This window comes from Paractinoplanes lichenicola, assembly GCF_016785085.1.
In the GTDB taxonomy this organism is placed as follows: domain Bacteria; phylum Actinomycetota; class Actinomycetes; order Mycobacteriales; family Micromonosporaceae; genus Actinoplanes; species Actinoplanes lichenicola.
In genome coordinates, this window is record NZ_JAENHO010000001.1 from 968349 (window position 1) to 1023588 (window position 55240).

54 protein-coding genes (2 of these 54 only partly in view) are annotated in these 55240 nt (G+C 71.5%); 27 read left to right on the forward strand and 27 right to left on the reverse strand.

Annotated features, from left to right (window positions below; genetic code table 11):
* Nucleotides 1-1357 carry the 3' portion of a non-reducing end alpha-L-arabinofuranosidase family hydrolase gene (locus JKJ07_RS04280; protein ID WP_202989867.1) on the forward strand. The gene continues 35 nt to the left of window position 1, outside the view, so only the last 1357 of its 1392 coding nucleotides appear in the window; its start codon lies off the left edge, out of view; it ends in the stop codon at nt 1355-1357.
* A 112-nt stretch (nt 1358-1469) separates the two neighbouring features.
* Nucleotides 1470-1910 carry an ATP-binding protein gene (locus JKJ07_RS04285; protein ID WP_202989868.1) on the forward strand — a complete coding sequence of 147 codons (441 nt, stop codon included), beginning with the start codon at nt 1470-1472 and terminating at the stop codon, nt 1908-1910.
* Here JKJ07_RS04285 and JKJ07_RS04290 read toward each other — a convergent pair.
* Together JKJ07_RS04290 and JKJ07_RS04295 are read right to left on the reverse strand one after the other, a co-directional pair.
* A complete protein-coding gene (locus tag JKJ07_RS04290) occupies nt 1905-2579 on the reverse strand; it encodes a class F sortase (protein ID WP_202989869.1) in 675 nt (224 codons plus the stop codon). The genes JKJ07_RS04285 and JKJ07_RS04290 overlap by 6 nt on opposite strands.
* Nucleotides 2576-3400, reverse strand: a complete 825-nt coding sequence (locus JKJ07_RS04295; protein WP_202989870.1) for a DUF4397 domain-containing protein — start codon at nt 3398-3400, stop codon at nt 2576-2578. Before JKJ07_RS04295 ends, JKJ07_RS04290 begins: the two co-directional genes overlap by 4 nt.
* A gap of 159 nt (nt 3401-3559) precedes the next feature.
* On the opposite strand from JKJ07_RS04295, the gene JKJ07_RS04300 reads away from it, so the two are divergent.
* The 3 genes from JKJ07_RS04300 (at nt 3560) to JKJ07_RS04310 (ending at nt 5531) form a co-directional block, all read left to right on the forward strand.
* Entirely contained in the window at nt 3560-4138 is a 579-nt protein-coding gene (locus tag JKJ07_RS04300; RefSeq protein WP_202989871.1) for an RNA polymerase sigma factor, read from the forward strand.
* Nucleotides 4092-4805 carry an anti-sigma factor gene (locus JKJ07_RS04305; protein ID WP_202989872.1) on the forward strand — a complete coding sequence of 238 codons (714 nt, stop codon included), beginning with the start codon at nt 4092-4094 and terminating at the stop codon, nt 4803-4805. The genes JKJ07_RS04300 and JKJ07_RS04305 overlap by 47 nt, the downstream gene beginning before the upstream one ends.
* Before the next feature lie 84 nt (nt 4806-4889).
* On the forward strand, nt 4890-5531 hold the full coding sequence (locus tag JKJ07_RS04310; protein WP_202989873.1) for a fasciclin domain-containing protein: 642 nt from the start codon (nt 4890-4892) through the stop codon (nt 5529-5531).
* On the opposite strand, the gene JKJ07_RS04315 is transcribed toward JKJ07_RS04310, so the two are convergent.
* The 3 genes from JKJ07_RS04315 to JKJ07_RS04320 form a co-directional block, all read right to left on the reverse strand.
* On the reverse strand, nt 5532-6845 hold the full coding sequence (locus JKJ07_RS04315; protein ID WP_202989874.1) for an MFS transporter: 1314 nt from the start codon (nt 6843-6845) through the stop codon (nt 5532-5534). It abuts the gene before it with no gap.
* The gene (locus tag JKJ07_RS51015; protein WP_268919050.1) at nt 6842-6976 is read right to left on the reverse strand and encodes a hypothetical protein; all 135 of its coding nucleotides are present in this window, start codon (nt 6974-6976) and stop codon (nt 6842-6844) included. Before JKJ07_RS51015 ends, JKJ07_RS04315 begins: the two co-directional genes overlap by 4 nt.
* Nucleotides 6977-7109: 133 nt before the next feature.
* The gene (locus JKJ07_RS04320; protein ID WP_307834111.1) at nt 7110-7721 is read right to left on the reverse strand and encodes an SGNH/GDSL hydrolase family protein; all 612 of its coding nucleotides are present in this window, start codon (nt 7719-7721) and stop codon (nt 7110-7112) included.
* A 271-nt stretch (nt 7722-7992) separates the two neighbouring features.
* Here JKJ07_RS04320 and JKJ07_RS04325 point away from each other — a divergent pair, with 271 nt between their 5' ends.
* The gene (locus JKJ07_RS04325; protein WP_202989876.1) at nt 7993-9201 is read left to right on the forward strand and encodes a pectate lyase; all 1209 of its coding nucleotides are present in this window, start codon (nt 7993-7995) and stop codon (nt 9199-9201) included.
* A gap of 55 nt (nt 9202-9256) precedes the next feature.
* Here the strand turns inward: JKJ07_RS04325 and JKJ07_RS04330 are convergent, their stop codons facing one another.
* Together JKJ07_RS04330 and JKJ07_RS04335 are read right to left on the reverse strand one after the other, a co-directional pair.
* On the reverse strand, nt 9257-9709 hold the full coding sequence (locus JKJ07_RS04330) for a hypothetical protein (RefSeq protein ID WP_202989877.1): 453 nt from the start codon (nt 9707-9709) through the stop codon (nt 9257-9259).
* 9 nt (nt 9710-9718) lie between these two features.
* A complete protein-coding gene (locus JKJ07_RS04335; RefSeq protein WP_202989878.1) occupies nt 9719-10021 on the reverse strand; it encodes a hypothetical protein in 303 nt (100 codons plus the stop codon).
* Between the two features lie 96 nt (nt 10022-10117).
* On the opposite strand from JKJ07_RS04335, the gene JKJ07_RS04340 reads away from it, so the two are divergent.
* Complete coding sequence (locus JKJ07_RS04340; protein WP_202989879.1) at nt 10118-12835, forward strand: AfsR/SARP family transcriptional regulator; 2718 nt, start codon at nt 10118-10120, stop codon at nt 12833-12835.
* An 18-nt stretch (nt 12836-12853) separates the two neighbouring features.
* Nucleotides 12854-14053 carry a VOC family protein gene (locus JKJ07_RS04345; protein ID WP_236028240.1) on the forward strand — a complete coding sequence of 400 codons (1200 nt, stop codon included), beginning with the start codon at nt 12854-12856 and terminating at the stop codon, nt 14051-14053.
* On the opposite strand, the gene JKJ07_RS04350 is transcribed toward JKJ07_RS04345, so the two are convergent.
* From JKJ07_RS04350 to JKJ07_RS04360, 3 genes are read right to left on the reverse strand one after another with little or no spacing between them, the layout of a single operon-like run.
* Nucleotides 14006-14626, reverse strand: coding sequence for a hypothetical protein (locus JKJ07_RS04350; RefSeq protein WP_202989880.1), 621 nt, complete (start codon nt 14624-14626; stop codon nt 14006-14008). The genes JKJ07_RS04345 and JKJ07_RS04350 overlap by 48 nt on opposite strands.
* A gap of 7 nt (nt 14627-14633) precedes the next feature.
* Complete coding sequence (locus JKJ07_RS04355) at nt 14634-15161, reverse strand: peptidase associated/transthyretin-like domain-containing protein (protein ID WP_202989881.1); 528 nt, start codon at nt 15159-15161, stop codon at nt 14634-14636.
* 11 nt (nt 15162-15172) lie between these two features.
* A complete protein-coding gene (locus tag JKJ07_RS04360; RefSeq protein ID WP_202989882.1) occupies nt 15173-16081 on the reverse strand; it encodes an SMP-30/gluconolactonase/LRE family protein in 909 nt (302 codons plus the stop codon).
* A 156-nt stretch (nt 16082-16237) separates the two neighbouring features.
* Between JKJ07_RS04360 and JKJ07_RS04365 the strand changes: the two genes are divergently transcribed.
* Together JKJ07_RS04365 and JKJ07_RS51020 are read left to right on the forward strand one after the other, a co-directional pair.
* A complete protein-coding gene (locus JKJ07_RS04365; RefSeq protein WP_202989883.1) occupies nt 16238-16657 on the forward strand; it encodes an ATP-binding protein in 420 nt (139 codons plus the stop codon).
* 38 nt (nt 16658-16695) lie between these two features.
* Nucleotides 16696-17016, forward strand: coding sequence for an STAS domain-containing protein (locus tag JKJ07_RS51020; RefSeq protein ID WP_202989884.1), 321 nt, complete (start codon nt 16696-16698; stop codon nt 17014-17016).
* Nucleotides 17017-17044: 28 nt separating this feature from the next.
* On the opposite strand, the gene JKJ07_RS04375 is transcribed toward JKJ07_RS51020, so the two are convergent.
* On the reverse strand, nt 17045-18466 hold the full coding sequence (locus JKJ07_RS04375; protein ID WP_202989885.1) for a GGDEF domain-containing protein: 1422 nt from the start codon (nt 18464-18466) through the stop codon (nt 17045-17047).
* 165 nt (nt 18467-18631) lie between these two features.
* On the opposite strand from JKJ07_RS04375, the gene JKJ07_RS04380 reads away from it, so the two are divergent.
* Nucleotides 18632-19450, forward strand: coding sequence for an SAM-dependent methyltransferase (locus JKJ07_RS04380; RefSeq protein ID WP_202989886.1), 819 nt, complete (start codon nt 18632-18634; stop codon nt 19448-19450).
* A 296-nt stretch (nt 19451-19746) separates the two neighbouring features.
* Nucleotides 19747-21264, forward strand: a complete 1518-nt coding sequence (locus JKJ07_RS04385; RefSeq protein WP_202989972.1) for a glycoside hydrolase family 27 protein — start codon at nt 19747-19749, stop codon at nt 21262-21264.
* 25 nt (nt 21265-21289) lie between these two features.
* Here the strand turns inward: JKJ07_RS04385 and JKJ07_RS04390 are convergent, their stop codons facing one another.
* The 3 genes from JKJ07_RS04390 to JKJ07_RS04400 form a co-directional block, all read right to left on the reverse strand.
* The gene (locus JKJ07_RS04390; protein ID WP_202989887.1) at nt 21290-21565 is read right to left on the reverse strand and encodes a hypothetical protein; all 276 of its coding nucleotides are present in this window, start codon (nt 21563-21565) and stop codon (nt 21290-21292) included.
* Between the two features lie 110 nt (nt 21566-21675).
* Entirely contained in the window at nt 21676-23055 is a 1380-nt protein-coding gene (locus JKJ07_RS04395) for a DUF2252 domain-containing protein (protein ID WP_202989888.1), read from the reverse strand.
* 32 nt (nt 23056-23087) lie between these two features.
* A complete protein-coding gene (locus JKJ07_RS04400; protein WP_202989889.1) occupies nt 23088-23906 on the reverse strand; it encodes an SDR family oxidoreductase in 819 nt (272 codons plus the stop codon).
* Nucleotides 23907-23976: 70 nt separating this feature from the next.
* On the opposite strand from JKJ07_RS04400, the gene JKJ07_RS04405 reads away from it, so the two are divergent.
* Nucleotides 23977-24894 (forward strand): LysR family transcriptional regulator, encoded by a 918-nt coding sequence (locus JKJ07_RS04405; protein ID WP_202989890.1) that lies wholly within the window; start codon nt 23977-23979, stop codon nt 24892-24894.
* Nucleotides 24895-24898: 4 nt separating this feature from the next.
* Here the strand turns inward: JKJ07_RS04405 and JKJ07_RS04410 are convergent, their stop codons facing one another.
* The 4 genes from JKJ07_RS04410 to JKJ07_RS04420 form a co-directional block, all read right to left on the reverse strand.
* Entirely contained in the window at nt 24899-27958 is a 3060-nt protein-coding gene (locus tag JKJ07_RS04410) for a S8 family serine peptidase (protein ID WP_202989891.1), read from the reverse strand.
* A 64-nt stretch (nt 27959-28022) separates the two neighbouring features.
* Nucleotides 28023-28154: a hypothetical protein gene (locus JKJ07_RS51025; protein WP_268919051.1), complete on the reverse strand. Its 132-nt coding sequence runs from the start codon at nt 28152-28154 to the stop codon at nt 28023-28025.
* Nucleotides 28155-28273: 119 nt separating this feature from the next.
* The gene (locus JKJ07_RS04415; protein ID WP_202989892.1) at nt 28274-28576 is read right to left on the reverse strand and encodes a hypothetical protein; all 303 of its coding nucleotides are present in this window, start codon (nt 28574-28576) and stop codon (nt 28274-28276) included.
* A gap of 185 nt (nt 28577-28761) precedes the next feature.
* Nucleotides 28762-28989, reverse strand: coding sequence for a hypothetical protein (locus JKJ07_RS04420; protein WP_202989979.1), 228 nt, complete (start codon nt 28987-28989; stop codon nt 28762-28764).
* Nucleotides 28990-29202: 213 nt separating this feature from the next.
* Between JKJ07_RS04420 and JKJ07_RS04425 the strand changes: the two genes are divergently transcribed.
* From JKJ07_RS04425 to JKJ07_RS04435, 3 genes are all read left to right on the forward strand, one after another.
* Entirely contained in the window at nt 29203-30648 is a 1446-nt protein-coding gene (locus JKJ07_RS04425) for a tetratricopeptide repeat protein (RefSeq protein ID WP_202989893.1), read from the forward strand.
* A 102-nt stretch (nt 30649-30750) separates the two neighbouring features.
* Nucleotides 30751-31563: an SAM-dependent methyltransferase gene (locus JKJ07_RS04430; protein ID WP_202989894.1), complete on the forward strand. Its 813-nt coding sequence runs from the start codon at nt 30751-30753 to the stop codon at nt 31561-31563.
* Nucleotides 31564-31567: 4 nt separating this feature from the next.
* Complete coding sequence (locus tag JKJ07_RS04435; RefSeq protein ID WP_202989895.1) at nt 31568-32443, forward strand: Sco1979 family transcriptional regulator; 876 nt, start codon at nt 31568-31570, stop codon at nt 32441-32443.
* A 3-nt stretch (nt 32444-32446) separates the two neighbouring features.
* Here the strand turns inward: JKJ07_RS04435 and JKJ07_RS04440 are convergent, their stop codons facing one another.
* A complete protein-coding gene (locus tag JKJ07_RS04440; RefSeq protein WP_307834112.1) occupies nt 32447-33316 on the reverse strand; it encodes an aldo/keto reductase in 870 nt (289 codons plus the stop codon).
* 11 nt (nt 33317-33327) lie between these two features.
* Nucleotides 33328-34353, reverse strand: a complete 1026-nt coding sequence (locus JKJ07_RS04445; protein ID WP_202989896.1) for an aldo/keto reductase — start codon at nt 34351-34353, stop codon at nt 33328-33330.
* A 216-nt stretch (nt 34354-34569) separates the two neighbouring features.
* Between JKJ07_RS04445 and JKJ07_RS52190 the strand changes: the two genes are divergently transcribed.
* Both JKJ07_RS52190 and JKJ07_RS04450 read left to right on the forward strand, forming a co-directional pair.
* A complete protein-coding gene (locus JKJ07_RS52190; RefSeq protein WP_369076993.1) occupies nt 34570-34770 on the forward strand; it encodes a hypothetical protein in 201 nt (66 codons plus the stop codon).
* Nucleotides 34767-35618 (forward strand): helix-turn-helix transcriptional regulator, encoded by an 852-nt coding sequence (locus tag JKJ07_RS04450; RefSeq protein ID WP_369076994.1) that lies wholly within the window; start codon nt 34767-34769, stop codon nt 35616-35618. The genes JKJ07_RS52190 and JKJ07_RS04450 overlap by 4 nt, the downstream gene beginning before the upstream one ends.
* A 3-nt stretch (nt 35619-35621) precedes the next feature.
* Here the strand turns inward: JKJ07_RS04450 and JKJ07_RS04455 are convergent, their stop codons facing one another.
* On the reverse strand, nt 35622-37118 hold the full coding sequence (locus JKJ07_RS04455) for an MFS transporter (protein WP_202989897.1): 1497 nt from the start codon (nt 37116-37118) through the stop codon (nt 35622-35624).
* Nucleotides 37119-37181: 63 nt separating this feature from the next.
* Between JKJ07_RS04455 and JKJ07_RS04460 the strand changes: the two genes are divergently transcribed.
* Nucleotides 37182-37766, forward strand: a complete 585-nt coding sequence (locus JKJ07_RS04460; protein ID WP_202989898.1) for a TetR/AcrR family transcriptional regulator — start codon at nt 37182-37184, stop codon at nt 37764-37766.
* A gap of 15 nt (nt 37767-37781) precedes the next feature.
* Here JKJ07_RS04460 and JKJ07_RS49605 read toward each other — a convergent pair whose 3' ends face one another.
* Nucleotides 37782-38750, reverse strand: coding sequence for an AraC family transcriptional regulator (locus tag JKJ07_RS49605; protein ID WP_236028242.1), 969 nt, complete (start codon nt 38748-38750; stop codon nt 37782-37784).
* A gap of 127 nt (nt 38751-38877) precedes the next feature.
* Here JKJ07_RS49605 and JKJ07_RS04470 point away from each other — a divergent pair, with 127 nt between their 5' ends.
* The 6 genes from JKJ07_RS04470 to JKJ07_RS04495 all read left to right on the forward strand — a co-directional run bounded on the left by JKJ07_RS04470 (nt 38878) and on the right by JKJ07_RS04495 (nt 44390).
* Entirely contained in the window at nt 38878-39966 is a 1089-nt protein-coding gene (locus JKJ07_RS04470; RefSeq protein WP_202989899.1) for a FecCD family ABC transporter permease, read from the forward strand.
* Nucleotides 39963-40922, forward strand: a complete 960-nt coding sequence (locus tag JKJ07_RS04475) for an ABC transporter substrate-binding protein (RefSeq protein WP_202989900.1) — start codon at nt 39963-39965, stop codon at nt 40920-40922. Before JKJ07_RS04470 ends, JKJ07_RS04475 begins: the two co-directional genes overlap by 4 nt.
* Nucleotides 40919-41689, forward strand: a complete 771-nt coding sequence (locus JKJ07_RS04480; protein ID WP_202989901.1) for an ABC transporter ATP-binding protein — start codon at nt 40919-40921, stop codon at nt 41687-41689. The genes JKJ07_RS04475 and JKJ07_RS04480 overlap by 4 nt, the downstream gene beginning before the upstream one ends.
* A complete protein-coding gene (locus JKJ07_RS04485; RefSeq protein WP_202989902.1) occupies nt 41686-42348 on the forward strand; it encodes a class I SAM-dependent methyltransferase in 663 nt (220 codons plus the stop codon). The genes JKJ07_RS04480 and JKJ07_RS04485 overlap by 4 nt, the downstream gene beginning before the upstream one ends.
* Nucleotides 42348-42743 carry a nitroreductase family protein gene (locus tag JKJ07_RS04490; RefSeq protein ID WP_202989903.1) on the forward strand — a complete coding sequence of 132 codons (396 nt, stop codon included), beginning with the start codon at nt 42348-42350 and terminating at the stop codon, nt 42741-42743. The genes JKJ07_RS04485 and JKJ07_RS04490 overlap by 1 nt, the downstream gene beginning before the upstream one ends.
* A gap of 204 nt (nt 42744-42947) precedes the next feature.
* On the forward strand, nt 42948-44390 hold the full coding sequence (locus JKJ07_RS04495; protein ID WP_202989904.1) for a PepSY-associated TM helix domain-containing protein: 1443 nt from the start codon (nt 42948-42950) through the stop codon (nt 44388-44390).
* A 24-nt stretch (nt 44391-44414) separates the two neighbouring features.
* Here the strand turns inward: JKJ07_RS04495 and JKJ07_RS04500 are convergent, their stop codons facing one another.
* The gene (locus JKJ07_RS04500; protein ID WP_202989905.1) at nt 44415-44624 is read right to left on the reverse strand and encodes a Rossmann-fold NAD(P)-binding domain-containing protein; all 210 of its coding nucleotides are present in this window, start codon (nt 44622-44624) and stop codon (nt 44415-44417) included.
* A gap of 162 nt (nt 44625-44786) precedes the next feature.
* On the opposite strand from JKJ07_RS04500, the gene JKJ07_RS04505 reads away from it, so the two are divergent.
* The gene (locus JKJ07_RS04505; protein WP_307834114.1) at nt 44787-46250 is read left to right on the forward strand and encodes an alpha/beta hydrolase; all 1464 of its coding nucleotides are present in this window, start codon (nt 44787-44789) and stop codon (nt 46248-46250) included.
* On the opposite strand, the gene JKJ07_RS04510 is transcribed toward JKJ07_RS04505, so the two are convergent.
* The 4 genes from JKJ07_RS04510 to JKJ07_RS04525 form a co-directional block, all read right to left on the reverse strand.
* Entirely contained in the window at nt 46247-47779 is a 1533-nt protein-coding gene (locus JKJ07_RS04510) for a PAS domain-containing protein (protein WP_202989906.1), read from the reverse strand. The two genes, JKJ07_RS04505 and JKJ07_RS04510, sit on opposite strands and share 4 nt — an antisense overlap.
* An 84-nt stretch (nt 47780-47863) precedes the next feature.
* Nucleotides 47864-52285 carry a glycoside hydrolase family 2 TIM barrel-domain containing protein gene (locus tag JKJ07_RS04515; RefSeq protein ID WP_202989907.1) on the reverse strand — a complete coding sequence of 1474 codons (4422 nt, stop codon included), beginning with the start codon at nt 52283-52285 and terminating at the stop codon, nt 47864-47866.
* Nucleotides 52286-52317: 32 nt separating this feature from the next.
* Nucleotides 52318-53427, reverse strand: a complete 1110-nt coding sequence (locus tag JKJ07_RS04520) for an alpha/beta hydrolase family protein (protein ID WP_202989908.1) — start codon at nt 53425-53427, stop codon at nt 52318-52320.
* Between the two features lie 60 nt (nt 53428-53487).
* Nucleotides 53488-54510 carry a LacI family DNA-binding transcriptional regulator gene (locus JKJ07_RS04525; protein ID WP_202989909.1) on the reverse strand — a complete coding sequence of 341 codons (1023 nt, stop codon included), beginning with the start codon at nt 54508-54510 and terminating at the stop codon, nt 53488-53490.
* A 194-nt stretch (nt 54511-54704) separates the two neighbouring features.
* On the opposite strand from JKJ07_RS04525, the gene JKJ07_RS04530 reads away from it, so the two are divergent.
* Nucleotides 54705-55240, forward strand: the 5' portion of a protein-coding gene (locus JKJ07_RS04530) for a nucleoside hydrolase (protein WP_307834115.1). It continues 379 nt past the right edge of the window; the window shows 536 of its 915 coding nt (coding positions 1-536); the start codon lies at nt 54705-54707; its stop codon lies off the right edge, out of view.

Consider the following 55240-nt stretch of genomic DNA (forward strand, 5'->3'; position numbering starts at 1 on the left):
GGCCGGTATCGGCTTGCTGGCCGCGGCCGGCGCGTTCGTGGCGTTGCCCGCCGACGCCGCCGCGGCGGGCTGCTCGGTCAGCTACGCCGTGTCGTCGCAGTGGCAGGGCGGCTTCAACGCCGACGTGTCGATCACCAATCTGGGCGACCCGTTGAGCAGCTGGGCGCTGACCTGGTCGTACGGGTCCGGGCAGTCGGTGTCGCAGGCCTGGAACGCCACGGTGACCCAGTCCGGCTCCGCCGTGACCGCCCGCAACGTGGGCTACAACGGCTCGGTGGCGACCGGCGGCCAGGCGTCGTTCGGCTTCACCGGCACGTGGACCTCCAGCAATCCCGTGCCCTCGGGCTTCGCCCTCAACGGCGTCACCTGTACGGGCGGCACCACCACGCCGCCCACCACTCCACCGACCACCCCGCCCACGACGACACCGCCGCCGGCCACGTGCTCGCTGCCGTCGTCGTACCGCTGGAGCTCGACCGGCCCGCTGGCCCAGCCGAAGTCCGGCTGGGCCTCCCTCAAGGACTTCACCATCGCCCCCTACCAGGGCAAGCAGCTCGTCTACGCCACCACCCACAGCAGCAGCGCCACCGGCGGCTGGGGCTCGATGAACTTCGGCCTCGTCGACAACCTCAACCAGCTCGGCTCGGCCACCCAGAACACCATGAACCAGGGCACCGTCGCGCCGTCGCTGTTCTACTTCGCGCCCAAGAACATCTGGGTCCTGGCCCACCAGTGGGGTCCGACCTCGTTCTCCTACCGCACCTCGGCCAACCCGGCCGATGCCAATGGCTGGTCGGCCGCGCAAACGCTGTCCACCGCGAAGATCACCGACTCCGGCACCGGCGTGATCGACCAGACGATCATCGGTGACGACCAGAACATGTACCTGTTCTTCGCCGGTGACAACGGCAAGATCTACCGCCAGATCATGCCGATCGGCAACTTCCCCGGCAGCTTCGGCGCCAACTACACCACCATCATGAGCGACACCACGGAGAACATCTTCGAGGCGCCGCAGGTCTACAAGGTGCAAGGCAGCAACCAGTACCTGATGATCATCGAGGCCCGGACCAGCTCGTGGGAACGCTACTTCCGCTCGTTCACCGCGACCAGCCTCGGCGGCACCTGGACCCCGAACGCCGCCACCTACAACAACCCGTTCGCGGGCAAGGCCAACAGCGGCGCCACCTGGACCAACGACATCAGCCACGGCGAGCTGCTGCGCACCAGCGCCGACCAGACCAACACCATCGACCCCTGCAACCTGCAGCTGCTCTACCAGGGCCGCTCCCCCAGCTCGGGCGGCGATTACGGCCTGCTCCCTTACCGGCCCGGCCTTCTGACCCGCCAGCGCTGACCGGAACCGGGCACGGCCGTCGCGATCGTGGGTCGCGGCGGCCATGCCCGGCCAGGATGAATTCGCTCGGAAGGAGGACTGAACCTCTGCCGGGAGGGGCAAGGTTGCTCCCATGGATCAGCAGCTCGTCACCTCGCCGCCGCCGCCCGATGCTACCGAGCTGCATGTTTGGGTCCTCAACAGCAGCACCGAGCTGAAGCATTTGCGGGCGGCGCTGCGTGAGGCCCTGGCCCGGCAGGAGCTCACCCTGGACGACCACGGTTCGGAGATCACCGACCGGATGGTGCTGGTCGCGACCGAGCTGGCCACCAACGCCATCAAGCACGGCCGGCCGCCGACCGAGATCCGCCTCATGCGTACGGAGGAGCAGTTCATCCTCGACGTCGCCGACCGTGACCTGTCGACCGTTCCGGAGCTGGCCCACACCCGCCCGATCGACGCCGGCGGGCGCGGGCTGTTCCTCGCCATGAACATGTCGCTGCAGGTCGGCTGGTATGCCGGCGCGAGCACCAAACACATCTGGGCGGCCTTCGCCGCGCGGCCCGGGTCATGAACGAGCCGTGGCCGTGATGACGACGTTGTCGCGGTAGTGCCCCGTCTTCGTGTCGAACGGCCCGCCGCAGGTGATCAGGGTGAGCCGGACGGCGCCGTCGCGGGCGAAGTACTTCTCCAGCGGGATGGCCGTCTTGCGGTAGCGCTCACGGGCGACGACCTCGAAGGCCCGCTCCTTGCCGTCCGCGCCGGTCAGCGTCACGGGTTCGCCCGCTTTCAGGGCGCCGAGCCGGAAGAACGCCCCTTTGCCCTCGGCCGCGCTGTCCACGTGCCCGGCGATGACGATGGAGCCGGCCCGCGCCGAGAACCCGGGCCCGTACCGATACCAGCCGACCTGGTCGACGCTGGGCGGGACGGCGAAGTCGCCGGTGGCCGCGTCGATGCCCACCGCGTCGACCGTCGCGTCGAGCTGGAGAGCGGGAATGCGCAGCCGGGCCGGCTCGTCGCCGGCGTCGGCCTGGGGCGGCTTCCCGTCCTGGATCGGCACGCGGAGCGCGGGCGGGGCCGAGGACGCGAGCGTGGTCACCGCGGGGGCGCCGAAGTCGTCCGCCGGCTGTGACTGGCAGGCGACAGCCCCGGCCGTGACCGCCAGACCCAGGCCCAGGCTCAGCAGCGTGAGGGGCAGGGCGCGCCCCGGACGGGTCCGGGGCGCGCCGCGACGCGAGCTCATCGACGACCGGTGACCAGGCGGGTCAGGCCGAACAGGGCCAGCAGGATGCCGGCCGCGCCGACGCCGTACCAGGGCAGCGAGCCGTTGCCGTCGGCCTGGCCGCCGTCGCCGCTGGGCACGCCGCCGGGAGCGGAGTGCAGCCCGGTGATCGTCTGCGACACGATGTCGAGGGTCTTGTCCTCGGCCGAGCCCACCGCGTACACGATCGTGGCGGTGCCCTCCTTCAGGTCGAGGTCGGCCGGGCCGAGCACCCGGGTGTCGCTGCCGGCCAGCACCACGTCGGCCGAGACGGTGCCCGCGTCCAGGTCCGCCTTGCCCTCCTTGCCGTTGGTGACGCCCTCGAACACCGGCTTGCCGCCGGCCCGGATGTCGACGGCCGGGGCGGCCGCGGCGTGCCTGACGGTCAGCCGGGCCTTGCCCGCGGCCAGCTTGGCGGTGTCGTTGGCGAACGGGGTCAGCGCGGGCTTGCCGTCGGCGGTCAGGTGCGCGACCAGGCTGATGTTGGCGTCGCCGGGCACCTCGGCGTTGTCGACCTTGAGCAGGGCGCTGCCGATGGCGTCACCGGGCTTGGTCAGGGCGATGTCGTACTGGCCCGCGGGCAGGCTCAGCGGGCCGGCGACCTTGCCCGGCTGGAAGTCGGGGATGGTCTTCTTGCCGTTGACGTAGACGTCCACCGCCTGGCCGGGAATGCCGTGCACGACCGTGACCTGCGAGTTGGCCTTCGCGTAGGCCGGTGACGAACCGAGCGCGGCGGCGGCACCAAAGCTGAGCAGGGCAACCGCGCCGATCGCGGCCGCGCGGCGGAAGGGCAGAATGCGCATCGGATCTCCTGGAGGTGATCGTCGTTGATTCCTGACGACCGGTCCTTCGTCGCGCCGGCGCCCGGTGGATGCAGGTAAAACTAAATTTCTCCGGGTGCATCCGCGGAGGGCTCGGCGAACGAATCACCGGAGGAATCACTGTGCGCGGGAGGGAGGTCGATGAGCTCCGACGACGAGCTCGCCGAGCGGTTACGCGCCGGCGACGAGAAGGCTCTGCGGGTGGCGTACGAGCGACACGGCTCGGCTGTGCTCTATCTGGCTCAACGGGTGGTGGGCAACCGGGCCGACGCCGAGGACATCACGCAGGTGACGTTTGTGGCCGCGTGGTCGGGCCGGGACGGCTTCGATCCGCAACGCGGCACGATGCTGGCCTGGCTGCTCGGGATCGCACGGCGCAAAGCCGTGGACCGGCTGCGGTCGGTGGCACGGGACCAGCGGGCGACCGAGACCGTGCAGGCGCAACAGACGGCGCCGCCCGCCGAGGAGACACCGGAACGCATAGTCGACCGGCTCGTGGTCGCCGACGAGCTGGGCCGATTGCCCGAGGAGCAGCGACGCACACTGGAACTGGCGTTCTTCGACGATCTCACTCATCCCCAGATAGCGACCGTCACCGGGCTGCCCCTGGGCACGGTCAAGAGCCATATCCGCCGGGGAATGGCCAACCTGCGACGCCGTTGGGAGGTGGACGGTGCACCATCTGGATCCCGATCGGCTGGTCCTTCTCGCGCTCTCTGAGGAGATCGAGGAGCTGAACGAATCCGATCACCTGGCGCAGTGCGAGGGCTGCCGGCAGGAGATACAAGACCTGCGCCACGTCGCCGAGCTCGGCTCGCAGGCGCAGGAGCTGCGCGAGCTGCCGGACCCGCCGGCGCACGTCTGGCAGGCCATCGAGGCCGGCATCGCCGCGGCGCCGGCGCCGGTCGCGCCGGTGATCGACATGGCCGGACGGCGGGAGCGCCGCCAGCGGTCCCGGTGGTTGCTGCCGGCGGTCGCCGCGGCCGCGGCCGCGGTGCTGGCGGTGGCGGGCACGGTGGCCGTCGACCGGTTCACCAACCGCGCGCCGGCCGAGCCGGTGACGGCCCGCGCGACGCTGGAGCCGTTGAAGGCGGCTCCGCCCAACGCGGGCGGTGACGTACGGGTGCTGGACGACGGCCGGATGCGGGTCGACGTGCGCAACTTGCCGCTGACCACCGGCTTCCACGAGGTGTGGCTGCTCGACCCGGACGAGCCGGGCAAGATGGTGGCGGTGGGCAGCCTGTCCGACAAGCCGGACGCGGTGCTGCCGGTGCCGCCGGGCACCGACCTGAACCGGTATCGCCTGGTCGACATCAGCGACGAACCGCACGACGGCGACGCCACGCATTCGGGTCGCAGCCTGCTGCGCGGAACTCTCACGTATTAGGTGCATCCAACCGGCACCGTCCGGGCGAAGTACGGGGTGGTGGCACCGCAGCCACCATCCCGTACCCGGAAAGGACGCCCGAAGATGAGGATCACCCGAGCCGCCGCTGTCGCGACCGCCGCCATCGTCGCCTCCGCCCTCACCGCCGCTCCGGCCGCCGCGCACGGCAAGACCAAGCCCCTGGGCACCAAGTCGCTCGCGGCGGTGCTGACCGCCGACAAGAGCGGCTTCGACCGCAACGGTCATGACTACGACATCCTCGCCGCGGCCGTGCAGGCCGTCCTCAAGGCCAAGCCGGGCAGCCCGGTCAAGGTGCTGGCCGACGGCAAGACCGCCGTCACCGCTTTCCTCCCCAACGACCTGGCGTTCCGCCGTCTGGTGGCCGACATCCAGCACAGCAAGCGGCTGCCGGGCGAGAAGGCCGCGTTCACCGCCGTGGCCGGGCTGGGCATCAACACCGTCGAGTCGGTGCTGCTTTACCACGTCGTGCCCGGCGCCACGATCACCCGCAAGGCCGCCCTCAAGTCCGACGGCGCCAAGCTCAAGACGGCGGCCGGCGCCACGATCAAGGTCGACGTCTACGGCCGCTGGCACAAGCGGATCGCCCTGATCGACGCCGACCGCAGCGACCGCAACCCGCGGATCAACCGCTTCGACATCAACAAGGGCAACAAGCAGATCGCCCACGGCATCGACCGCGTCCTGCGCCCGATCGACCTGCCCTGATCACACCGTCCGGGCCGGCGGTCTGCGGCCGGCCCGGACGCTCAGCGCCTCGGAGGCGCCCAGTTCGTCACGAGCGGCGAGCTGGTCGAACCCGGCGACGGGTGGGTATGCGTACGGGCCCAAAGTGGCGATGAGAGTCGCGCCGATCACCAGGATCACCATGAGGACCGGCAGCACCGGGTCGTAGGTGCCGAGCGTGTCGTAGCCCAGCCCGAGCAGCAGCGGCCCGAACGCCGAGCCGAGGATGAACGCGGCCTGCACCGAGCCGACGAGCCGGCCGAAACTGCGCATGCCGAGATAGCGGCTGATGAGCACGGCCAGCAGGTCGCCCTCGATGCCGAAGGCGATGCCGATGAACGCCACCGCGGCGGCCGCACCGGCGTACGGCAGATCCAGGAAGAACAGGCCCACGACGGGGGCGAGCATGACGATCGGCCCCACGACGGCGCCGTGCACCCGGTCGATGATCAGGCCGCCTGCCACCCGCCCGACGAGCGAGGCCAGCCCGAACACGACCAGCAGCGAGGCGGCCTGGTCGTCGCTCAGCCCGCGGTCGGTCATCATCGGCACCAGGTGCACTTGCAGGCCGGTGACGACCACGCCGACCAGTCCCAGCCCGGCCGCGATGCCCCAGAACTGCCGCGTCCGGACCGCCTGCGCGAACGTCAGCCCGGGCAGTTCCAGGCTGACGTCGCGCCCGCCGACCCGGGTCTGCTCGACCAGGCGGCCGCGGACGTGCCGTTCGGCCCGGGCCCGCACGAACAGGGTGACCATGGTCAGCGGCACCACGACCGAGATCGAAGCCATTGCCCCGTACGCGAGACGCCAGCCGACGGCGTCGATCAGGGCGCCGGCCAGCAGCGGGGCCAGGGCCGCGCCGAGGCCGATGAACCCGGTGACCACTCCCACCGCCAGGGCCCGGCTGTTGTCGAACCAGCTCACCACCGCCCGGGTGGCCGGCACGATGCTCGCGGCCCCGAAGAGCCCCACGAAGAAGCACGGGACGAGGTAGACCACCGGGTTCGCGGGGGTCAGGCCGATCAGCGCCATCGAGACCGCGAACAGCACAAATCCCGGGACAAGCAGGTAGCGCGCGGCGAAGCGGTCGACGATCCGGGCCACCAGCAGCATGCCGATCGCCATCCCGATCGCGCCGACGGAGGCGGCCGCGGTCACGGTCGTCCGGCTGAAGCCCGTATCGGCCGAGATCGGGTCCACGAACACGCCGAGCGAGGCCAGGTACAGCTGCGGCCCGAACGCGGCCGCGACACCGGCACCGACGACCACCCACCAGGGGCTGCGGGGCCGGCTCACGCGGCCGCGCTCAGGAACGGCGTCCCGATGAGCCGGTACTGCGGGATGGCCATGCCGTCGCTGCCGCCGGTGATCACGACCCGGCGGCCGGTCAGGTCGGGCCGACTGATGTCGATGGTGATGCGCGCCATGGTGCGGCTCCTCTCGGTTGCCTCCGAGATTCGTGCACATTCCGGAACGCAGCCAGGGCCTGCCGATCCGAGGCTCCCCGATCAGCGGCGACGCACGACATCGAGAGACTCCGCAGCCACGGTTGTCGATCCGTCAGCCGAGTGACGAGCGCGCCACCGCCGCGGCCGCGCGGACCGGCCCGGCCAGCGCGCCGGCGATGACGGCGTAACCCGCGCTGGACGGGTGGAACCGGTCGGCGCTGAACAGGCCGGGGTCGACGGCGAAGCCCGCCGCCGAGGTCATCCCGATGTCCGCCACCCGCGCGCCCTCGGCCAGCGCGACCCGGCTCTGCGCGTCGTGCAGCATCCGGCTGCCGGCCTGGACGACCAGCCGCATCTGCGGCGGCACCCACGGCACCACGCTCAGATCGGGGGCCGGCGCGACCACCACCTCGGCGCCGCCCGCTCGCAGCCGCCGGACCGCAGCGGCGAGCTCAGCGGCGGCCTGCTCCGGCGGCACCAGGCGGGTCAGGTCGTTCGCCCCGATGATGATCAGCGCGAGCTGCGGGCGCCACGCGAGGCCCCGCTCCACTTGAGCCCGCAGGTCGCGGCTCTGGGCTCCGGGCACGGCGAAGACCCGTACCTCGTTGGGCAGGTCATGGGCGGTCATATCGGCCGAGAGGCGCTGCGCCACCGTGTCGGCAGCCGACGAGGCACCCTGGCCGTAGGCGATCGAGTCGCCGAAAATCGCGAACTTGAGTGTCACGCCGTGTTCAACTTCGCGGCCGCCCGGTCGCTTCCCGGGGCGATTCACGGGTACGCCTGTGCCCACCCGCCCGCAGGCCGGTTCGCACCTGACCTCGGGCGAGTGGCGCAACGGCTGAGGCCGGTGGACCACCCGGCGGCGACGTGCGAAATGCAAATCCTGCAACTCCTTGTCTTGATATCGACGCATGCCTATCGTCCGGAGGTAAGCGCTTTCCTGTCGTGGGGGTGGGCAGCGCGACGCACTCCCGATGATGGAAAGTGAGACAGGGATGAAGCGATCAGTCGCTCTGCGGTGGTCGGCCGGGGCCGCCACCGCGCTCACGGCCGCCGCGATCATGTTGACGCTGCCGGCCGCCCAGGCCCTCGCGGCCGACAACCTGAGCCTGAACGGCGGCGCCGACGGCTCCAGCAAGGCCAGCGGCACCAGCTACGGCAACGTCAAGGACGGCAACACCGGCACCTACTGGTCGCCGGCGAGCTCGACCGGCTATGTCTCGGTCAAGTGGAGCAGCGCCACGACGGTCTCGTCGGCGATCATCAAGCACGCCTCGGGCGGCGGCACGATCAGCGCCTGGCGGCTGCTCAACGCCGACAGCGGCGCCGTGCTGACCAGCGGCAGCGGCAGCCCGGGGACGATCTCGTTCGCCTCGACGTCACTGAAGAAGCTGACCCTCGACATCACCAGTGCGTCCGGCGCGCCGCGGATCGCCGAGTTCGAGACGTACGCCAGTGGGGGCGGCACGACTCCCACGACGCCGCCCACGACCGGCGGCCCCACGACGCCGCCGCCGTCCGGCAGCACGCCGACCGGCGCCTGGCCGTCCTCGGCGGGGTCGGTCAGCATCTCCGGCACGGTCAACGTCTCGGGCACCTTCGACGGGGGCATGAAGACGTACTGCTGCATCGGTGACGGCTCGCAGAGCGAGTCCCAGGACCCGATGTTCAAGATCGCCAACGGCGGCACGCTGCAGAACGTCATCCTCGGCTCCCCGGCCGGCGACGGCGTGCACTGCGAGGGCACCTGCACCATCCGCAACGTGTGGTGGAACGACATCGGTGAGGACGCCGCGACGTTCAAGGGCACCGGCGGCGGCACCAGCTACGTCATCGGCGGCGGGGCGCGCAACGGCAGCGACAAGACGTTCCAGCACAACGGCAACGGCACGGTCAGCATCTCCGGCTTCTACCTGAGCGGCTCGGGCAAGCTGTACCGTGGCTGCGGCAACTGCACGAACTCGTACACCCGCCACGTGAAGATCGACAACGTGCTGCTGAACGACATCGACATGGTCGCCGGCATCAACTCGAACTGGGGCGACACGGCGACGATCACCCGCGTGGTCCTCACCAACGCCTCGAGCGCCACGGTCTGCGGCAAGTATCAGGGCGTGGCCAAAGGCAGCGAGCCCAAGTATCTGGGCGCGGGCTGGAACGACAGCAACTGCAAGGTCAGCCAGAGCGACATCACGTACCGCTAGAACTTGATCGGTTGTGAAAGGGAGGGGCGCCGCCACGCCCCTCCCCCGATCTCGGTCAGGGACAGGTCACCGGGGTGGAGTAGCTGATGGCGCCCCACTTGCCGGTGCGGTTGTCGTAGACCTGGAAGACGTATCCGACGGAGTTGCCCTGGTGGCAGCCCGCGAAATAGGGGAAGACGGCGTAGTTGTGGCCGCCGGTCTTCACGGTGAGGCGCTGGGGATTGTTCGGGTTCCAGCCGATGCCGCCGCCGTTGATGCGGTAGCCGTCCTTGACCGTGAGCTCCACCTCGGAGCCGTGGTTGTTCTGCACGAAGACGATGCCGCCGACCTTGTGGCCGGAGAGGGTCTCGTTGCAGGCTCGGTAATGAATGCTGATGCGCACCGTCTTGGTCGCGCCGCAAGCGCTTGCCGCATCAGCGGGTGACGCGGCGGCAAGCGGAAGCGCGACGATCAGTGTGGCCGCCGGCACCATGAGGCTCCGGCGGGCGGTTCGTGCGATGGCCACCATGCGGACTCCTCAGCTCGCGTTGTTGGTTTCCCGGCCGCGCTTGACGATGTACGTGCTGCACTTCGGGGTCGCGGACCAATTGTTGATCGTCCGCCAGGGGCCGTACTGCCGGAATGTGGTCTGGCCGCTGGACGACTCGCAGTCCTGCCAGGCCCGGATCATTCCGAAGCCCGACGTGTATCTCACCGACGTCTGGGTGCTGGTGTATCGCGTCTGAATGCCGGTCGGCGCGGCCTGGGCGGCGCTCGGCACGGCCAGGAGGGCGGCGGTCGTGAATGCCGCGGCGGCGATGCCGGCAAAAGCTCGTGTCATGAACTTTCCTCTCGGGGCTGCGGCGTTGATGCCGCGCCCTAATGTGCTTGATGGCAGTCGATGGATTGTCGAAGAAATGTCGAGCGCGGGGGCGTGATGCGGTTTCAGCTGCTCGGAGAGCCGCAGGTGCACGCCGAGGGCCGTACGGCGGCGACCGGCCCGCCGAAACAGACGGCGGTCCTGGCCGCGCTGCTCCTCGACGCCAACCGGCCGCTGTCGACGGAGGTGCTGGTGGAGCGGGTCTGGGGGCTCGAGGCGCACCCCGGCGCGGCGCGCACGCTGCACACGTACGTCTCCCGCATCCGGCAGCTGCTCGAGCCGGCCGACGACCGGGTCCGGTTGCACCGTTCGCGCGGCGGCGGCTACCGGCTGGAGCTGCCCGAGGAGTCGCTCGATCTGCACAACTTCCGGCAGCTCGTCACCCGGGCGTCCGAGCTGGACCGGGCCGATCCGAAACGGCTCACGCTGCTGCGCGAGGCCATGGCGTTGTGGCGCGGTCAGCCCCTGGCCGGCGTGCCCGGTGACTGGGCCGCGCGGGCGCGCACGCTGCTGATCGACGAGCGGATCGACGCGGCCGTGCACTGGGCCGACGCCGAGATCCGCACCGGCAGCCCGGCGACGGCCCTGGGGCCCCTGACCGAGCTCGCCGATCAGCATCCGCTGGTCGAGCCGCTGGCCGCCGCGCTGATCCGCACGCTCGCGGCCACGGGTCACCCCGCCAAAGCCATAGACCAGTTCCTTTCCGTACGCCGGAGGCTGGTCGACGAATTGGGCGTCGAGCCCGGCGCCGAGCTGCGGGCGGCCCACCGGGACATCCTGCGCGAGACGCGGGACCCCGACGAGATCGTCCCGGCCCAGCTGCCGCTCGACGTGCCGGACTTCGTCGGCCGCGAAGCCGAGCTGCAGCGGCTGCACGACCTGGCCACCACCGCGGTGATCGTCGTGTCGGGCACGGCCGGCGTGGGCAAGAGCACGCTCGTTGTGCACTGGGGTCACCGGATGCGCCGGCACTTCCCCGACGGCCAGCTCTACGTCGACCTGCTCGGCTTCGACCCGGCCGGCACCGCCCTGAGCCCGGCCGACGCGCTGCGCAACCTGCTGCTGGCCCTGGCCGTGCCCGCCGCGCGCATCCCGGCCGGCCTGGACGCGCGGTCGGCGCTCTATCGCAGTGTGCTGGCCGATCGCCGGGTGCTGGTGGTGCTGGACAACGCGGCCCACGAACGCGACGTGCGCCCGCTGCTGCCCGGCGCGCCGAACTGCCTGGTCGTCGTGGCCAGCCGCAGCCAGCTGCCGGGCCTGGTCGCCGCCGCGGGGGCCCGGCCGGTCGAGCTCGGCCTGCTGCCGCCCGCGCAGGCCCGCGAGCTGCTGAGCCGCCGGCTCGGGGCCGGACGGGTCGCCGCCGAGCCGGCCGCGGTCGACCGGATCCTCGCCGCCTGCGCGCGGCTTCCCCTGGCGTTGACCGTCACCGCCGCGCGGGCGCTGCAACAACCCGGCCAGCCCCTGGCGCGACTGGCCGAGCAGCTGCACGCCGTACGGGAAAGCCTTGATGCCTTTGCCTCCGACGACGAGGCGACCGATGTGCGGGCGGTGCTGTCGTGGTCGTATCGGGCCCTGCCGGCCGAGGCGGCGCGGCTGTTCCGGCTGCTCGGCCTGCATCCGGGCCCCGACGTGACCGTGCCCGCCGTGGCCGCCCTGCTCTCCGAGCCGATCGAGATCGCCGAGCGGCAGTTGCGCGCGCTCACCCGGGCCAGCCTGCTCAGCGAGCACCGGCCGGATCGGTACGTGTCGCACGACCTGCTCCGGGCCTATGCGGCCGAGCTGGTGCAACCGGAGGAGTCGGCGGCCCCGCTCGAGCGGATGCTCGACTACTACGTGCACTCGGCGTACGCCGCCGACCGGATCCTGTATCCGACCCGGGAGGTGCCCGAGCTCACCACCGACGGCCCGGTGACCAGGCCGCCCGACCATCCCGCGGCGCTCGCCTGGTTCACCGAGGAACACCAGGTTCTCGTACGGATGGTCCGGCGCGCGCACGAGGCCGGGCTCGACAACGGGGCGTGGCTACTGGCGCGCGGCCTGACCACGTATTTCGACCTGCAGGGGCACTGGCCGGACTGGGCCCACACCCAGCAGGTCGCGCTGGCCGCGGCCACCCGCGCGAGCGATCCCGCCCGAGCGGCGTCCGCGCAGCTCAACCTGGGTCTGGCCCACGCCGAGCTCGCCCCCGACGACGCGATCCGCCACCTGCGGCTGGCCCTCGACGGCTACCGGCGGATCGGCCAGGCGAAGGGGCAGGCCCACGCGCACAACGCGCTCGCCCGGGTGCTCGGCAGCCAGGGCGACCCCCGGGCGGCGCTGCACCAGACCGAGCAGGCGGTCGAACTGTTCGGCCGGGAGGGCAACCACGGCGGGCAGGCCCGGGCGCTGAACAACCTCGGCTGGTATCACACCCAGCTCGGCGAGAACGACCGCGCGCTGGCTCGCTGCCAGGAGGCGCTGCAGCTGCACCGCCGGATCGGCGACCGGTACGGCGAGGCGAACACGCTGGACAGCCTGGGGCTGACGTTCCACCACCTCGGCGAGCACGACCGGGCGGTCGAGGAATATCGGGCGGCGCTGGAGGCCTGGCTCGAGGTCGGCGACCGCTACAACGAGGCCGGCACGCTCGGCCGGCTGGGCGACACCTACCTCGAGCTCGGCCAGGCCGGCGAGGCCCGCCGGGTGTGGGAACGGGCGCTGACCATCCTGACCGACCTCGGCCACACCGACGCCGACCAGATCCGCCACCACCTCGACGCCCTCGGCCGGCCCTGATCGGCCTACAGTCCGAGCATGACAGGACTCGGAACGGACTGGCGGATGGTCGACGGCGTCGCGACGGCGTGGTTCGAGGCGCCTTCCCTGACCGCGGCGGCGGCGCTGGCGGGCCGGTCGCCCGCGACGGTGGTCGATTTGCGCGCGACCGGCCTGCGCGTACGTCTCTCGTCGGAGGAGCACGCCGAGGCGGTCTCGGCGGCCGCGCGGGAGCTCGGGCTGGCCGCGAACCCGGCCGCGCTGCAACACGTCAGCGTCGTCCTCGAATCCCCGGACCCGGCCGCGGTACGGCAGTTCTGGCAGCGAGTGCTCGGCTACACGCCCGGCGAGGACGGCGGCCTGGCGGACCCGTTGCGGCGCGACCCCGCCCTGCGCATCCGGCCGGCGACCGAGGCCCGCCCGTTGCGGAACCGGATCCACCTCGACGTCGTACGCCCGGCCGCCGCGGTCGAGCAGGCCGGTCTGGGCGAGCCGTCGGGCCCGTACGGGGTCTGTCACCGCGACCCCGACGGCAACGAGGTCGACCTGGTGCCGGGCGACCCGCTGGGCGAGGCCGAGACGGCTGAGACGGCCGACTGGCAGACGGTGTTCGGCGCGATGGCGTGTTATCGCACCACCTCGGCGAAGCAGCAGCGCGACCTGGCCACCGCGGCTGCGGCGCTGGCCGACGAGGCGGGCTTCCCCCTGCTGATCGACCTGCGCCCCGGGCTGGTGATCCTCGACAGCGGCAAGGACCTGTGGGAGGAACCCGGCTTCCCCGGCCTCGCCGCCGGCCTGCAGGCCGCCGCCCGCGAACTCGGCGCCACCGCGGATCCGGAGCTGCCACGCTTGGCGCAACTCTTCCTCGACGCCGCCGACGTCGACGCCGTCCGCGCGTTCTGGCTCGCCGCGCTCGGCTACTCCCCCGACCGGCGCGAGGGGGTCAGCGACATCCACGATCCGCGCCGGCTCAACCCGGTGCTGGTCTTCCAGCAGCTCGACACGTCGGACACAGACCGGCGCCGGCAGCGCAACCGGATCCATGTCGAGCTCGCCGTGCCGACGGACCTCGCCCAAACGCGCCTCGCCACGATCGTCGCCGCCGGGGGCCGGCTGGTCGACGAGCCGGCGGGCCGCCTGCTGGTGGCCGACCCCGAAGGCAACGAAATAGCGATCGTCAACGACCCGCTCTCAGCCGACGGGGTCGTCCACCTCACCGGGAGCGCTCGACGGGGCTGACGACCCGAGGTGCGTCGTCTGCGCGGCGGCGATGCCCGCGACCCCGAGGGCGGCCAGCAGGAGCAGCGCCGCGGTGCCCGGGCCGTCGAGTGCCCCGTCGGTGAGGACGGCGTGGCCGACACCCAGCAGGAGCGTCAGCGATCCGAAGAAGGCGTGCAGGATCCGGGTCGCCTGGGGTGCGTACGAGCTCCACCGCCGGACGATGCCGAGGACGACCACGATCACCAGCGCCACCGTGGCCAGCACGGCCATCCGCGCCCTGGTCGGGCCGTCCGGGGAGATCGCGAACAGCACGTCCTCGGGGCTCAGCAGCCAGAGCGCCGCCACGTGGACCAGCACCAGGACGAGCGCTGCCAGCCCCAGTGCCAGGTGGCCGCGGAACGCCGCCGGCCGCGACCGGGCCAGCACCGCCAGCAGGGGCTGGAACGCGATCAGCACCGTGGCGACGGCGGCCGCGACGGCCGACACAACGAGCGCGGCCGGACCGGCGTCGAGGTGGGAGCTGGTCAACGCCAGCCACACCAGCCCGGCGACGGCGGCGCAGAGCAGGAGCGCGGCCGCTCGCGCCCTCATCGGCCGGTCACCTCGGCCGCAGGTTGAGGTCGATGGTGGCCGCGGTGTCGTCCAGGTCCACCACGTTCCGGATGAACACCGCCTCGTACGCGTCGTCGTCGTACCCGACATGGATGTTCGGCTCGCCGAACTGCGCCACCGTGGGAGCGGTCTCCACCCGGTATCGGCCCTGGGCATCGGTTCGTACGCTGGTCCGGTTGTCGCTCTCGCCGCCGGTGCGGGTGGCCAGCCAGACCTGGATGCGGACGTCCGGCAGCGGCCGGCAGTCCCCGGCCTGCCGGACCACGCCCTGAATGACGAATCCGTCGCCGAGGTCCTCGCCCGGCGGGGCATCCGGTATGTAGTTGTTGTCGCCGCCGGGGTTGGATCGGGTGGCCGGGCAGCCCTCGGCCGGAGCCGCCGTGGCGTTGCCGGGACGGCTGCCGACATTCTGCGCGCCGGTGCCCGACAGGTCGCTGGCGAACAGTGCGACCCCGACGCCCGCGACTACGAGCACCATGAAGCCGACCAGCACAATCATCCTCGTACGGTTCATGCGCCCTCCCTCTAGCGGCCAGTCTCCAGGGCGGTCAGCCAGTAGTCGACCTCCGGGCCCTCCTCGACGCCGAACCGGGCGCTGGGCACGTAGAGCCGGTCGCCGGAGCGGGCGATCGCGGTCGGCACGTCGAAGTCGGCCGAGGTCAGCCGTCTGACGACGGTGCCGCGGGTGGCGAGCCGGTCGAGGGTGACCACGGCGACCGAGTTGTTGGCGTTCTCCACGACGTACAGGGTGCGGCCCTCGCGCAGCACCCCGTCGGGGTGGATGAACGCCTGCCCGCCGAGGTCGACTTCGGTGGCCCGGCCCTCGTCCGTCACCCGGAAAAGCTCACCGGTGGTGGAGTTCACGATCAGCATCTCGCGGCCGTCGGGCGTGGTGGTGATGCCGTTGGCGTTGTACCCCAGCGTCTCCACCCATTCGCCGCTCAGCCGGATCCGCTCGACGCGCCCGTCGCGAACCCGATAGAGGGTGTCGTGCACCGAGTCCGTGAACACCGCTCCCCCGCTGGTCAGCAGCACATCGTTGATAAACGCGGGCTGCCCCTCGGGAACGAGCTGATACGAGGCGAGCACCGCGCCGGTCCGCAGGTCGACCAGCCGCGCGTCGCCGCTCACCCCGCCCGCGACCCACAACTGCTGCCGGCGGCTGTCGATCGTCAGCCCGAGCGACTGCGTCCCCGGACCCTGACTGATCACCCTGCCCCGGCCCGTCCGCAGGTCGAGGGCGTAGATGTCGCCGTCGGCGCGGGAGCCCAGGTAGGCCGTGCCGTGCTGGATCGCGATGGACTCGGGCGGGAAGCCGTCGGGCAGGTCGATGTGGTGCCTGCCGCCGGCGGCCGCGGGAGTGAGCGAGGCGGTGGTGAGCAGGGCAGTCGTGGTGACGGTGCCGAGGACGACTCGGCGCAGCAGTGTCTTCATGACTGAACCTTGCCGAGCCGGCGGGCGGATCGCCGACGCGAATGGGGGATGATCGCTATGCGCGGGCCGCATGACGACGGCGGCGGGGGCCGCGCGCAGGTCGGCGTTTCCGAAAGCGGTGATCGGGCATCACCGTCTCCCATGGAGCCCCTGCGGATGCTCAGTCCGCCCGCGTCGATTTCCGTGCTGCTCACCTGGCATGTCGGGAACGACACGGACCTGCGGACTATTCGCGACGATATCCGGCGCTTCGTCGCACGAGAGCCGGGCACGTCGACCGGCGTCGAGGGCACCAGGACGGCGCAGCACCTGGGGCTCGTGGCGACTGAGCTGGCCGGGAACGCCCTGCGTCACGGGCAACCACCGGTGGTCGTCCGGCTGTTGAGCGACGACGCCTGCTTCATCGTCGACGTCAGCGATCGCGCCGTCCGCGAGCTGCCGAGCCCGGCCCCGGCCCGTCAAGGCATCCGCGCCGGCGGGCGGGGCCTGCCGATCTGCCTGGCCCTGGCCGAGCAGGTCTGCTGGTATGCGAACGAGACCACCAAGCATGTGTGGGCGTCCTTCCCGCGGCGGTGAGACGCTGTTGTCATACCCGGGTGGTAGACACTGCGGTTGTGACAACCCCACCATTCAGCCTCTCCCATCACGAGGCACCTCCCGGTGTCCTGCGGGTGAGCTTGACCGGCGACTTCGACATGAGCGTCGGCGACATCCTCATGCGCACGTTGCTCGAGGCGGCGCGCCGGCCGGGCGTCACAGCAGTGGTCGTGGATCTCGAGCACACCCGCTTCATCGACTCGCACGTCGTGGCCGGCCTGGTCGCGGGCTATCAAGCCGCCACCGCGGCCCGGCGCGGCTTCACCGTCGTCAACGGCCACGGCACCGTGCAGGAGGTTCTCGACATCACCGGGTTGTCCGAGGTGCTCTGCCGCTGAGACCGCCGGGGCGCGCCCGGCCGCGAGCTCAGGCTCGGACCAGGCTCAGGGCCCCCACGGACTTGGACTTCTTGGCCTCGTACATGGCCAGGTCGGCCCGGTTGATCAGGTCGTCGGTGGTGTCCGCGGGCCGCGCCCGGGCCGCGCCGACGCTGACGCCGATCCGCACCTGTTCGCCGGACGCGGTGAAGGGCCGGGCAGTCAGCTCGGCGATCCGCGCGGCCACCACGTCGACCGCGTCCGCGCCCCGGCAGATCAGGACGAACTCGTCACCGCCGAAGCGGCTCACCAGGTCGTCGTCGCGAACGCAGGTACGCAGCCGGTCGGCCACCGCGATCAGCAGCTCGTCACCGGCGGCGTGGCCCAGGCGATCGTTCACGGGCTTGAAGCCGTCGAGGTCGCAGAACAACACGGCCACGTCCCGCGGACCTTCACTCAAGGCCTCCGTGAGCCGGTCCAAGCAGGCTCCCCGGTTGGCCAGGCCGGTCAGCCCGTCGCGGGTGGCCAGCCGGTGCAGCGCCCGCTCCGCATCGCGGCGCTGGGCGGCCAGCCGCGCGACCCGCACCATGACCAGCGGCACCAAGGCGGCCGAGGAGAGCGCGATGAGGACGCCGTCCGTAGGCTGGCCCAGGACTGCGCGGCCACCGCCGATCAGCGGGGTGAGCGCCAGCATCACCCCGAGAAAGGTCAGCCGGCCGGGGGTCAGGTCGTCGTTCGGAGCCCGGCCGGGCAGGGTCACCAGCGCCACCGAAGGGTGGACGGCGGCCGCGCCGACAAGGGCGTAGGCGGCCAGAAAAATATTGTTCGTCCAGTCGGGGCGGATGCTGTTCGCCTCGGTGACCAGCACGCCGGCCACGTTGCCGGCGAGGGTCAGCGCCACCCCGGCCGTGAAGAGCCGGATCGAGGCGGTGCGCCCGGCCGGGGAGACCAGCGAGACCCGCAGCATCGCCCCGAGCGTGCCGGCGATCACGATGACCGTGACGAACGTGGACATCTGCCGGCCCACGGGAACGTCCTGCCGGGTGAAGGCGGGCAGCAGCACGGCGGACCAGAGCACGCCGCCCAGGGCCACCGCCGTGATCATCGAGTCGAGGACGCCGCCGACGTCGCCGCGGCCCTGGCGCCGGACGACGGCGATCGAGGCACCGAGAAGCAGCGCGCCGCCGCCGGTGAAGAAGAGCTCGGCGACGCTTCCGTCACCGGTGACCCGGCCGCCCGTCGTGGCGATGACGATCCAGACGATGTTCCCGATGTTGTAGAGCGCCACCGAGGCCAGCATCAGCCACCACGGCGTACGGGCACCGGCCGGGGCCCGGCGCAGGGCCAGCACCACCGCGGGGACGCCCCCGAGGGTCACCGCCAGGAAGGGCCACTGCCGCAGGTCGTACGGCCACACCAGGTAGGTCGCCACCAGGATTCCGGCGACCGCGGTGTAGCAGCGCAGCAACATAGGCCCCGCATCGGCCCGCGCCCGACGTTCCTGAGCATTTTCGGCACTATTTCTTGTGGCCGGGGCCGGACCGCCGTCGTCACCGCGAGCAAGCGGGCCCACGGGGGCCGCCGCTTGCCACTACAGTGGACACTTCCGCATCCATTGCTGCCTACGGGGGCTTCCATGGCGAGTTCGGACGCTGCGGCCAGGACGATCGACACGTCGGTGCCGCACCCGGCCCGGCGCTACGACTACTGGCTGGGCGGCAAGGACAACTTCGCCGCCGACCGGGAGTCAGCCGACGCCATCGAGGCTAAGTTCCCCGGGATGCGCGCCGGGATCCGCGCCAACCGCGCCGTGCTGCGCCGGATGACGACGTATCTGGCGGCCGAGGCCGGGCTGCGCCAGTTCCTCGACATCGGCACCGGGCTGCCCACCGCGGACAACACGCACGAGGTGGCCCAGCGGATCGACCCGCACAGCCGGGTGCTCTACGTCGACAACGATCCCCTGGTCATGTCGCACGCGCGCGCCCTGCTGACCGGCAGCCCGCAAGGCGCCACCGACTACATCGAGGCCGACCTGCGCGACCCCCAGGCGATCCTGGACGCCGCCCGCGAACGGCAGGCGCTCGACCTCACCCGGCCCGTGGCGCTGATGCTGATCGCCGTGCTGCATTTCGTCCGGCCGGGCCACGGCGAGGCGCAGGCGATCGTCCGCACCCTGCTCGACGCGCTGCCCGCCGGCAGCTGTCTTGCCGTCACCCACTTCACCACCGACTTCATGCCGCCCGAGGAGAGGGTTCGCTATCAGGGGATGCTCGACTCGGGCATCAGCGACATCTGGCCGCGGGACCGGTCCGCCTTCACCGCCCTGTTCGACGGCCTGGAGCTCGTCGAGCCGGGCGTCGAGCTGATCAGCCGGTGGCGCCCCGACGCCGCCGGCGACGACACCGACCCCAGCCGGATCAGCATCTACGGCGCGGTCGGCCGCAAGCTCTGACCTGTCAGCATGACGCGCCGTAACATTTTTTCATCGGCCGGTTTTGCCATTATCGGTCAATTCCAAGTTCCGCTTTATATTTGTACACTTGAATGTCTTAGGGCTTTCTGGAAACGTCTTCGACATCGATTGTTAACGCTCACGCGCTGCAGAGTCCGGTGCCCAGAGGAGTCCTTGTGCCATTCAGCCGTCTCACCACCCTGCTCGCGGCCGCCCTGCTGCTGACCGGCACCACGTTCGTCGCCACCGCCTCACCGGCCCGGGCTCTGGACAACGGGGTCGGCCGCACGCCGCCGATGGGGTGGAACAGTTGGAACACGTTCTTCTGCAACATCAACGAGTCGCTGATCCGGGGAATGGCCGACAGCATCGTCAGCACCGGCATGCGTGAGGCCGGCTATCGGTACGTGGTGGTCGACGACTGCTGGATGAATCCGAACCGCGACTCGGGCGGCGACCTGCAAGCCGACCCGGCTCGCTTCCCCAGCGGCATGAAGGCGTTGGGCGACTATCTGCACGGCAAGGGCCTCAAGTTCGGCATCTATCAGGCGCCGCTGGACAAGACCTGCGCGCAGTACTTCGGCAGTTACCCGGGGGCGACCGGCAGCCAGGGGCACGAGACCCAGGACGCCCGGCAGTTCGCCGCCTGGGGTGTCGACTACCTGAAGTACGACTGGTGCTCCCCCACCGGCACCATCAACGAGCAGGTCACCACCTTCGCCAAGATGCGCGACGCGCTGGCCGCCACCGGGCGGCCGATCCTCTACAGCATCAACTCGAACAGCATCCACTCCAAGACCGGTCCGCAGCGCGACTGGGGCGATGTGGCCAACATCTGGCGGACCACCGAGGACATCCAGCTGGTATGGAAGACCGACCAGGTCAACGGCTATCCGATGGGCGTGCGGAACATCATCGACGTCAACGTGCCGCTGGCCGGGTACGCGAAGCCGGGTGGCTTCAACGACCCGGACATGATGGAGGTCGGCCGGGGCACGCTGACCGACACCGAGCAGCGCTCCCACTTCGCGATGTGGGCCGTCATGGCCGCTCCGCTGATCGCCGGCAACGACATCCGGTCCATGTCCGCCGCCACCCGGACGATCCTGACGAACCCCCGGCTCATCGCCGTCAACCAGGACGCCCTCGGCCGTCAGGGCGCCCAGGTCGCGGGCGACGCCAACCAGCGTGTGCTGGCCAAACGCCTGTCCGGCGGCGACGTCGCCGTGGCCCTGTTCAACCAGAGCGACGCCACCCGGACGATCTCCACCACAGCGGCGGCGATCGGGAAGACCGGAGCCACGTCGTACTCTCTCGTCGACGCCTGGACCGGCGCCACGACTGCCACGGGCGGCACGATCAGCGCGAGCGTGCCCGCCCACGGCACTGTCGTCTACCGGATCAGCGGCGGCACCACCGGCGACCCGCAGACACCGGCCACGACCGGCCTGGTCAGCGCTTCCTCCGGGCGTTGCCTGGACGTGCCGAACAGCAACACCGCCAACGGCACCCAGCCGGTGATCTGGGACTGCACCAACGCCACGAACCAGCAGTGGACCGTCTCCGGTCAGACCCTGCGGGCACTGGGCAAGTGCCTCGACTCACCGACCGGCGCGACCGCCGGCACGAAGGTGCAGGTGTGGGACTGCAACGGTGGCAGCAACCAGCAGTGGACCTTCCAGGCCAACGGCACGGTCCGCAACAATCAGTCCGGTCTCTGCCTGGACGTCAGCAACAATCAGACCGCCAACGGCACCCTGACCCTGCTGTGGACCTGCACCGGTGCCGCCAACCAGCAGTGGAGCCGGCGATGAGAGCCCGGACCGGACCGCCCGCGGCTCAGGGGTGCTGGTGGTCGACAATGGCGGCGGCCACGGCTCGCAGCTGACCCGGGTCCGGCTCGAAGGCGGCGGCGATGTCCGGGTGCAGCCCGTCCTTCGTCTCCTCCAGCAGCTCCTGCGCCACCTCGGTGACACTTTCACCGGCGTAGTGGTCCTCGACGGCGTGCGTGGCGTGCTGCAGAGCCGAGGTGAGCTGTGACTCCAGAGGCCCCTGCAGCTTGGTGGCGACCGGACCGAGGTCGGCGGGGTTCAGCTTGACGCGCGGGCTGTTCATGTCGTCTCCAGAGCGAGTGTCCGGGATGGCCGGGCGGCTTATGCCCACTCGGGTCGCCGCGCAATCCCACCGACCGGTACGACAGCGGACGCATGGGCGCCGATGACGGCTCACCAGCCTCGTTCGGCCGCGGTGACCTCGTGGGCGGCGATCGCGGTGCGCAGGTCGGCGTGGTCCGTGTGGGTCTGCCGGGCGTAGGCGCGGGCGAAGCGGAGGATGCCCTCCCGGAAGGCGCTGCCCTTGCCGATGTAGGCGGCGATCGCGGCGGGCTCGCCGCTGCGGGCGTGCGACTTGGCCAGCGCGTGCCCGCAGGCCGCGGCGAACTGGGGCAGATAGCCCGCGATCTGCTTCCCGGTGGGAATGATCTTCATGTCGCGGAACTGGCGGACGTAGTAGTCGTAGCCGTCGATGCGCATGTGGCCGAGGAAGATGTCGCTGGCCGACTGCATGAGGCGCTGGCCGACGACGACCCGCTCGCCGTGGTTGGTGAACTCGCTGGGGCCCAGGAACTCCTCGTAGACCGCCGCCGTCGCCTGCTTGGCCTGGGAGAACACCGGCTGCCGGCCGCTGTCGCCCGCGAGCAGGTGCAACCAGACGCGCATGCCGACGCTGCCCACCCCCACGATCTGCCGTACGGAATCCACGCGCTCGAACCGGTTGACGAGCCGGCGCAGGTGCGGCGAGATCGACGCCAGGTAGGTGTCGTAGAGCTGCTCGGCGGCCCGGGCCCGCTGGTCGTGGGTCATGCCGTCGTCGAAGCGCTTCATCGGGTCAAGCGAGATGCGGGGCCGCCCGCCCTCCTCGGTGACGAGTTGCCGGGCCGCCCCGTGATGGGTCCGCTTCCTCGACTGCTTCGCGATGTCGCGCGCGGCGGCCTCGGCGAACTGGGAGGTCAGGCGGCGCAACGGCACATCCGAGGTGATCCGGTCGTACCAGACGTCGAGCTCGCCCAGGCTCGCGTACCTCCGCATCGCCGTACGGTAGGTGTCGATCGCCGCGGCGGCCGCGTCCTCGGCGCACGCGTTCCCGAGCCGCTCCGCCTCCGCGAGCACGTAGACGCTGGTCGCGAGCCGCTTCAGGTCCCACTCGAACGGGCCCGGCAACGTCTCGTCGAAGTCGCGGGCGTCGAAGAGCAGCTGCCGCTCGGGCGAGGCCCACAGCCCGAAGTTGAGAATGTGGGCGTCGCCGCACATCTGCACCGTCAGACCCGAGTGCGGGGCCGCCGCGAGGTCGGCGGCCATCACGGCGGCGGCGCCGCGCAGGTAGGCCCAGGGCGAGGACGCCATCCGGGCATATCGCAGCGGCAGCAGCGCGGGATCGCGTACGGCTTCCTGCGCCCGCAGCCGATCGAGGGCCCGCACCTGCCGGACGCCGGGATCCCAGACCGCCGCCGCCCGGCGTGGGGCGCGCTTACGAGCCCGCAGCCCGTCACGGGAATCGGCGGCGACACTCTCGGACGCGCGCACCCGGACAACCGACTCGCTAGTCATGCCTCAGTGAAGACCGTGTTCTCGGAACAGGGTCAACCCTTGTCGGTGGTGAGGGCGAACGCCCGGCCGTTCTCCAGGGCGGCCAGGCGTTCGGTGAGGGACGCGTAGATGTTGGCGTACGCGTCGGAGCCCAGGGCCTGGCGCAGCGGCGGCTTGTCCTGCTCGGCCAGCGTGATGATCGCGGCCGCCACCTTCTCCGGGTCGCTGATCAGATCCTCCGGCGGGACGTCCGTCGGGCGCAGGATCGCCGGGTTGTCGCGGTAGGCGGGGTGCTCCTCGGCGGCGGGGGCGTTGGGGATGCCCGGCGTGTCGGCCATGCCGGGCTCCACCATGGTGACCGCGATGCCGAACGGCGCGACCTCGGGTGCGAACGCCTCGAAGAAGCCCTCGAGCCCCCACTTGGCGGCGTGATAGATCGAGAACCCGGGGTAGGCGATCTGCCCGCCCTGGCTGGTGACCTGCAGGAACCGGCCGCCGCCCTGCGCGCGCAGGTGTGGCACGGCGGCCCGGGCCAGGTGCATGCCCGCGACGAGGTTGGCCGCGAGCACCTGGTCGATCTGGTCGTCGGTGAGCTCCTCGGCCGTGCCGAAGATGCCGTAGCCGGCGTTGGAGAGCACGACGTCGATCCGGCCGAGCTCGGCGAAGGCCTCGTCCACGACGGCCCGCAGCCGCGCGGTGTCGGTGACGTCGAGCTCGCGGACCCACAGCCGGTCGCCGTGGGCCGCCTTGAGGTCGTCGAGCCGTGCGGGCCGGCGCAGGGTGGCCGCGACCGAGTCGCCGCGCTCCAGCAGCTGCCGGGTCACGCTGCGGCCGAAACCGCTGGCGGTGCCGGTGATGAACCACGTTGTCATGGCTTCGATGCTGCCCGGCCGGCGGCCCGGCGAGTCGCGACAATCACGAATGCTCGCATGCCGGCGGCGCATGGCTGAGCATGGACGGATGGCCGAGTTCTCGCTGAGCGGGCTGCGGGCGGTGCAGCAGGTCGCCGCGACGGGGTCGTTCACAGCCGCGGCCGACGCCCTCGGCTACACCCAGTCCGCCATCTCGCGGCAGGTCGCCGCCATGGAACAGGTCGCGGGCGCGCCGCTGTTCGAACGGCACGCCCGGGGCGTACGGCCCACGACCGTCGGCGAGGTGCTGCTGCGGCACGCCACCGTGCTGCTCGACGCGGCCGCGGCCGCCGAGCGGGAACTGGCCGCCGCCCGCGAGCGTCCGGCCGGGCGGCTCGTCGTCGGCGTCTACCCCACCGGGCATCTCGTGCTGCTGCCCCGCGCCCTCGCGCTGCTGCACCAGGAACATCCCGGCATCGAGGTCAGCCCGCACAGCAACGGGTCGCGGTCGCTGCTGCGGATGCTGCGGGCGCACCAGGTGGAGGTCGCGATCATCGTGCGCGCGCCCGGCGACGACTACGACCTCACCGGCCTGCGGCACGAACGGCTGCTGGGCGCCCGGCTGCGGGTCGCGGTGCCCGACAACCACCGGCTCGCCGGGCGGGTGTCGGTGACGCCCGACGACCTCCGCGACGAGTCCTGGATCGTGGGCGCGGCCGGCCCGGGCGACGGCCACCTCGGGGCCTGGCCCGGCATCGACCAGCCCCGAATCGCGTACGCGGTCAAGGACTGGCACGCGCGGCTCGGCATGGTGGCCGCCGGGCTCGGCATCACCCAGGTGCCCGGGTCGGTGATGTCGATGATGTCCCGGGGCATCACCGCCCTGCGGGTCGACGACGACGGCCCGCACACCCGGCACGTCCTCGCCGTGACCCCGCAGACCGGCAACCCGCTGGCGGCCACCTTCGTCGGGGTGCTGCGCCGGGTGGCCGGCGCAGACGCCCTGTGAACGGTCAGGCCGGTGGCAGCGCCCTGATCACCGTCTCGGTGACCGTGGCCGCGGCGCCCTTGGCGGTCATCCGCAGCGAGGCATAGCCGGTTCCCGTCAGGGCGGCCCGGTAGGTGCCGCCGGCCCCCGGGCGGACCGCCACCGCCTGCCACGTCGCGCCGTCGTCGTAGGACGCCGCGAGCGTCATCGACCGGGTGCCGGCCGGGGGCGTCAGGCGGACCCCGGAGGCGAGCGGCTCGATCCGTACGGTGTCGAGGGCCGGCGCCGCCGCCGGGTCGGTGAACGTCCAGTCGACGGTGGAGGCCGTGGACGAGACGGCCACGGCGGGGCGGCTGTGTTCGAGGCGCAGCCGATAACCGGCCCGGTTCCGTGGCGCCCGGAGGGTGGCCTCGCCGGCGAGGTCGGCGAACGCCACCTGCTGACCGTCGCGGAACAGGGTCGTGCGGCCGGTCGCGCCGGTGGTGGTGCCGGCGTGCCCGGCGCTGTCGCAGTCCATCGCGACCCGCACCCGCAGCCGGTCCCCGGTCCACGTGATGCCGTCGCCGGTCAGGCAGGGTGCGATGACGGGGGCGTTGTAGGCGGCCGTGTACTCGCGGCCGGCCTCGTAGCGCCGCGGCTCCCCCACGACGCGTACCTCTTCGTAGCCTTCTTCCTCCCGCCACTCGTACAGTCCGGTGCTCCACGAGACACCGCCGGCCGTGCTGAAGTAACGGTTCGCGGACGCGTCGGTGGTGAGCGCGGCGAACGTCAACGGGATCCCGGGAACGTGCACGCCCGCCATCATCTCGAGCTGGCTGCCGGTCAGCTGGTGGCCGATCTCGCCCGTCTCGGCCGCCAGGTCGCGGGCGGTGACCGTGCCGGTGAAGCCGTTCGGCGCGCGTCCCTTGAGCGGCCAGGCCAGGTGGTAGACGCCGGTGCCGGACGTGTAGGCCAGCCGCACCAGCGAGGTCAGGGCGTCGCCGTTCCCGCCGAGCTGCGCGCTGCGCAGGGTGCCGCCGTAGCTGTTGGCGGCGTAGGCGGCCCAGCCGGTCGGCGTCCGTACGCCGAACTCGACCGCCCCGGCGTCGAACCGGGCCCCGGCGTCCGGCAGCGTGGCGGTCACGGGCTTGGCCGTACGGGTGTCCACAGTGATGTCGGTGGCGGCGGTGACCGTCACCGCGGGCTGCGCGATCGCGACGCTGGTGTAGGTGCCGTCCGCCGCCTCGGCGAAGTACTGGGTGAGGATCGCGTACCGCCCGGTGGGCACGCGCAGGCTCAGATCGGGCGTCCACGGGTAGTCGAAGACGCTGTCGTGCAGGTACGGCGTGTCCAGCCCGATGACCTGGGTGTAGTGGTCCTCGGTGGGCAGCCCGTCGAGGCCGAGCACGTGCAGGTCGAGGCCGGCGCGGGCCCGTTCGCGCACCACGGCGACCGGGGTGGTGACGACCTGGTCGCCGGCCGTGGCGGTGAGCCGTCCGGTGTGGGCGCCACCGGTCACGGTGGCCGGGACAGCGACCTGGGCGGTGGCCACTCCGCCGGCGGCGACGGTCAGCGTGGTGGTGCTGACCGTGAACGGTGCGGTCACGCGGAGGGCGAGCTTGAGTGGCCGGGGTCCGTGGTTGCGATAGGTGACGCTCTTGGCGGCGGTCTGCGTGCCCAGGCTCAGGCTCGGCGGGTCGGCCACCACGGTCGCCTTCACCGCGCGGGCCACGTCGATCCGGCCCGCGCCCTGCGAGTACGCGCCGAGCCCGTCGGTGGGCCGGGCCGCACCCATCAGGCCGGCCTTGAGCTGCGCGGGCGTCCAATCCGGGTGCTTCTGGGCGAGGATGGCGGCGCCACCGGCCACGTGCGGCGCGGCGAACGAAGTGCCACTGCCCACCTCGTACGGGCCCGGGCCGGCGTCGACGCTGAGCGCGTGCGTGATATCGACGCCGGGGCCGGTGATCTCGGGTTTGATGCTCTCGCCGTCGAGGCCCGGTCCCCGGCTGCTGAAGTCGGCCAGCCGGTCGTCGGAGTCGACGGCCCCGACGCTGAGCGCGGCCGGGGCGTCGGCCGGCGAGTTGATGAGGTAGTCGTCGCCGTTAGCCGGGTCGTTGCCGTTGTTGCCGTCGTTGCCCGCGGCGACCACGAACAGGGTGCCGTAACGGTCGGTCAGCTCGTCGACCGCGGTCTCGAGCGGGTCGTTGCCCGGGGTGTTCGGGAAGCCCAGGCTCATGTTGACGACCTTGGCCCGCTGGGCGCCGGCGACCCAGTCCATGGCGGCGATGACCGCGGACTCGGTCACCTCGAAGTCGCCGACCTTGGCCGAGACCAGCCGGACACCCGGCGCGACGCCGCGGTAGCGCCCGTCGGACGCCGTGCCCTGCCCGGCCAGGATGGAGGCGACGGCGGTGCCGTGGCCGAGCCGGTCGTGCACGTCCTCGGTGGTGGGTGTGCCGGTCGAGAAGTCGGTCTGCGCGGCGACGACCGGGGCGAGGTCGGGATGGGTGACGTCGACCCCGGAGTCGATCACGCCGACGGTCACCCCCGCGCCGGTGAGCCCCTGCTGCCAGGCCAGGGGCGCGCCGATCTGCTGGGCCCCGGCGGCCGCGGTGAACGTGCCCTTGGCGTCGAGCCAGACCTTGCCGGCGCCGGTGCGGGCCTTCCAGTCCCGGGCCAGGTTCCGCTTCGGCGTACGGACGGCGGTGGCCCCGATCCCGGCCAGGGTGCGCACCCGGGCCCCGCTCACGGCGGCGCCACCGCTCGTGATCAGCGGCAGGTCGGCCCGCCGGTCGTCGTAGCCGGCCGCGACGAGCCCGGTGACGTCGAACAGCCGGGCGTCGAGCTTGTCCGCGCGCAGCAGCGGCAGCGCGTCGGCCGGGACGACCCGGGCGCGGCCGCCGGCCGTACTGGTCGCCATGGGGATGCCGGACCGGCCGGGCCCGGGAGTCACCGTGACGGCGCCCCCGTCGAGGGTGACCCGGTCGCCGGTGATCAGCGTGACCGTCCGCGCCGCGACGGCGGGCGTCACCTCGGCGGCGTGCGCCGCGCTCCCGGCGACGACCACGGCCGACAAGGCCAGGACCAGCGCACCGGCCGCAGCCATCGATCTTCTTCGTGATGTGAACACAACCACGAAGACGCGCCCGGGCCGGATTTTGTTGACCGCCTCAGCCGCCGTAGTGATTCCAGGACCACACGGCAGCGAACGCCACAGCGCCAAGAACCACGAGCATCATCAGAGCGAACACGGCGGGCCAGGCCCACGCGACGGGTTCCCGGTCGTTCGGTGCGACGGTCATGTTCACTCCCCTGGCTGCCGGTGCGCTGACACCTCGATTCTTCGGCGCGGCGCCCCTCGGCACATCTGCGGCCAGTCGGATCCCGACCGGCCCGACTACGACCAAGGTCGTAGGCCCGGTCATCCGCTAGGTTGGTCAGCACGCTCCAAGAAGACGCCTTTACTGGGGCGCCGGAAGTACCCTGAATCGACGAGTACCTCCTCAACGATGTAGCAGGTGTCCTCGGCCTCGACCCCGACCGTCTGACGTGCATTCTCCCCGGTCAGAGCGGCGCCCAACGCTGTCGGCAGCATCGCCTTGAAATGCCGGAAGCCGTCCATCTGCGCCAACGCCTCCACGGCCTTGGCCGGAACCGTCCCCCGAACGGGACTGTCACTCAACAGGTAGACAAGCGTCTTTGCGAAAACGACTAGCTCGAACACGTGATCAACCTGAACCTCGATCGTGTCCGGCCGAGTCTTCGACCCGAAGATGTCTGCAGCCGAAGCAACCTTACGAGGATCTACCCACATAGTTTTAGGCACAAAACAGACATTAAGTCAGCATCGAACCTGCAGTCAGAGCACGGGCTGCCATCTCACCCGGGAGAGTCCGCCCCGGGCCACACTCAGTCCGCCATGTTGGTGTTCTGCTCGCCGAAGTTCCACCTCCAGTCGAGGCGGTGACGGCCGAACGGCTTGTGGCTGCCCTTGCCCGCCGGGAGCAGCTTGATTTCGCCTTCTCGAAGATCTCCCGCACGATCCCGGCGCGGGCGGGCGCCGGCCGGCGCGGCGGCGCAGTTAGTGGCGACCGCGGCCACCGCGGCCAGGGCCGTCGCGAGTCGTGCAGTCCTCATGGGAGTTCCCTCACGCTTCGAGGGATGGGATGCCGGCCGGGCACCATCCATCATCGACTCCCCCGGCGCTCCCGTCGTCCATCGCCGGCGGGAGGTCGCTCTTCCTCCAGCGGGTGAGACACGTCTGTTCCGCACTGGCGCGGGCTGGTTACTGTACGACTACCGTCGATGACTCGTCGTCACGACGGGGTCTATGACTTCGGGGGACGTCATATGAGTCAGTCGATGCCCAGCTGGGCGCCGCCGCAGCAGCCGCGGCCGCCGGCTCCGCGCAAGAACTCCGATCGCCTGGCAGTCGCCGTGGGCAATGCCTCGTTGCTGAGCGTCGGGTACATGATGGCGCGGCGCGGTGGACTTGCCTTCTTCAGTTTGCTCGTGACCTTCGGGCTGCTCGTGATCGCCGTGCCGCGGGTGCACAGCACGACTATCGAGATCGTCGCCGTGGGCTGGTGGCTGATCATGGTTGTGCACGGCTGGTTCCTCGGCGGGGGTTACGTCGACACCCGTACGAAGGTCACGCAGCGGATCGTGGCGGTGTGCTTCGCCCTGCCCGTGCTGCTGGGTCTCGGCCTGTTGCGCGCGGACGCCGGGGAGATCGGGCAGACCGTGACCGACGCCCGGGCGAGCGGCGACTGCACGTACGCGATGGACAGCCTCGACAAGGTCTGGTTCGGGCTGCGCATCGCCAACGCTCCCCTGGCCGTGCGGGGCGACGCGACCGTCGAGGCGTGCCGGCAGTTGCGCGACGCGGGGGCCGACCTCACCACCGCCCTGAACGGCAGCCCGACCGAGCTCAACCGGGGTTTCGCGACCCTCGGGAGCGTGCTGGCCGAGCGGCCGGGGCACGAGAGGATGGTCGACACCACGCTCGACGGGTTCCTTACCGCGCTGCCGGGACCGGAGCCGTGCGGCACGGTGCAGGTCACCGAGTGGCTGGGCAAGCGGCCGGCCAGCAACAACACCCTCGACCGGTCCGCCGAGGTCGTGCCCGAGCTGGAGCCGAAGGCGCTCACCGGCTGCGCCGACTCCTACCTCGCCGACAAGAAGTGGCAGCAGGCCCGCACGACCTATCAGCAGCTGATCAAGCGATACCCGAACGACCCGGGCAAGGCCAAGGCGCAGGACGGCATCCTCAAGGCCGACATCGCCATCGAGCTGGACACGGTCCGCCAGCGGCTGCAGGGCGGCCTCGGGAGCGGCCAGCCCCCGTACTGCGGCAATCCGGCCAAATACCGGCTGGCCCGGCCGGTCAGCAAGGGCACCAACAAGACGCTGTTCTACGGCAACAGCACCCAGATCGGCCGGCTGCCGGGCTCGTGGAAGGCCACCGACGTCACCAAGGCGGTGCTGGTCGTCTGCGTCGGCCCCGACACCCGTGGGGCGGCCACGCGCACCTGCTCGTATCGCGGCCAGTTCGGCCTGGGCCGCCGCTATCCGGTGACCTTCCACAAGGTCGCGGTGCGGGTGAAGGCGTACGAGATCCGCACCGGCCGGCTGGTGTCGAACCGGGCCCTGCAGTTCGGCGGGTCCAGCTGCCCGGCCACGATCTCGTACCGGACGCCGGCGTACGGCATCGACACGGGGCCGCCGCGACACATGGACGTCAAGATCAACGCGAACGACGTGCGGGCGCAGTTCCAGAAGGTCATCACGCGCTGACGGGCCGCGCGGATCGGGCTCGAAACGAGAGGTAGGCTGACGCCCATAGATCAACGCGCCTCCACGGTGGACGCGATGATCCACTTCGGTGGGAGGAGTGGCGTGGCGGAGAACCCGGCCGGCGACGGCAGCACTGACGCGGCGAAGCTGGACGCGGACACACCGCAGACGGCCCGCATCTGGAACTACCTGCTCGGCGGCAAGGACAACTTCGCGGCCGACCGTGCCGTGGGTGACCAGATCACCGGGGCCATGCCGCATCTGGGGCCGTATGCCCGGTTGAGCCGCAAATATCTGGCGCGGGCCGTGCACTACCTCGCGACCGAGGTCGGCATCCGCCAGTTCCTCGACGTGGGCACCGGCCTGCCGACCGCCGACAACACGCACGAGGTGGCGCAGAAGGCCGCGCCCGACTCCCGCATCGTCTACGTCGACAACGACCCGCTGGTGCTGGTGCACGCGCGGGCCCTGCTGACCAGCGACCCGCGCGGCGCCACGGCCTACGTCAGCGCCGACCTGCGCGAGCCCGAGGTGATCCTGGACGAGGCGGGCAAGACCCTCGACTTCAAGCAGCCCGTCGCGCTCATGCTGATGGGCATCCTCGGCCACGTCGAGAGCGACGACGCGGCCCGGGCGATCATCGGCCGGCTCATGTCGGCCTTCCCGTCGGGCAGCTACCTGGCGATGTACGACGGCGGCGACACCGACGAGTCGGTGGTCGAGGCGACGCGGATCTGGAACGTCGCGGCCGAGCCGAAATATCACCTGCGCAGCCCCGAGCGGATCGCCGGGCTCTTCGAGGGCCTGGAGCTCGTCGAGCCGGGCGTGGTCTCGGTGACCCGGTGGAAGCCGGACGAGGAGGCCCTCGCCGCGCCCGACATCGCCCAGTTCGCGGCCGTCGGCCGCAAACCTTAACTCCATGGCGTCGGGAAACGAAGCCGGCGGCTCGGCCGTACGCCGGATCCAGCTGGGCGCCCGGCTTCGTGCCCTGCGGCTGGCCAACGGGTTGTCGCGCGAACAGGCGGGCTTCCCGATCCGCGCGTCCGAATCCAAGATCAGCCGGATGGAGCTGGGCCGGGTCGGCTTCAAGGAACGTGACGTCTCCGACCTGCTCACGCTGTACGGCGTGCACGACGAGGCCGAACGGCAGCGGCTGCTCACGCTCACCCGCGAGTCGAACCTGCCGAGCTGGTGGCACAACTACGCCGACGTGCTCGACACCTGGTTCCAGAACTACCTCGACCTCGAGCAGGCCGCCGAGCTGATCCGCACGTACGAGGTGCAGTTCGTCCCCGGCCTGCTGCAGACCGACGCGTACGCCCGGGCCGTGATCAAGCTGGGCTTCGGCAACGCCCAGCCCGAGGAGGTCGAGCGCCGCGCGGCCCTGCGAATGAACCGCAAGCGGCTGCTCGACCTGCCCGACGGCCCGCGCCTGTGGGCGGTGCTGGACGAGGCAGTGCTGCGCCGCCCGATCGGCGGCTACGAGGTGCTGCGGGCCCAGATCGAGTCGCTGATCGAGGTCTCCACCAAGCCCTCGGTCCGCCTGCAGGTCATGCCGTTCAGCTCGGGCGGCCACGCCGCGGCCGGCGGCGCCTTCAGCATCCTCCGCTTCCCCCACGAGGACCTGCCCGACATCGTCTACATCGAACACCTCACCAGCGCCGTCTACCTCGACAAACTCGCCGACGTCGACAAATACACCGAGGCCATCGGCAAGCTGTTCATCGAGGCCGATCCGCCCGAGCACACCGCCAAGACCCTCCGCGCCATCCTGGACGACCTGCCGCCCGCCTGACGATCAGGCCTCGGGGATCGGGCGGCCGAACGTTGCGAGGGTGACGTCGGCCGGTTCCGGGCCGCCGCGCTTGCCGGTTTCCAGGGCGTCGATCGCCGTCAGCTGGTCGGGGGTCAGGTCGAAGTCGAAGACGTCGAAGTTCTCGGCGATCCGCTTCGGGTTGGTCGACTTCGGGATCACCTGGCGGCCCTGCTGCAGGTGCCAGCGCAGCATCACCTGGGCCGGGGATTTCCCGTACGCCCGGGCGATGTCGCCGATCACCGGGTCCTCGAGCGTGCTGGTGTGGCCGCTGTCGCGGTAGAACGTGATGCCCCCGATCGGCGCCCACGCCTGGGTCAGGATGCCGTGCCTTTCCCCGTACGCCTGGACGTCGCGCTGCTGGAAATAGGGGTGCACCTCGATCTGGTTGACCGCGGGCACCACCGTGGCCTTGTCGAGCAGCTCGGTCAGGTGCTCGACCATGAAGTTGCTGACCCCGATGGCCCGCACCTTGCCGTCGGCCAGCAACGTCTCCAGGGCCCGGTACGCCTCCAGGGTCCGGCCGAACTCCGACGGCAGGGCCTGGTGCAGGATCAGCAGGTCGATCCGGCCGACACCCAGCTTGGCCGCGCTCTTCTCGAAGCCGTGCAGGGTCTCGTCGTAGCCGTAGTCGCTGATCCAGATCTTGGTCTCGACGAAGACCTCGGCCCCCGACTTCGCCACGGCCTCGCCGACCGGCCGTTCATTGCCGTACGCGGCCGCGGTGTCCACATGCCGGTAGCCGGTCGACAGCGCGGTCTCGACGGCGGCGGCGGTCTCGTCGGGCGGGGTCTGGAAGACGCCGAACCCGAGGACGGGCATCTCGACGCCGTTGTTGAGCGTGTAGTTGTTCACGGTGGTTCCTCTCAGCGGCGGCGGGCGGCCGGGTGCAGGGACGGGCTGACCCAGCCGTTGTCGGCCGGGTTGAGGGTGACGCCGGGCGCGACGATCTCGTCGATGCGGTCGAGCACGTCGTCGGTGAGCGCGACGTCGGCCGCGGCCAGTTGCGAGTCGAGGTGCTCCATCGTGCGCGGGCCGATGATCGCGCTGGTGATGCCCGGGTGCCGCAGCACGAACGCGATGGCCAGCTCGACCAGGCTGAGGCCGGCGTCGTCGGCCACCTTGGCCAGCGCGTCGGCCGCCTCGAGCTTGCGCTGGTTCTCGGGCAGCTTCAGGTCGAAGCGGTTGGCCAGCCGCTGCCGGGCCACCGACTGCGGCCCGTCCTGCTCCGCGCCGACGCGGTAACGGCCGGACAGCCACCCACCGGCCAGCGGGCTGTAGGACAGCACGCCCATGCCGTACTTCTGGGTCAGCGGCAGGATCTCGTTCTCGATGTTGCGGGTCAGGATCGAATACGTCGGCTGCTCGGTGACGAACCGTTCCCGCCCGCGATCCCGGGCGATGTATTGCGCGTCGACCAGCGCCGACCCGGGGAAGGTGGAGTGCCCGATGTAGCGGACCTTCCCCGCCCGTACGAGATCGGTCAGGGCGCCCAGTGTCTCGTCGAGCTCGACCCCGGGGTCGTAGCGGTGCATCTGGTAGAGGTCGAGGTGGTCGGTGCCCAGCCGGCGCAGCGAGTTCTCGACCGCGGTCATGATCCACCGGCGCGAGCCGCCGCGGTGGTTGGGGCCGTCGTCGAACGGCATGAAGAACTTGGTGGCCAGCACGACGTCGTCCCGCCGGCCCTTGAGCGCCTTCCCGACGATCTCCTCCGACTCGCCCTGCGAGTAGACGTCGGCGGTGTCGACGAAATTGACGCCCGCGTCGAGCGCCCGGTGAATGATGCGGATGCTCTCGTCGTGGTCCTTCGTGCCCCACTCGCCGAACATCATCGTGCCGAGGCACAGCTGGCTGACCTGGACGCCGGTGCGTCCCAGCGGTCGCAATTCCATGATCTCTCCTCCGGTCAGGCGGGAAGCAGGCGGATGGTCTGCGGGGCGACCTGCGCGCCCTCGGCGAAGGTGACGCAGCTCCAATCGTCGGCACGGTTCGAGAGTAGGCACGGGCCCGGGGCCGCTGGGAGGTTCTGGTGCAACCCCCCTCGCGAGCCTCGAAGGGGGTACTGACAGAGCCTCCCTGTGCTGCTCAACCCGCTATACCGTGGGACCATGGCTATCCGCGACACGGCACCCTTGCACCCGCGCACCGCGGCAGTGGCCGCCGTCATCGCCTTCGCCGCCGCCGCGTTCGTCACCTTCGACCCGTTGCGGGCCGAACCCGCGACCGGTGCGGACGGGCCGGGCGCGTCCGTCTTCGTCATCGAGGACACGACGCCGGCCTGGGACTGCCCGTGGGAGCCGCGGGCATGAACCACCGCAGCGAGATCCGCGACTTCTTGACCACGCGGCGCGCGCGCATCACGCCCGAGCGGGCTGGGCTGCCGTCCTACGGCACCACCAGGCGGGTGCCGGGGCTGCGCCGCGAGGAGGCCGCGATGCTGGCCGGGGTCAGCGTCGACTATTACACCCGCCTCGAACGCGGCAACCTGGCCGGTGTCTCCGAGAGCGTCCTCGAGTCGCTGGCCCGGGCCTTCCAGCTCGACGATGCCGAGCGCGAGCACCTCTACGACCTGGCCCGGCAGGCCAACAAGAGCCCCCGCCCGGCCCGGCGCCGCACCACCCCGGCCGTCCGCCCGGTCGTGCAGCAGCTGCTCGACGCGATGACCGGCGCCCCGGCCTACGTGCGCAACGGCCGGCTCGACATCCTCGCGGCCAACCAGCTCGGCCGGGCCGTGTTCGCGCCCCTGTTCGAGGGCCCGCCCAATCTGGCCCGGTTCATCTATCTCGACCCGGCCTCGCAGGAGTTCTACCGCGACTGGGAGCAGCTGGCCGAGGACGTGGTCGCGCTGCTGCGCGGCGAGGCCGGGCGGAACCCGTACGACCGGGGTCTGACCGATCTGATCGGCGAGCTCTCGACCCGCAGCGAGATCTTCCGCACGAGCTGGGCCGCCCACAACGTGCGGCTGCACCGCAGCGGCGTCAAGCGGCTGCGCCACCCGCTGGTCGGCGACCTCTCCCTCGCGTACGAGTCGATGGAGCTCACCGCCGACCAGAATCTGCGGCTCAACGCCTACAGCGCCGCGCCCGGCTCGGCCGACCAGGACGCGCTCAACCTGATCGCCAGCTGGGCCGCCACCACCGCGAAGGAACGCGCTTAGGCATCAGTCGCGCGCCGTGGTGGAGGGGATGACGCGCCAGGCGATCACGGCGCCGACGACGAGCAGGACGGCCCCGATCAAGGTGGTGGCCTGCATGCCCCAGGTGAAGGCGTGCCGGGCCTGGTCGAGCAGCTCACCGCCGGCCGGCAGGGCCCGGGAGGCGGAGGCGAGCGACTCGTTCACGGCGCTCCCCAGCTCGCCCGGGGTGACGTCGAGGTGGAGCCGATAAAGCGCGGTATGCAGCGAGCCCAGGATCGCGATGCCCAGGGCGATGCCCAGCTCGTACGCGGTCTCGGAGATCGCGGAGGCCGCGCCGGCCCGTTCCCGGGGCGCGACGCTGACCACGGCGTCGGTGGCCAGTGTCATGGCGATGCCGACGCCGAGCCCGGCCACGGCGGTGGCCACGCCGAGCCAGAGATAGCCGGAGGCGCCCTCGGCGAACGAGAGCAGCGCGAACCCGGCCGCTGTGACCGCGAGCCCGGCGCCGATGGCCCGGCCGGTGCCGAGCCGGGTGGTCAGCCGGCCGACGATCAGGACGACGGCGATCGACGCGAGCGTCATGGGCAGCTCGGCCAGGCCGGCCCGGAGCGGGCCGAACCCGCGTACGAGCTGCAGGTATTGCGAGAAGGTGAAGAGCAACCCGCTGAACGCGAGGATCGCGACCGTGGTGGCGGCGACGGCCCCGGAGAACGCCGGGAGCCGGAACAGCGAGATGTCGATCAGGGGGGTGGTCAGCCGCCGCTGACGCCTGACGAACAGCACGCCGGAGCCCGCGCCGAGCGCCAGGGCCAGCAGCACCGGCCCGGTGAGGCCCGCGTTGAAGACCTCCTTGACCGCGTACACGATCGGGACGATGGCGGCGATCGACAGGACGGCGGACAGCAGGTCGAACGGGCCGGCTTGGGGGTTGCGCGACTCGTCGAGCAGCCAGAACCCGCCGGCCAGGACGATCAGCATCACCGGGATGTTGATCAGGAAGACCGAGCCCCACCAGAAGTGCTCCAGCAACACCCCGCCGACCAGCGGCCCGAGCGCGGCCCCGGCGGTGGCCCCGGCCGACCAGACCGCGATAGCCCGGGTGCGCTGGCGGGGGTCGCGGAACGTGTTGCGGACGATCGACAGCGTCGACGGCATGATCGTGGCCCCGGCCACGCCGAGCAGCACGCGGGCGGCGATCAGCAGCTCGGCCGACGGGGCGAAGGCCGCGAGCGCCGACGCCGCGCCGAACGCGAAGCTGCCGATCAGCAGCAGCCGCTTGCGGCCGATCCGGTCGGCCAGGTTGCCCGTGACGATCAGCAGGCCGGCCAGCGCGAACGAGTAGACGTCGACGATCCAGAGCAGCTGCGTGGCGCTCGGGCCGAGGTCGGCGGTCATGCTCGGCACGGCCAGGGCCAGCACGGTGCCGTCCACGGCGAGCAGCACCACGGTCAGGGTCAGGACCGCCAGCGCGGCCCACTGCCGGCGGCCGGCCAGCTGAGGGTCAGTCGAGGTCAACGGCATGTCGTCGACCTTACAGACCATATGGTCGGTAGTGCCAACTGGATTATTGGTAAGCTGGGTCATATGAGCCCGACCGACACCTCAGCCGGCCCCACCCGCAACACCGAACGCACCCGGCTCGCGATCTTCGCGGCCACCGCCCGCGCGGTCGTGCGGCACGGCGCGGGCGTCTCCATCGGCAAGATTGCCGAGGAGGCCAAGGTCTCCAAGGGCGGGCTGCTGCACCACTTCCCCTCCCGGGAGGCGCTGTTCGAGGCGGTGGCCACCGACCTGATCGAGAGATTCCGGCAGGACGTGTACGCCCGGGTCGACCTGGCCGAGAACCACCCCGGCAAGCTGCTCCGCGGCTACGTGCGGGCCATGTGCGCCGACCTGGACCCGGACAGCGCCGGCAACACCGCTTGGGAGGCGCTGATCATCTTCCGCTCCTCGCCCGGGGTCGCCGAGCTGATCCACGCCGACGCCGAACGCTGGGACGTGGAGCTGACCGCGGACGGCCTCGACCCCGACCGGGTCGCTCTCGTCCAGCTCGCCGCCGACGGGCTGTCCGCCCTCGTCCTGCAGAGCGCCGAGCTCGCCCAGCGGCACCTGGTCCGCATGCGGCCGCTGCTGCTGGAGCTCACCGAGAACAACACGCGTCCCAGCTGACCGGCAGCCGTTCATTCAGGAGCGCAGGGTCTCGCTCGGGCGGCGGCCGAACATGTCGCGGTACCGCACCGAGAAGCGGCCCAGATGCGTGAACCCCCACCGGTGCGCGATGGTGGCCACCGTCTCGACGGAGGGGTCGGCCGCCCGCAGGGCGTTGTGCGCGTGGTTGAGCCGGACCCGCAGCAGGTAGCCGATCGGGGTGGTGTCCAGGTGCCGCCGGAAGCCGGCCTGCAGGGCCCGCACGCCGATGCCGGCCGCGGCCGCGATGTCCTCCAGCGTGATCGGGTCGGCGGCGTGGCCGTCCACATAGGCGATCGCGCGCCGGACCGCGGCCGGCGTGATCGGCTGCGGGCCGGCGACATAGCTGGTGGTCATGGTGGTGTTGGGGAAGACCGTGACCGCGGTGGCCGCCGCCGCTTCGATCAGGCTGGTCAGCATCAGCTCGTTGATGCCGGTCTCGCCCGGCGCGGCCAGCATCCGGATCAGATAGACGACGGTGTCGGCCCAGCGGCGCCCGGCCGCGGCGGAGATCGGGGTCACCGCGTCGAAGCGGAAGTCGGCCGCCTTGACGCCGAGCCGGGCCGCGACCCGGTCCACCGCCTCCATCGGGAGCTGGCAGACGTACTGGTCGCTGCGGTCCAGCACCAGGTCGAGCGTGGCGTCGGGCGGATACAGGATGACCTCACCGGCTTCTGCCTGACCGTGCCGGTCGCCGTCGGACACCGAATAGCGGCCGGAGAGCACGGACGAGGTCAGCAGAGTCCGGAACGGCTCGGTGTGGAAGCTCATCGTGGCCAGATATCTCGGCCGGTCGATGACCAGCCCGCCGGCCGAGATCAGGCGGGACCGGAACTCGAAGTCACGGCCGTTGCCGGTCAGCCGCGGCACGTGATCGACGTAGCGCCGGCTGATCAGATCGCGCACTTCGTCGAAGTTCCGGGACTCCGTGGCGGCGCGGATGATCGGAATCTGCTGTGCGGGCATGTCAGCCTCCTCCCGCGCGACGTTACGACCGCGAAGCCGCCATGCGAAGTCCAGTAATCCGGTCGAGCCATCGATTGATCGAGCTGATAGGTTATTGCCAAAGATTGGCAAGAACTAAGGGGTGGCGGTGACGACCGTTCTCTCGGAGACCCGGGAGCACGACGTGCTCGGAATCGGCGCCCGGCGTCGCCGCACGACGCTCCGGCTGGCCGTCTTGACCGTCGGCCTGCTGGTCACCGGGGTGATCGCGGTCGGCACGGGAGCGATCGCGATCGGCCCTGCGACAGTGGCCCGCATCCTCGCCCACCAGCTGTTCGGCGTGGGCGACGTGACCTGGACACCGCCGCAGGAGGCGATCGTCTGGCAGGTGCGGCTGCCCCGCGTGCTGCTCGGCATGCTCGTGGGCGCCGGGCTCGCCGTCTGTGGTGTGGCTCTGCAGGCCATGGTCCGCAACGTGCTGGCCGATCCCTACCTGCTGGGCATCAACTCGGGGGCGTCCAGCGGCGCCGCCGCGGCCATTCTCTTCGGGGCCGGCGCCGGTTTCGGCCAGTACGCCCTGTCGACCAGCGCCTTCCTCGGCGCGCTGGCCGCCTCGCTGCTGGTCTTCGTGATCGCCCGCAGCGGGGGCCGGGTCACCTCGATCCGCCTGCTGCTGTCCGGCGTCGCCGTCGGGTACGCGCTCTACGCCACGACCAGCTTCCTGATCTTCGCCTCGGGGTCGGCCGAGGGCTCCCGGTCGGTGATGTTCTGGCTGCTCGGCTCGCTCGGCCTGGCCCGCTGGGACGCCCTGCTCACGGTGGCCGCCCTCGTGATCGGCGGCACCACGCTCTGTCTGACCGTCGCCGGGCGCCGGCTCGACGCACTGGCCGTCGGCGACGAGACCGCCCACACGCTGGGCGTCAACCCGGACCGGTTCCGGATGCGGCTGCTCGTGATCGTCTCGTTGTGCGTGGGCGTGCTGGTCTCCGCGTCCGGCAGCATCGGCTTCGTCGGCCTGGTCATCCCGCACCTGGCCCGCCGGCTGGTCGGCGCCCCGCACGTCCGCGTCGTGCCGGTCGCCGCGCTGCTCGGCGCGATCCTGCTGGTCTGGGCCGACGTGATCGCCCGCGTCCTGCTGGCCCCGCAGGAGATCCCGATCGGCATCATCACCGCGCTGCTCGGTGCCCCGTTCCTGCTGATCCTCATCCGCCGACTGCACGCCGGAGGCACCGCATGAAGAAGATCGCCGTCCTGTCCGCCGTCCTGCTGGTGACCACCGGGTGCGGGGGCGCCGCCGACGGCGCCGCGAGCGAGGCCGCCGCGGGTTATCCGCTCACCGTGAAGAACTGTGGCGTCGACGTCACCTTCGACAAGGCGCCCGAGCGGACCGTGCTGCTCAAGAGCGCCGCCGTGCCCTACCTGCACGACCTGGGGGTGCTCGACCGGGTCACCGCCCGCGCCGGGCAGTATCCGAAGGAGTACTACGACGCGGCCACGCTGGCCGAGCTCGACAAGATCCCGCTGCTGACCGACAAGACCGACACCAGCGGGCACCTGCAGATCAGCAAGGAAGTCGTGATCAGCCAGCAGCCCGACCTGGTCTTCGGCGAGGTCGACAACCTGTCGCGCGACACCCTGTCGGCCGTCGGCATCCCGCTGCTGGAGGAGCCGGCGATGTGCCCCGACAACACGGTGGTGCCGAGCTTCGACGACATCTATGCGCAGCTGGAGACGTACGGGAAGGTCTTTGCCCGGCCCGAGCGGGCGGCCACGGCGGCCGGCGCGCTCAAGGATCGGGTCGGCAAGATCGAGAAGACCGGGAACGGGCGTACGGCGGCGGTGCTCTACCCGACCGTCGGCGGCGGGGTCACGTACGCGTACGGGTCGACCAGCATGGCCCACCCGCAGCTGGAGGCGGCCGGCTTCACGAACGTGTTCGGCGAGAGCAAGGAGCGCGTCTTCGAGGTGACCCTCGAGGAGCTGCTGGGCCGCAACCCCGACGTGCTGATCCTGCTCTACGGCGACGGGGACCCGGCGCAGGTCGAGCAGGCCGTGACCAGCCTGCCCGGTGCCGAGAAGCTCCAGGCCGTGCGGAACAAGCAGGTCATGACCCAGCTGTTCAATTTCACCGAGCCGCCGTCGCCGCTGTCGGTGGACGGTCTGGAGCGGATCGTCGAGCGGTTCCAGCAGTGATCCAGGCGTCCGAGGTGTCGTGGCGGTACGGCGCCGCGCCGGTGATCGACGGCGTCAGCGTGGCCGCGCGGCCGGGTCGCGTGCTGGGGCTGATCGGGCCGAACGGCTCCGGCAAGACCACGCTGCTGCGGCTGCTCTACGGCGCCCTGCGCAGCCCCACCGGCCGCGTCACCGTCGACGACGATCCGCTGCCGCGGCTGTCCGCGCGCGAGACCGCGCTGCGCATGGCCGTCGTCGTCCAGGAGACCGGTGGCGAGACCGCGCTCAGCGTGGCCGAGATGGTGCTGCTCGGCCGGGGCCCGCACCTGTCGACGTTCCAGCGCACCGGCCGGGCCGACCACGAGATCGCCGCCCGCTGCCTGGCCCGCGTCGGCGCCACCCACCTGGGCCCGCGCCCCTTCAGCGGGCTCTCCGGCGGCGAGCGCCAGCGGGTGCTGATCGCCCGCGCGCTGGCCCAGCAGGCCACCCACCTGCTGCTCGACGAGCCGACCAACCACCTCGACATCCGCTACCAGCACGAGGTCCTCGGGCTGGTCCGCGGCCTGGGCACCTGCTCGGTCGTCGTGCTGCACGACCTCAACCTGGCCGCCCGCTACTGCGACGACCTCGTGCTGCTGGGCGCGGGCGGCGTGGCCGCGGCCGGCCCCGTCGACGAGGTGCTCGACCCGGCGACCCTCGAACCGGTCTACGGCATCGGCATCAAGCGCCTCGACCTCGACGGCCACCTGCACCTGCTGTTCCACCCGTTCGCCCAGGAGGCCGCATGACCACTCAGGACCAGATCAACGACTACTGGACCGGCCGCGCCCCCAGCTACGCCGCATATCAGCTGCAGCCCGACCGGCTCGCCGACGACATCGCCGCGTGGTCGCGGGTGTGGGCCGGCGCGCTGCCACCCGCGCCGCTGGACGTGCTCGACGTCGGCACCGGCAGCGGCCAGGTCGCGGCGATCCTGGCCGGGCTGGGTCACCGCGTCACGGGCATCGACCTCGCCCCCGGCATGCTCGAACAGGCGCGTTCCTCGTACGGGAATGTGGATTTTCGCCTCGGTGACGCCGTCGAGCCCGACTTTCCCGAGGCCGGCCTCGACGCGGTCACCGGCCGATACGTCATGTGGACGCTGCGCGATCCCGAGGCCGCGGTCAAGAACTGGATCCGCCTGCTGCGCCCCGGCGGCACCGTCGCGGTCGTCGACAGCACCTGGTTCCCGAACGGCCCGCAGGACTTCTACGACCCGTCGGTGTGGCAGTCCCTGCCGCTCGCACAGGCCACCGACATCAACCAGACCGCCGCGGTGCTCTCCCGTGCGGGACTGGCCGACGTCACCGTCACGCCCCTGACCGCCATTTACGAACTGGACGAGAAGTACGGCGTGGCGCCCGGCCACGAGGTGCAGATGCAGTACCTCATCACCGGACGGGCCTGATGGACTTCCGGGACGCGCTGCGCGGCCGCCGGATCGTCCGCAACTACCGCACCGAGCCGATCCCGTACGAGGTGCTGGAACGCGTCGTCAAGGTGGTGCACCGCGCCCCCAGCGCCGGTTTCAGCCAGGGCCACCGCCTGGTCGTGGTCACCGACCCGGGCGCTCGGGCCGCCCTGGCCGCCGTGGCCGAGCCCTGGTATCTGGCGAACGGCTTCGAGCCGCGGCGACGTCGCCCTGGCCGGGGTGATCACGCTCGGCTATCCGGCCGACGACCCGGGGGTGCCCACGGCCAGGCTGGCCAAGCGCCGCAAGCCGCTCGACGAGCTCGTTACCTGGCGTCGCTGAGCGCTCTCGTCGCGGCCTGCGCGAAGCGCCGGCCCGGCGTCGGTTCATGAGCTGAGGGCGCCCCGGCTGGATCACCGCTCCGGAGCGCCCTCATGAGCCGGAATGACGGGTCACGGTCAATAGCGCCACAAGGCTCGTAAACGTCTGACTTCATTTTCGTGCGGGGCGGTGGGAACTAGTCGCCGCCGGGTGTCGACCAAGCAACTGCGCCATCCCCGAAATTCGACGCCTGTGAATACCCCGACGAGGAGCCCATGACCGCCACCCAAGCGCCGCCCTCCCCCGTGCCGGTTCGCCGGCGGTCGTCGCGGCACGCCTTCGGGCCGTTGTTGCTGCGGCTGCACTTCTACGCCGGGATCTTCGTCGCGCCGTTCGTGTTGCTGGCCGCGCTGACCGGGGCCGCGTACGCATTCACCCCGCAAATCGAACGAGCCGTGTACGCCGACGAGCTGACCGTCACCCCGGGCGGCACCGCCCAGCCGCTCTCTGCGCAGCTCGCGGCGGCCCGCGGCACGCATCCCGAGGGCGACATCGCCGCGGTCCGGCCCGGTTTCGGCGACACCGCCACCCAGGTCGACTTCACCGCGCCCGAGCTCGACTTCGACCACAAGCACACCGTGTACGTGAACCAGTACACCGGCGAGGTCAACGGGCAGCTCACCACGTGGTGGGTCAGCACCCCCGTACGGACCTGGTTCGACGACCTGCACACCAACCTGCAGCTCGGCGAGATCGGCTTCTACTACTCCGAGTTCGCCGCCAGCTGGCTGTGGGTCCTCGCCCTGGGCGGCGTCGCGCTGTGGTGGCGCCGGCAGCGCGGCAAGCGCATGCTGCGCCCCGACCTGTCCGCCAAGAAGGGCGTCCGGCGCACCCGTGGCTGGCACGCGTCCACCGGGCTGTGGCTGTCGGTCGGCCTGCTGTTCCTGTCGGCCACCGGCCTGACCTGGTCCAACCACGCCGGCGCGAACTTCAACGCCGCGGTCGACGCGCTCAAGGGCAGCCGGCCCGCCGTGTCGACCGAACTGACCGGCGCGGCGGCCGCTCCCGCCGGCGGCGGTCATCACGGCGGGGGAAGCGCGACCGAAGGCGGCGGCACCCCGGTCGATCCGGCCGCCATCGACCAGGTGATGCGGGTGGCCGAGGCCAACGGCATCGGCGGCAAACTCACCGTCGCCGTACCCGAGACCACCGGGACGGCGTGGACGGTCACCGAGGAGGACGCCCGCTGGCCGGTCGGCCGCGACAGCATCGCCGTCGACGCCGCCACCGGCACGGTCACCGATCGCAGCGACTTCGCCGACTGGCCGTTCATGGCCAAGCTGACCCAGTGGGGCATCTACGCCCACATGGGTGACCTGTTCGGCCTGGCCAACCAGGTCGTGCTGGCGCTGCTGGCCTTCGGCGTGATCTGCGTGATCGTCTGGGGCTACCGGATGTGGTGGCAGCGCCGCCCCACCCGCGCCGACCGCCGCGCCCCCGTCGGCGCCCCGCTCGGCGAGCGCGGCGCCTGGCAGAACCTGCCGCCGTGGGCCATCGCCGTCGGCGTGCCGGTCGTGTTCGGCCTGGCCTGGGTGCTGCCTCTGTTCGGCATTCCGCTGGCCGCCTTCATCGCCGTCGACCTCGCCCTCGCCGCCTGGCGCGGCCGCCGGCGCCCACCTACGGAGGCGCCGGTGTCCCCCGCTCCGGCCGGCCGCTGACGGTACGGCCGTCGGCGTTCGTCATCACCACGGGACGGTGTCTCCCGAGTAGTCGAGGAATTCGAGGCCGGGCCGGTCGCGCTTCGCGAGCAGGACGTCGACGACTTTCGGGATGTTGTCGTCGATGGTGAACGGCGCGTCCGGCCCGCCGATGTCGGTCTTGATCCAGCCGGGCGCCATCAGCACGAGCGCGCGAGCGGTGCCCTCGGGCTGCCGGGCGGCGTACCCGCGCATGAACATGTTCAGGGCGGCCTTGCTGCCCCGGTAGAGCGGGGGACGCGCTCGCCGGACGCGCGGCGCTCGACCGGCGGCACGGCAACGAGGCGGTCGGAGGTTGACTGTGTCGCTGCGCCATGGTTTTCACTGGCCCCGTCATCATCGGAGGGGGCGATTCAGGTGCGTAAAGCTTTGTCGGTCGTCGTGGTGGTGGCCGTTGCCGCCACTGCGGCGGTCACGGTTCGAGCGGAGTCGGAAGCGGCGGCCACGGGCGGGTTGCGGTGGGGGCCGTGTCCGGCCGAGGTCGCCGCGCCCGCGTTGGAGTGCACGACCGTACGGGTGCCGTTGGATTATCGGAAGCCGGAGGGGCGGCAGCTCGACATCGCGGTCTCGCGGCTCGTGAGCAAGAACCCCGGGCAGCGGCGGGGCGTGCTGCTGACCAATCCGGGCGGGCCGGGCGGGGCCGGGCTGAGTCATCCGGCCACGCTGGTCAACCCGATCTTCCCGGAGCCGCTGCCGCGGAGCGTCCAGGACACGTACGACGTGATCGGTTTTGATCCTCGTGGGGTGGGCCGCAGCGCGCCGGTGACCTGTGATGTGACGCCGGAGCAGATCGCGCGGCGCAACTTCCCCTATCCGAACGACGCGGCCGACGTGGTGCGGGACGCCACGATCTCGAAGGCGCTGGCCCGGCAGTGCGCGACGTCGGCGACGGCCTGGATGTTGCCCCACATCACCACGGCGAACACCGCCCGCGACATGGATCGGATCCGGCAGGCGCTGGGCGAGCCGAAGATCTCGTTCCTCGGCGCCTCGTACGGCACATATCTCGGCGCGGTCTACACGACGTTGTTCCCGAGGCGCAGCGACCGCATCGTGCTCGACAGCAACCTGGGGCCGGGCGGTTACGACCGTACGGGCTTCCGCCGGCTGGCCCTCGGTCTCGAGGACCGGTTCCCCGACTTCGCGAAGTTCGTCGCCGCGAACCCGCAGTACGGGCTGGGCACCACGCCGAAGCAGGTGCGGGCCAAGTTCTCCGAACTCGCCGCGCGGCTGGACAAGGCGCCGGCCCAGGGCATCGACGGCTCGCTGTTCCGGGGCATCACGTTCGACGCGCTCTACGTCGACGCGGGCATGCCCGGCCTGGCCGCGAAGTGGCAGGCGCTCGACACCGGCCGGCCGCTGCCGCCCGACCCGGTTCCCGCGGACGCGGACAACCTGATCTCCAGCCGCCACCACGTGGTCTGCGGTGACTCCCGCTGGCCGCGGTCGGTGCGCAGCTATCAGCGGGACGTCGCGGAATTCCGGATGCGGTATCCGCTGATCGGTGCGGCCGCCGCCAACATCACGCCGTGCGCGTTCTGGCCGTCCCCGATCGAGCCGCGGGTGCGCATCACCGACCGGGGACCGTCCAACGTGCTCATGGTGCAGAACCTGCGCGACCCCGGAACCCCGCTGGCCGGGGCCCGGGAGTTGCGGCGGGCGTTCGGCGACCGGGCCCGGATGGTCACGGCCGATCAGGGCGGCCACGGCGCGTACGGGCTGTTCGCCCGCAACACGTGCGCGAACGATGCGGTGACCGCGTTCCTGACCACCGGGCGACGGCCGGCCCGCGACCTGGCCTGCGCGGCCGAGGCGAGTTAGACCGGCACGCTCAGCCGCTGCTCGAGCCGGACCTGTTCGGTGACGTCGTAGGCGTACTTGATCACCTTTACCGGCTTGCCGGACAGGTCCAGGATCGGGTTGTAGCTGGACTGGAGCCAGACGTCGCGCCCGTCCCGGCCGAGCCGGTGGAAGCGGCCGGAGCGGAACTCGCCGGTGCGCAGCGCCGCCCACAGGCCCAGGTATTCGTCGGACTCGGCGTACTCGGGGGTGCAGAACATCGAGTGGTGCCGGCCGACGATCTCGTCCAGGGAATACCCGACCGTACGGAGGAAGTTGTCGTTGGCCGTGCGGATGCGGCCGTCCAGGTCGAACTCGATCACGGCCTGCGAGCGGTCGATCGCGGCCAGCCGCCCGGCCAGCTCGACGTTGCGCAGCTTCTCGGCCGTGACGTCGTTGGCGAACTTGACCACCTTCACCGGCTTGCCGTCGGCGTCGAGGATCGGGTTGTACGTCGCCCGGATCCACACCTCGCTGCCGTCCTTGGCGATGCGGCGGTATTCGGCGGAGTGGAACTCGCCGCGCGCCAGCATCTCCCAGAATGACTTGTACTCGGGGCGGCCCGCCTCGGCGGGGTCGACGAAGATCCGGTGGTGCCGGCCGGCGATCTCCTCCTGGCGGTAGCCCATCAGGTCGAGGAACGCGTCGTTGGCCTCGAGCACGGTGCCTGCGAGGTCGAACTCGATGACCGCCTGCGAGCGCCGGATCGCGGTGACCTTGCCCTCGAAGTCGGCGTTGCGGGTCTTGGCCTCGGTCACGTCGACGGCGAACTTGACGACCTTCCACGGCTTGCCGTCGATGCCCAGGATCGGGCTGTAGACGGCCTGCAGCCAGACGTCGCGCCCGTCCTTGCCGTAGCGGTGGAACTCACCGGAGACGAACTCGCCGGCCCCCAGCTTGCGCCAGAACTCCTGGTACGCCTGCGACTGCGCGTCCTGGTCGGAGACGAACATCCGGTGGTGCCGGCCGACGACCTCGTCGCGGGCGTAGCCGACCAGGGCGAGGAAGTTGTCGTTGGCGTCGAGGATGTGGCCGCCGAGGTCGAACTCGATGACCGCCTGGGAGCGCGTGATCGCCTGGATCTTGCCCTGCGCGTCGGCCGCGGCCCGCTTGCCCGGGGTCACGTCGAGGGCGTGCTCGACCACCTTGACGACCTGGCCGGCGCGGTTCTTGACCGGCACCCAGCTGGACCGGATCCACCGGTCGCGGCTGCCCTGCCAGACCAGCCGGAACTCGCCAGTCGAGTTGCCGCCGGAACGCAGCTGGTCCCACAACTCGGTGTATTCGGCCGACGCGGCCACCTCGGGCGAGACGAACGAGCGGTGATCGGTGCCCACGATCGCGGCCGGGTCGGCCCCCACCAGCTCGGCGAAGGCGTCGTTGGCGCGCAGGATCCGGCCCTGCGGGCTGTACTCGGCCGTGGCCGATCCGCGCTCGTACGCCTCGACCTGGCTCTGAAGCTCGGCCAGGAGCTCGTCCGTGCTACCCGTGGTGGCCGTCTGATCCGACAAGTCCGTGTCCTCCCGCTCGCGTGCTACCTGATCCGGCACCGACGCTGATCGGTTGCGAGAGGGTCGACTTGAGGAAAAGGACCGTCAGGAACAGGCCAGGCGGGCGGCCGCCCAGTCGGCGTGGTCGTTGCCGTTGCCGTCGCCGGCGTCGGTGACCTGCAGGCGGAGCGTGCGGGCGCCCGTCACGTCGACGTCGAAGCGGTGGGCGAGCCCGGCCCCCGTCAGCCGGGGCGACGTCGCCGTGCGGACGCCGTCGAGCCAGACCTCGAACACGACCGAGCCGCCGGAGCCGGTCTCGTCGTCGACTCCCGCGTCGGCCCGGAAGCGGGTGCAGGAGCCGTCGAGCGGCACGTCGACCGTCGAGACGGCGTGGGCGCCGAGACCCTTCTCGTATTCCACGCCGGCGATGGTGAGCGGGCGGCCGTCGCCGGCGGCCTGCTCGCCGTTGCTGCGGTCCTTCTCGACCGGGCCCCAGCCGTTGGCCACCGCGGTGTACGGGCGGTCGCTGAGCCAGGCGTAGCCGGGTGGCAGCGGCGTCCGGACGACGGCCGTGGCGGTCGTCGACGTGGGGAACTGGCCCCCGGCCTCCACGGTCGCCGTCAGCTGGTGCTCGCCGACGTCGGTGCCGGGCGGCGGGGTCACCGTGAAGGCCGCGGTCTCGGTGCCCGTGACGGCGCCGAGCTCGACGACGGGCGGAGTCACCGTCCAGCCCTCCGGGGCGGCCAGCCGTACGGTCGTGTCCGCCAGCCCCGCGGCGCAGCGGGAGGTCACGTCGACGCGGACCGCGGTGCCGTCGACCGTCATGGCCACCCCGGGCGGGCACGGCGCGGGCACGTCCGAGTCGGGCACGCCGCCCGCGCGGGCCTCGGCGCCGGTCAGCGGGCGCAGGACGAGCTCGTGCCGGTACGGCTGCGTCGGCGCCAGACGGTATGGGGCGAGCACCGAGTTGGGGGTCTCGCCCATGCCCGTCTCGCCCGCCTCGGCGTGCAGGGTGACCCAGCCGCGGTTGCGGACCAGGGGCAGCTGATGGTCGTACTCGGCGCGGTCGAGGTCGTCCCAGGCGGTGACGCTCGCGTCGCGCATGCCGCCGAGGAGCAGCCCGGCGCGGCCGTCGGTCAGGGCGGCCCAGCGCGTGTCGTGGTGGTTGCCGTACGCCTGCGGCCGCGAGTACCGCACGTACTGGTCGTCCACTGTGCTGCGATAGACGCCCATCGGGGAGCCGCTGTGCCGGTCGTTGTAGTTCTCCTGCGGTCCGCGGCCGTACCAGGCGAACTTCCGCATCGTGTCGGGCAGTTGCAGCGAGATGCCCACCCGTGGCAGGTACGGCAGGACGGCCGCGCGCTCATCGGGATTCACCTCGTGCCCGAGGGTGATCGTGCCGCGCTTGTCGATGCGGTAGGTCATGGTCTGCGCGAACGAGACGCCCTTGCCGGCCACGGTGCTCGTCGCCCGGATGACCACGGCGTCGGCCTCGCGCCGGCTGGTGACGCCGGTGACCGTGGTGGTGAGGTCGTCGAGCCCCAGGTCGTGCCAGATGCGGCGGTCGTCGGTGCCCCAGTCGTACGTCTCGTTGCTCGTCGGCGGCCGGTACACGTCGAGGACCGGGCCGCCGTGCAGCAGCTCGCGCCCGCCGGCCCGCATCGACGCGAGGGTGCCGTTGTCGAAGCTGTATGCGAAGCCCTGGCCCGACACCGTGAGGCGCTCGCCGTCGGTCGCCAGCGTGGGCGCGCCGGGCACCGGGACGGGCCGGATGCCGGGCACGGCCTGACCGCCTGCGGCGAACTGGTCGTGGCCGAGCACCCACTCCCCCTTGGCCGCGGAGACGTTGAGGAACCGCTCCCGGTCGAAGGGGTTGGCGGGCAGCGGGCCGGTGTCGAACTCGTACGTGGCGCCGGGGGCCAGCCGTACGGGCCGGTTGCCGCTGCGCAACGTGCGGTCCTGCTCCTTCAGCGACCAGCGCAGGGTCACTTCGAGCGCGCCGGCCTGCTGCTCGTTGTGGGCCCGCACCTTCGTACCGGTGCGGGTGAACCGGATCGGGGCCTGCGCCCACGCCATCTCGGCCGTCTCGGGCTGGACGTAGCGGTCGGAGCCGACCAGCCCGTCGGTGCCGGACAGGCTGATGCCGAGGCTGAGGAAGTCGCCGCGGCGCTGGAAGGTGTCGAAGTCGAGGGCCAGCACCGCCCGGCCGGCGGGGTCGGCGGCCAGCTCGGCCGGGGCCAGCGCCCGCGCGTAGATGCGGGCGTCGTCGATCAGGCCGCGGCCCGTGCGGATGTTGCCCAGGTCGTTGTCCTGCTGGGTCTCGGCGTTGCGGCCCAGGTTGACCTCGAACAATCCCGGATCCACGGCCCCCGTACGCGGGGTGGTGGCCACCTCGGCCCCGTCGAGCAGCAGCCGCAGCGCCGCGCCGTCGTAGACCCCCGTGACCCGGTGCCAGGATCCGTACCAGTCGGCGGGGACGTCCGCGGCCGCCGTGGACCCGCCGAGGCGGAACTCCAGCGTGTCCCGGTCGCGCATCTGCAGCCCGTACGCCTGGCCCTTGGTGAGGATCGGGAAGCTGCCGGCCCACTCCCCCGGCCGGACCCACGCGTCGAGCGTCAGCGGCCCGGTCAGGTCGAGCCGCCGGTCGCGGAAGACGTCCACGAAGTCGTCCAGGCTGGACAGCTCGACGGCCTTCCCGCGCCGGCCCGGTACGGTTCCGGGCTTGCCGACGAGGAAGGTCTGGATGCCGCTCGCCGAGTCGGGGGTGAGCACGAGCGGCTGGCGCAGGTTCTGTTCCGCCCAGTCCCAGATGAAACCGCCCTGCAGCTCCGGATACTTGCGGACCAGCGCCCAGAACTGGTCGAAGTTGCCGAGGCCGTTGCCCATCGCGTGCGCGTACTCGCCCATGACGACCGGCTTGGTGCTGCTCCGCACGCGGCTCTCCAGGCGGGCCGGCGTCGGGTAGCGCGGGCCGTCGACGTCGGCGAAGGGCGCGTCGCCGTCCGGGTTGTTCGACTGGTGGTAGAGCAGCCGGGTCGGCTCGTTGGCGTCGGCCCAGGCCGCCATGGCGTGGTGGGCGGCGCCGAGACCGGCCTCGTTGCCGGTGTCCCAGAAGATGACGCTGGGGTGGTTCTTGTCGCGCTCGACCATGGCCCGGAACCGGTCGGCGAACGCGGCCTGCCACTCGGGGCGGTCGGCCAGGCAGTTCGACGGGCAGTTCTCGTGGCTGTGCGTCTCGATGTCGACCTCGTCGTCGACCCACAGCCCTTGCCGGTTCGCCAGGTCGTAGAGGTACGGGTCGCTCGGGTAGTGCGAGGTGCGTACGGCGTTGATGTGGAGCTTCTTCATCAGTGCCACGTCGTCGCGCTGGGCCTGCCGGGTCACATGACGGCCGGTGTCGGGGTCGGTCTCGGCCCGGTTGGTGCCCTTGATCAGGATCCGCTCGCCGTTGACCAGGATCTGCCGGTCGCGCACCTCGACCTCGCGGAACCCGACCGGCTGGGCGGTGGTGTGCAGAGCCTTCCCCGTACGGTCCAGCAGTTGCAGGACGAGCGTGTAGAGGTTCGGTTCCTCGGCCGACCACTTCGCCGGGTTCTCGACCAGCGCGGTCAGGGTGTCGTCGCCGGTCATGGTGGCCACCGTGCGGCCGTTCGCGTCCAGCAGCGTCCCCCTGGTCTGCGCCCCGCCGGTCTGCTCGACGGCCACGCGCAGGGTCGCGTCGCGATAGCCGGCGTCCAGATCGGTGGTGATGTACGCGTCCTTCAGCCGGGCCTCGCCGGTGCGGTAGAGCCACACGTCGCGGAAGATGCCGGAGTAGCGCCACTGGTCGACGTCCTCGAGGTAGGCGCCGCTGCCCCACCGGTGCACCTGGACCGCGATCGTGTTGCGGCCCGGCCGCAGCCGCTCGGTGATGTCGAACTCGGCCGGGGTGTAGCCGCCCTGGTCGTAGCCGGTGTAACCGCCGTTGACCCAGACCAGATAGTTGCTCGTCACGCCCTCGAAGCGGAGGAACACCCGGCCGCCGTCCCAGCTCGCCGGCAGGTCGAAGGTCTTCACGTACGCACCGGTGGGATTGACGTCGCGCGGCACCCGCGGCGGGTCGTCCGGGGCGATGTCGGACGGGATGTTGCGGAACATCGGGTGGTCGAGGAAGTCCGACTGCCACGTGTGCGGCACGCTCGCGGTGGGCCAGCCCGCGGTGGCCGTCCCGCCCGCCCGGAAGGCGGCCGGCACGTCGTCGGGACGGTCGAAGATCTTCAGCTGCCAGGGGCCGTTCAGGCTTCGCGCGTACGGGTTGGGCAGGTCGTGCCGCGTCACGTCGGCCGCCGCGGTCCGCGCGTCGGGGTAGGGGCGCAGGTCGGCGTGCGGCTCCTCCTGGCCCTCCCCGGTCAGCTCCGGGTTCTCCAGGTAGCGGTAGACGTCCGCCACGGTCTGCGGGCCGTCCCCCACCGGCTCGGCCGCGGCCACGGGGACCGGACCGGGCACGGCGAGGATCAGGGCCAGGGCAGCACTCGAGAACCACGACATCGGGGACCCCCTCGTCTACTTATCGAAGACAATCAATTTCTTAAGGGGGTGTCAACAGCGACCTCGGGGAAGGCCGGGGACGGCCCGTCCAGCAGCGGCCGGTGACGGTGGCGCAGATGCACGTCGAGGAACGCGGCCACGTACTCGCGGGTGATCAGCAGCTGCCGCTCGGCCGGGACGGCCCCCGGGTCCAGGCCGAGCTGGGCGCCGAGCACCGGCCGGTCGGTGAACGACATGTGCCCGGTGCCGGCCACGGTCAGCCACCGCTTCCAGCCGGTCACGCCGGGCCAGTCCCGCGTCCAGCTGGCGTCGGCCGGCCGGTCCGCGCCCACCAGCAGCAGCGGCCGGTTCGTGGCGACCGGGACGAACAGGGTGCCGTCGAGGTCGGCCGCGGCGTCCACGCGGCGGTCGGTGGTGAGCAGGTGCGCGGCGCTCGCCCCGCCGATCGAGTGGCCCACTACCGCGATCCGCCGACGGTCGAGGTAGCGGGCGCCGCGCCACGCGGGCCGGGCGCCGGTCAACCGGTCGAGCAGGAACGACACGTCGGCGGCCCGGCCTCGCACCACCTTCGGCAGCACCCCGTCCAGCTCGCAGGCCAGGCACTCGGCTACCCGGCCGTCGGGGAACTCGACACCACGAGCCTCGTACGGATGGTCGACGCCGGCCACCACGTAACCGCGGGCGGCCAGATCCTCGGCCAGGCCGGTGAGCGACTCGCGGCTCAGGCTGAACCCGGGCGACAGCACCACGAGCGGCCAGCCCCGCCCGGCCGGCGGGCGAACCGGCACGTCGCGCCGCGCGTTGGTGGCCACGGTGGTCAGCACGTCCGGCGGCAGCGGCAGCCCCTCGGCGGCGACGATCCGCGACGAGACCGCGGCCGTGGTGTAGGGCGCGGCGGGGCCGTCGTCGGGCCGGGCGGGATACCACAGCGACACCATCAGCTCGCGCCGTACGTCCGGCCGCCACGGGTCGGCCCGGGCCGGGTCGGTCAGGTGCAGCGTGGTCGTGCCCACGGCGTACGGGCCTGTGGGCCGGGGCAGGCTGAGGGCGGGCGCGGCGCTCGCGGCGGCACCGATCGGCAGCGTCGCCACCAGCAGGGCCAGGGCGGCGCCGAGCACCTTGCGTACGGGGAATCCGGTCATGCGCCACACGCTAGGAACCGGCCGGCCGATCCAGAACCGCCGACAGTCAGCAGCCGGCCCCTACGAAAGTCGTGCGCTCGACTCTCGTGGCACCAGGTGCGGGTGGATCACGTGCCGCGCGACGCGTTCGCCGGTTGCGATGCGCTCGGCCAGCATCCGGAAGCCGACCCGGCCCAGCTCGACGAAGTCCATCCAGACGGTCGTCAGCGGCGGCGCGAAGTGGCGCGCGTCGGGCATGTCGTCGACCCCGGCGATCGAGTAGTCGGCCGGCGCCACCAGGCCCCGGCCCCGCAGCGCGTTCATGAAGCCCAGCGCCATCTGGTCGTTGCCGCTGAACACCGCGGTGAAGCTCGACGTGTCGACGCCGGCGCCGACGTCGTAACCGGACTGGGCGGACCAGTCTCCGCGCAGCACCGGCAGGGGTGCCGCCCGCACCTCGGCCAGCGCGTCCCGATAGCCGCGCTCCCGGTCCTGCGCCTCGATGACCTGCTCCGGACCCGCGATGTGCAGCACCCGCCGGTGCCCCAGCCCGGTCAGATGCCGCGTGGCCAGCAGGGCGGCCTCGTACGAGTCGACCGCCGCCGAGTCGGCGCTCGGCCAGGCCCGGCCGGACAGGATGACGACCGGCACGGTCTCCCAGACCCGCTCGAGGACGTCCTCGATGCCGGGGTAGGGCGAGGAGATGAGGATGCCGTCGACCCGGGCCGACAAGAACCGGTCCAGCGCCTCGTGCACCTCGCCGGGCGCGCTCGCGTCGGCCGGGTCGAACTCGACCCAGCTGGTGAACAGCGCGTAGCCGGCGTCGTGGGCCGCCTCGTTGAGGCCCTGCACGATCGACCAGGTGCCGTAGACCGAGGGCCCGGTGGTGAGCACGCCGACGGTCCGCGTCGCGTTCACGCGCAGGTTCCGCGCCGACCCGTTGAACTGGTAGTTGAGCTGGGCGATGGCCGATTCGATGCGCTCGCGCGTCTCGGCGCCCACGTAGCCCTTGCCGGTGTAGAACCGCGAGACCGTCTGGGCCGACACCCCGGCCAGCCGGCCGACGTCCACCATCTTGGGTCGCGGCGGCCGTGGCTCTGACATTCCCACCCCTTTTTCCGGTACGCCGCCCGTCGAGTATGGCTCAAGACCAATTTCTCGTTACCGACGTGTTACAAACCAGCCTCTAGGTTATCGATAACCTGTCGCCTAGGTTATCGATAACACACCTGCGGATCCCTCTCCCCTTCCACTGAATAAATATGCCAGTCCGCATCGAAATCAGGTTAGGAGCACCGGTGTCCGTTCCCTCCCGTCGCCGGGTCATCGTCAACACCGACGCCAAGAACGAGGCCGACGACCAGTACGCGATCGTCCACGCGCTGCTCTCCCCCACGCTGGACGTCCGCGGTCTGATCGCGGCCCACTTCGGCCACCGCCGCACCGACCGCAGCATGCAGGAGTCCCGCGAGGAGATCGACCGGCTGCTCGACCTGCTCGACCTGGCGGGCAAGGTGACGGTGGCCAACGGCGCGGCCGAGGCGATGCCCGACGAGACCACCCCGCAGGACAGCCCCGGCGCCCGGCTGATCATCGAGGAGAGCAAGCAGGAGGGCCCGCTCTACGTCGCCTTCCTGGGCCCGCTGACCGACATGGCCGCGGCGATCCTGCTCGACCCCGAGATCGTGCACCGCGACGTCACCGTCGTCTGGATCGGCGGCGTCGGCTACGGCGGCATCGAGACGTACCCGGGGCCGGAGTTCAACCTCGGCAACGACATCCCGTCGGCCAACGTGGTCTTCGGGTCCGGCATCACCGTCTGGCAGGTCCCGTC

Bases quoted from the DNA above. Each gene is read 5' to 3' on its own strand.
- JKJ07_RS04285 (WP_202989868.1), top strand. From the start codon at position 1,470: ATGGATCAGCAGCTCGTCACCTCGCCGCCGCCGCCCGATGCTACCGAG.
- JKJ07_RS04290 (WP_202989869.1), bottom strand. From the start codon at position 2,579: ATGAGCTCGCGTCGCGGCGCGCCCCGGACCCGTCCGGGGCGCGCCCTG.
- JKJ07_RS04295 (WP_202989870.1), bottom strand. From the start codon at position 3,400: ATGCGCATTCTGCCCTTCCGCCGCGCGGCCGCGATCGGCGCGGTTGCC.
- JKJ07_RS04300 (WP_202989871.1), top strand. From the start codon at position 3,560: ATGAGCTCCGACGACGAGCTCGCCGAGCGGTTACGCGCCGGCGACGAG.
- JKJ07_RS04310 (WP_202989873.1), top strand. From the start codon at position 4,890: ATGAGGATCACCCGAGCCGCCGCTGTCGCGACCGCCGCCATCGTCGCC.
- JKJ07_RS51015 (WP_268919050.1), bottom strand. From the start codon at position 6,976: ATGGCGCGCATCACCATCGACATCAGTCGGCCCGACCTGACCGGCCGC.
- JKJ07_RS04325 (WP_202989876.1), top strand. From the start codon at position 7,993: ATGAAGCGATCAGTCGCTCTGCGGTGGTCGGCCGGGGCCGCCACCGCG.
- JKJ07_RS04330 (WP_202989877.1), bottom strand. From the start codon at position 9,709: ATGGTGGCCATCGCACGAACCGCCCGCCGGAGCCTCATGGTGCCGGCG.
- JKJ07_RS04335 (WP_202989878.1), bottom strand. From the start codon at position 10,021: ATGACACGAGCTTTTGCCGGCATCGCCGCCGCGGCATTCACGACCGCC.
- JKJ07_RS04340 (WP_202989879.1), top strand. From the start codon at position 10,118: ATGCGGTTTCAGCTGCTCGGAGAGCCGCAGGTGCACGCCGAGGGCCGT.
- JKJ07_RS04345 (WP_236028240.1), top strand. From the start codon at position 12,854: ATGACAGGACTCGGAACGGACTGGCGGATGGTCGACGGCGTCGCGACG.
- JKJ07_RS04350 (WP_202989880.1), bottom strand. From the start codon at position 14,626: ATGAGGGCGCGAGCGGCCGCGCTCCTGCTCTGCGCCGCCGTCGCCGGG.
- JKJ07_RS04355 (WP_202989881.1), bottom strand. From the start codon at position 15,161: ATGAACCGTACGAGGATGATTGTGCTGGTCGGCTTCATGGTGCTCGTA.
- JKJ07_RS04360 (WP_202989882.1), bottom strand. From the start codon at position 16,081: ATGAAGACACTGCTGCGCCGAGTCGTCCTCGGCACCGTCACCACGACT.
- JKJ07_RS04365 (WP_202989883.1), top strand. From the start codon at position 16,238: ATGCTCAGTCCGCCCGCGTCGATTTCCGTGCTGCTCACCTGGCATGTC.
- JKJ07_RS04375 (WP_202989885.1), bottom strand. From the start codon at position 18,466: ATGTTGCTGCGCTGCTACACCGCGGTCGCCGGAATCCTGGTGGCGACC.
- JKJ07_RS04380 (WP_202989886.1), top strand. From the start codon at position 18,632: ATGGCGAGTTCGGACGCTGCGGCCAGGACGATCGACACGTCGGTGCCG.
- JKJ07_RS04385 (WP_202989972.1), top strand. From the start codon at position 19,747: ATGGGGTGGAACAGTTGGAACACGTTCTTCTGCAACATCAACGAGTCG.
- JKJ07_RS04390 (WP_202989887.1), bottom strand. From the start codon at position 21,565: ATGAACAGCCCGCGCGTCAAGCTGAACCCCGCCGACCTCGGTCCGGTC.
- JKJ07_RS04395 (WP_202989888.1), bottom strand. From the start codon at position 23,055: ATGACTAGCGAGTCGGTTGTCCGGGTGCGCGCGTCCGAGAGTGTCGCC.
- JKJ07_RS04400 (WP_202989889.1), bottom strand. From the start codon at position 23,906: ATGACAACGTGGTTCATCACCGGCACCGCCAGCGGTTTCGGCCGCAGC.
- JKJ07_RS04405 (WP_202989890.1), top strand. From the start codon at position 23,977: ATGGCTGAGCATGGACGGATGGCCGAGTTCTCGCTGAGCGGGCTGCGG.
- JKJ07_RS04410 (WP_202989891.1), bottom strand. From the start codon at position 27,958: ATGGCTGCGGCCGGTGCGCTGGTCCTGGCCTTGTCGGCCGTGGTCGTC.
- JKJ07_RS51025 (WP_268919051.1), bottom strand. From the start codon at position 28,154: ATGACCGTCGCACCGAACGACCGGGAACCCGTCGCGTGGGCCTGGCCC.
- JKJ07_RS04420 (WP_202989979.1), bottom strand. From the start codon at position 28,989: ATGAGGACTGCACGACTCGCGACGGCCCTGGCCGCGGTGGCCGCGGTC.
- JKJ07_RS04425 (WP_202989893.1), top strand. From the start codon at position 29,203: ATGAGTCAGTCGATGCCCAGCTGGGCGCCGCCGCAGCAGCCGCGGCCG.
- JKJ07_RS04435 (WP_202989895.1), top strand. From the start codon at position 31,568: ATGGCGTCGGGAAACGAAGCCGGCGGCTCGGCCGTACGCCGGATCCAG.
- JKJ07_RS04445 (WP_202989896.1), bottom strand. From the start codon at position 34,353: ATGGAATTGCGACCGCTGGGACGCACCGGCGTCCAGGTCAGCCAGCTG.
- JKJ07_RS52190 (WP_369076993.1), top strand. From the start codon at position 34,570: ATGGCTATCCGCGACACGGCACCCTTGCACCCGCGCACCGCGGCAGTG.
- JKJ07_RS04450 (WP_369076994.1), top strand. From the start codon at position 34,767: ATGAACCACCGCAGCGAGATCCGCGACTTCTTGACCACGCGGCGCGCG.
- JKJ07_RS04455 (WP_202989897.1), bottom strand. From the start codon at position 37,118: ATGCCGTTGACCTCGACTGACCCTCAGCTGGCCGGCCGCCGGCAGTGG.
- JKJ07_RS04460 (WP_202989898.1), top strand. From the start codon at position 37,182: ATGAGCCCGACCGACACCTCAGCCGGCCCCACCCGCAACACCGAACGC.
- JKJ07_RS49605 (WP_236028242.1), bottom strand. From the start codon at position 38,750: ATGCCCGCACAGCAGATTCCGATCATCCGCGCCGCCACGGAGTCCCGG.
- JKJ07_RS04475 (WP_202989900.1), top strand. From the start codon at position 39,963: ATGAAGAAGATCGCCGTCCTGTCCGCCGTCCTGCTGGTGACCACCGGG.
- JKJ07_RS04485 (WP_202989902.1), top strand. From the start codon at position 41,686: ATGACCACTCAGGACCAGATCAACGACTACTGGACCGGCCGCGCCCCC.
- JKJ07_RS04490 (WP_202989903.1), top strand. From the start codon at position 42,348: ATGGACTTCCGGGACGCGCTGCGCGGCCGCCGGATCGTCCGCAACTAC.
- JKJ07_RS04495 (WP_202989904.1), top strand. From the start codon at position 42,948: ATGACCGCCACCCAAGCGCCGCCCTCCCCCGTGCCGGTTCGCCGGCGG.
- JKJ07_RS04500 (WP_202989905.1), bottom strand. From the start codon at position 44,624: ATGCGCGGGTACGCCGCCCGGCAGCCCGAGGGCACCGCTCGCGCGCTC.
- JKJ07_RS04515 (WP_202989907.1), bottom strand. From the start codon at position 52,285: ATGTCGTGGTTCTCGAGTGCTGCCCTGGCCCTGATCCTCGCCGTGCCC.
- JKJ07_RS04520 (WP_202989908.1), bottom strand. From the start codon at position 53,427: ATGACCGGATTCCCCGTACGCAAGGTGCTCGGCGCCGCCCTGGCCCTG.
- JKJ07_RS04525 (WP_202989909.1), bottom strand. From the start codon at position 54,510: ATGTCAGAGCCACGGCCGCCGCGACCCAAGATGGTGGACGTCGGCCGG.